The organism is Bradyrhizobium tropiciagri (assembly GCF_001189845.1).
Lineage (GTDB): Bacteria > Pseudomonadota > Alphaproteobacteria > Rhizobiales > Xanthobacteraceae > Bradyrhizobium > Bradyrhizobium tropiciagri.
In genome coordinates, this window is sequence record NZ_LFLZ01000057.1 from 1 (window position 1) to 57,671 (window position 57,671).

General features: G+C 65.3%; 48 protein-coding genes, 1 tRNA gene and 3 pseudogenes (1 of these 52 running past the window's edge). 29 read left to right on the plus strand and 23 right to left on the minus strand.

The genetic code is table 11. The features are described 5' to 3' along the window. The 5 genes and pseudogenes from AKN84_RS32640 to AKN84_RS32660 all read left to right on the plus strand — a co-directional run. Positions 1-4,374, plus strand: a 4,374-nt coding sequence (locus AKN84_RS32640; RefSeq protein WP_244485637.1) for a beta strand repeat-containing protein, incomplete at its 5' end; no start/stop codon positions are given. A gap of 162 nt (positions 4,375-4,536) precedes the next feature. Beyond that, positions 4,537-5,741, plus strand: a pseudogene (locus tag AKN84_RS32645) (ABC transporter substrate-binding protein). A gap of 137 nt (positions 5,742-5,878) precedes the next feature. Continuing rightward, on the plus strand, positions 5,879-6,673 hold the full coding sequence (locus AKN84_RS32650; protein WP_050424618.1) for an enoyl-CoA hydratase: 795 nt from the start codon (positions 5,879-5,881) through the stop codon (positions 6,671-6,673). Positions 6,674-6,688: 15 nt separating this feature from the next. Beyond that, positions 6,689-7,444: a VOC family protein gene (locus AKN84_RS32655; RefSeq protein WP_050424581.1), complete on the plus strand. Its 756-nt coding sequence runs from the start codon at positions 6,689-6,691 to the stop codon at positions 7,442-7,444. 267 nt (positions 7,445-7,711) lie between these two features. Beyond that, positions 7,712-9,823, plus strand: coding sequence for an acetate--CoA ligase family protein (locus AKN84_RS32660; protein ID WP_050424619.1), 2,112 nt, complete (start codon positions 7,712-7,714; stop codon positions 9,821-9,823). 160 nt (positions 9,824-9,983) lie between these two features. Here the strand turns inward: AKN84_RS32660 and AKN84_RS32665 are convergent, their stop codons facing one another. The 3 genes from AKN84_RS32665 to AKN84_RS32675 all read right to left on the minus strand — a co-directional run bounded on the left by AKN84_RS32665 (position 9,984) and on the right by AKN84_RS32675 (position 13,235). After that, on the minus strand, positions 9,984-10,784 hold the full coding sequence (locus tag AKN84_RS32665) for an enoyl-CoA hydratase/isomerase family protein (RefSeq protein WP_024582673.1): 801 nt from the start codon (positions 10,782-10,784) through the stop codon (positions 9,984-9,986). A gap of 204 nt (positions 10,785-10,988) precedes the next feature. Further along, positions 10,989-12,149, minus strand: coding sequence for an acyl-CoA dehydrogenase family protein (locus AKN84_RS32670; RefSeq protein ID WP_018269158.1), 1,161 nt, complete (start codon positions 12,147-12,149; stop codon positions 10,989-10,991). 18 nt (positions 12,150-12,167) lie between these two features. Next, positions 12,168-13,235: an acyl-CoA dehydrogenase family protein gene (locus tag AKN84_RS32675; RefSeq protein WP_050424582.1), complete on the minus strand. Its 1,068-nt coding sequence runs from the start codon at positions 13,233-13,235 to the stop codon at positions 12,168-12,170. Positions 13,236-13,609: 374 nt separating this feature from the next. Between AKN84_RS32675 and AKN84_RS32680 the strand changes: the two genes are divergently transcribed. Both AKN84_RS32680 and AKN84_RS32685 read left to right on the plus strand, forming a co-directional pair. Beyond that, on the plus strand, positions 13,610-14,371 hold the full coding sequence (locus tag AKN84_RS32680) for an N-acyl homoserine lactonase family protein (protein ID WP_050424583.1): 762 nt from the start codon (positions 13,610-13,612) through the stop codon (positions 14,369-14,371). 90 nt (positions 14,372-14,461) lie between these two features. Then, a complete protein-coding gene (locus AKN84_RS32685; RefSeq protein WP_050424620.1) occupies positions 14,462-15,244 on the plus strand; it encodes an SDR family NAD(P)-dependent oxidoreductase in 783 nt (260 codons plus the stop codon). Between the two features lie 107 nt (positions 15,245-15,351). Here the strand turns inward: AKN84_RS32685 and AKN84_RS32690 are convergent, their stop codons facing one another. Then, entirely contained in the window at positions 15,352-15,630 is a 279-nt protein-coding gene (locus AKN84_RS32690; RefSeq protein ID WP_050424584.1) for a GlsB/YeaQ/YmgE family stress response membrane protein, read from the minus strand. A gap of 36 nt (positions 15,631-15,666) precedes the next feature. After that, positions 15,667-16,269 carry a YidB family protein gene (locus AKN84_RS32695; RefSeq protein ID WP_050424621.1) on the minus strand — a complete coding sequence of 201 codons (603 nt, stop codon included), beginning with the start codon at positions 16,267-16,269 and terminating at the stop codon, positions 15,667-15,669. 149 nt (positions 16,270-16,418) lie between these two features. Between AKN84_RS32695 and AKN84_RS32700 the strand changes: the two genes are divergently transcribed. From AKN84_RS32700 to AKN84_RS32710, 3 genes are read left to right on the plus strand one after another with little or no spacing between them, the layout of a single operon-like run. Beyond that, entirely contained in the window at positions 16,419-17,429 is a 1,011-nt protein-coding gene (locus AKN84_RS32700) for a 2-dehydropantoate 2-reductase (RefSeq protein WP_050424585.1), read from the plus strand. A gap of 50 nt (positions 17,430-17,479) precedes the next feature. Next, positions 17,480-17,686: a hypothetical protein gene (locus AKN84_RS32705; RefSeq protein ID WP_050424586.1), complete on the plus strand. Its 207-nt coding sequence runs from the start codon at positions 17,480-17,482 to the stop codon at positions 17,684-17,686. 22 nt (positions 17,687-17,708) lie between these two features. Continuing rightward, positions 17,709-18,131 carry a CAP domain-containing protein gene (locus tag AKN84_RS32710; protein ID WP_050424587.1) on the plus strand — a complete coding sequence of 141 codons (423 nt, stop codon included), beginning with the start codon at positions 17,709-17,711 and terminating at the stop codon, positions 18,129-18,131. 107 nt (positions 18,132-18,238) lie between these two features. Here the strand turns inward: AKN84_RS32710 and AKN84_RS32715 are convergent, their stop codons facing one another. From AKN84_RS32715 to AKN84_RS32725, 3 genes are all read right to left on the minus strand, one after another. Then, positions 18,239-18,895, minus strand: a complete 657-nt coding sequence (locus AKN84_RS32715; RefSeq protein WP_128971350.1) for a hypothetical protein — start codon at positions 18,893-18,895, stop codon at positions 18,239-18,241. A 214-nt stretch (positions 18,896-19,109) separates the two neighbouring features. Continuing rightward, positions 19,110-20,207 carry a helix-turn-helix transcriptional regulator gene (locus AKN84_RS32720; RefSeq protein WP_050424589.1) on the minus strand — a complete coding sequence of 366 codons (1,098 nt, stop codon included), beginning with the start codon at positions 20,205-20,207 and terminating at the stop codon, positions 19,110-19,112. 195 nt (positions 20,208-20,402) lie between these two features. Further along, positions 20,403-21,035 carry a TetR/AcrR family transcriptional regulator gene (locus tag AKN84_RS32725; protein WP_157863367.1) on the minus strand — a complete coding sequence of 211 codons (633 nt, stop codon included), beginning with the start codon at positions 21,033-21,035 and terminating at the stop codon, positions 20,403-20,405. A gap of 85 nt (positions 21,036-21,120) precedes the next feature. On the opposite strand from AKN84_RS32725, the gene AKN84_RS32730 reads away from it, so the two are divergent. The 5 genes and pseudogenes from AKN84_RS32730 to AKN84_RS32750 all read left to right on the plus strand — a co-directional run bounded on the left by AKN84_RS32730 (position 21,121) and on the right by AKN84_RS32750 (position 26,546). Further along, positions 21,121-22,626, plus strand: coding sequence for a flavin-containing monooxygenase (locus AKN84_RS32730; RefSeq protein WP_050424591.1), 1,506 nt, complete (start codon positions 21,121-21,123; stop codon positions 22,624-22,626). Positions 22,627-22,740: 114 nt separating this feature from the next. After that, positions 22,741-22,817: transfer RNA gene (locus tag AKN84_RS32735), tRNA-Arg, on the plus strand. A gap of 178 nt (positions 22,818-22,995) precedes the next feature. Further along, the gene (locus AKN84_RS32740) at positions 22,996-24,414 is read left to right on the plus strand and encodes a UbiA family prenyltransferase (protein ID WP_050424592.1); all 1,419 of its coding nucleotides are present in this window, start codon (positions 22,996-22,998) and stop codon (positions 24,412-24,414) included. 2 nt (positions 24,415-24,416) lie between these two features. After that, a pseudogene (locus tag AKN84_RS32745) lies at positions 24,417-25,801 on the plus strand (FAD-binding oxidoreductase). Next, positions 25,801-26,546, plus strand: a pseudogene (locus AKN84_RS32750) (SDR family oxidoreductase). The pseudogenes AKN84_RS32745 and AKN84_RS32750 overlap by 1 nt, the downstream one beginning before the upstream one ends. On the opposite strand, the gene AKN84_RS32755 reads toward AKN84_RS32750, so the two are convergent. Then, positions 26,527-27,780: a glycosyltransferase family 87 protein gene (locus AKN84_RS32755; protein WP_050424593.1), complete on the minus strand. Its 1,254-nt coding sequence runs from the start codon at positions 27,778-27,780 to the stop codon at positions 26,527-26,529. The pseudogene AKN84_RS32750 and the gene AKN84_RS32755 overlap by 20 nt on opposite strands. 270 nt (positions 27,781-28,050) lie before the next feature. On the opposite strand from AKN84_RS32755, the gene AKN84_RS32760 reads away from it, so the two are divergent. Further along, on the plus strand, positions 28,051-28,824 hold the full coding sequence (locus tag AKN84_RS32760) for a tetratricopeptide repeat protein (protein ID WP_283805556.1): 774 nt from the start codon (positions 28,051-28,053) through the stop codon (positions 28,822-28,824). Positions 28,825-29,349: 525 nt separating this feature from the next. On the opposite strand, the gene AKN84_RS32765 is transcribed toward AKN84_RS32760, so the two are convergent. Further along, a complete protein-coding gene (locus AKN84_RS32765) occupies positions 29,350-30,063 on the minus strand; it encodes a hypothetical protein (protein ID WP_128971353.1) in 714 nt (237 codons plus the stop codon). 322 nt (positions 30,064-30,385) lie between these two features. On the opposite strand from AKN84_RS32765, the gene AKN84_RS32770 reads away from it, so the two are divergent. Beyond that, on the plus strand, positions 30,386-31,930 hold the full coding sequence (locus tag AKN84_RS32770; protein ID WP_128971354.1) for an aspartate ammonia-lyase: 1,545 nt from the start codon (positions 30,386-30,388) through the stop codon (positions 31,928-31,930). Between the two features lie 145 nt (positions 31,931-32,075). Here AKN84_RS32770 and AKN84_RS32775 read toward each other — a convergent pair whose 3' ends face one another. After that, entirely contained in the window at positions 32,076-33,911 is a 1,836-nt protein-coding gene (locus tag AKN84_RS32775; protein WP_050424596.1) for a c-type cytochrome, read from the minus strand. A 274-nt stretch (positions 33,912-34,185) separates the two neighbouring features. On the opposite strand from AKN84_RS32775, the gene AKN84_RS32780 reads away from it, so the two are divergent. Beyond that, positions 34,186-34,866, plus strand: coding sequence for an alpha/beta hydrolase family protein (locus AKN84_RS32780; protein ID WP_050424597.1), 681 nt, complete (start codon positions 34,186-34,188; stop codon positions 34,864-34,866). Positions 34,867-34,999: 133 nt separating this feature from the next. On the opposite strand, the gene AKN84_RS32785 is transcribed toward AKN84_RS32780, so the two are convergent. The 3 genes from AKN84_RS32785 to AKN84_RS32790 are packed head-to-tail and all read right to left on the minus strand — an operon-like array spanning position 35,000 to position 36,796. Continuing rightward, a complete protein-coding gene (locus tag AKN84_RS32785) occupies positions 35,000-35,467 on the minus strand; it encodes an SDR family oxidoreductase (protein ID WP_430649949.1) in 468 nt (155 codons plus the stop codon). Beyond that, positions 35,464-35,781: an SDR family NAD(P)-dependent oxidoreductase gene (locus AKN84_RS50105; RefSeq protein ID WP_283805557.1), complete on the minus strand. Its 318-nt coding sequence runs from the start codon at positions 35,779-35,781 to the stop codon at positions 35,464-35,466. The genes AKN84_RS32785 and AKN84_RS50105 overlap by 4 nt, the downstream gene beginning before the upstream one ends. A 40-nt stretch (positions 35,782-35,821) precedes the next feature. Next, the gene (locus AKN84_RS32790; protein ID WP_050424598.1) at positions 35,822-36,796 is read right to left on the minus strand and encodes a 2-dehydropantoate 2-reductase; all 975 of its coding nucleotides are present in this window, start codon (positions 36,794-36,796) and stop codon (positions 35,822-35,824) included. 168 nt (positions 36,797-36,964) lie between these two features. On the opposite strand from AKN84_RS32790, the gene AKN84_RS32795 reads away from it, so the two are divergent. Then, positions 36,965-37,762, plus strand: coding sequence for an enoyl-CoA hydratase-related protein (locus AKN84_RS32795; protein ID WP_050424599.1), 798 nt, complete (start codon positions 36,965-36,967; stop codon positions 37,760-37,762). 2 nt (positions 37,763-37,764) lie between these two features. Here the strand turns inward: AKN84_RS32795 and AKN84_RS32800 are convergent, their stop codons facing one another. Beyond that, entirely contained in the window at positions 37,765-38,016 is a 252-nt protein-coding gene (locus AKN84_RS32800; protein WP_244485640.1) for a hypothetical protein, read from the minus strand. 74 nt (positions 38,017-38,090) lie between these two features. Next, a complete protein-coding gene (locus AKN84_RS32805) occupies positions 38,091-38,975 on the minus strand; it encodes a LysR family transcriptional regulator (protein WP_050424601.1) in 885 nt (294 codons plus the stop codon). Positions 38,976-39,102: 127 nt separating this feature from the next. Between AKN84_RS32805 and AKN84_RS32810 the strand changes: the two genes are divergently transcribed. From AKN84_RS32810 to AKN84_RS32825, 4 genes are all read left to right on the plus strand, one after another. Beyond that, positions 39,103-40,464: an FAD-dependent oxidoreductase gene (locus tag AKN84_RS32810; RefSeq protein ID WP_050424623.1), complete on the plus strand. Its 1,362-nt coding sequence runs from the start codon at positions 39,103-39,105 to the stop codon at positions 40,462-40,464. Between the two features lie 12 nt (positions 40,465-40,476). After that, on the plus strand, positions 40,477-41,481 hold the full coding sequence (locus tag AKN84_RS32815; RefSeq protein WP_050424602.1) for an ABC transporter substrate-binding protein: 1,005 nt from the start codon (positions 40,477-40,479) through the stop codon (positions 41,479-41,481). Positions 41,482-41,641: 160 nt separating this feature from the next. Further along, positions 41,642-42,415, plus strand: a complete 774-nt coding sequence (locus tag AKN84_RS32820; RefSeq protein WP_050424603.1) for an ABC transporter ATP-binding protein — start codon at positions 41,642-41,644, stop codon at positions 42,413-42,415. Next, complete coding sequence (locus AKN84_RS32825; RefSeq protein ID WP_050424604.1) at positions 42,408-43,235, plus strand: ABC transporter permease; 828 nt, start codon at positions 42,408-42,410, stop codon at positions 43,233-43,235. Before AKN84_RS32820 ends, AKN84_RS32825 begins: the two co-directional genes overlap by 8 nt. A gap of 127 nt (positions 43,236-43,362) precedes the next feature. On the opposite strand, the gene gtdA is transcribed toward AKN84_RS32825, so the two are convergent. Then, positions 43,363-44,403, minus strand: a complete 1,041-nt coding sequence (gtdA, locus tag AKN84_RS32830) for a gentisate 1,2-dioxygenase (protein WP_050424605.1) — start codon at positions 44,401-44,403, stop codon at positions 43,363-43,365. Between the two features lie 96 nt (positions 44,404-44,499). On the opposite strand from gtdA, the gene maiA reads away from it, so the two are divergent. From maiA to AKN84_RS32845, 3 genes are read left to right on the plus strand one after another with little or no spacing between them, the layout of a single operon-like run. After that, positions 44,500-45,132, plus strand: a complete 633-nt coding sequence (gene maiA, locus AKN84_RS32835) for a maleylacetoacetate isomerase (protein ID WP_050424606.1) — start codon at positions 44,500-44,502, stop codon at positions 45,130-45,132. Next, complete coding sequence (locus tag AKN84_RS32840; protein ID WP_050424607.1) at positions 45,122-45,634, plus strand: MarR family winged helix-turn-helix transcriptional regulator; 513 nt, start codon at positions 45,122-45,124, stop codon at positions 45,632-45,634. The genes maiA and AKN84_RS32840 overlap by 11 nt, the downstream gene beginning before the upstream one ends. Next, positions 45,634-46,818, plus strand: coding sequence for a 3-hydroxybenzoate 6-monooxygenase (locus AKN84_RS32845; RefSeq protein ID WP_050424608.1), 1,185 nt, complete (start codon positions 45,634-45,636; stop codon positions 46,816-46,818). Before AKN84_RS32840 ends, AKN84_RS32845 begins: the two co-directional genes overlap by 1 nt. A gap of 230 nt (positions 46,819-47,048) precedes the next feature. Here the strand turns inward: AKN84_RS32845 and AKN84_RS32850 are convergent, their stop codons facing one another. The 5 genes from AKN84_RS32850 to AKN84_RS32870 all read right to left on the minus strand — a co-directional run bounded on the left by AKN84_RS32850 (position 47,049) and on the right by AKN84_RS32870 (position 51,356). Next, a complete protein-coding gene (locus AKN84_RS32850) occupies positions 47,049-48,659 on the minus strand; it encodes a benzoate-CoA ligase family protein (RefSeq protein ID WP_050424609.1) in 1,611 nt (536 codons plus the stop codon). Next, positions 48,656-49,786, minus strand: a complete 1,131-nt coding sequence (locus AKN84_RS32855) for an FAD-dependent monooxygenase (RefSeq protein ID WP_050424610.1) — start codon at positions 49,784-49,786, stop codon at positions 48,656-48,658. The genes AKN84_RS32850 and AKN84_RS32855 overlap by 4 nt, the downstream gene beginning before the upstream one ends. Before the next feature lie 207 nt (positions 49,787-49,993). Next, positions 49,994-50,206, minus strand: a complete 213-nt coding sequence (locus AKN84_RS32860; protein WP_050424611.1) for a hypothetical protein — start codon at positions 50,204-50,206, stop codon at positions 49,994-49,996. Positions 50,207-50,314: 108 nt separating this feature from the next. After that, positions 50,315-50,536: a cysteine rich repeat-containing protein gene (locus AKN84_RS32865; RefSeq protein WP_050424612.1), complete on the minus strand. Its 222-nt coding sequence runs from the start codon at positions 50,534-50,536 to the stop codon at positions 50,315-50,317. 37 nt (positions 50,537-50,573) lie between these two features. Then, a complete protein-coding gene (locus AKN84_RS32870; RefSeq protein ID WP_050424613.1) occupies positions 50,574-51,356 on the minus strand; it encodes a cysteine rich repeat-containing protein in 783 nt (260 codons plus the stop codon). Between the two features lie 247 nt (positions 51,357-51,603). On the opposite strand from AKN84_RS32870, the gene AKN84_RS32875 reads away from it, so the two are divergent. Together AKN84_RS32875 and AKN84_RS32880 are read left to right on the plus strand one after the other, a co-directional pair. Further along, a complete protein-coding gene (locus AKN84_RS32875; protein ID WP_050424624.1) occupies positions 51,604-52,761 on the plus strand; it encodes an efflux RND transporter periplasmic adaptor subunit in 1,158 nt (385 codons plus the stop codon). Between the two features lie 10 nt (positions 52,762-52,771). Then, a complete protein-coding gene (locus AKN84_RS32880; RefSeq protein WP_050424614.1) occupies positions 52,772-55,942 on the plus strand; it encodes an efflux RND transporter permease subunit in 3,171 nt (1,056 codons plus the stop codon). 308 nt (positions 55,943-56,250) lie between these two features. Here the strand turns inward: AKN84_RS32880 and AKN84_RS32885 are convergent, their stop codons facing one another. Next, entirely contained in the window at positions 56,251-57,252 is a 1,002-nt protein-coding gene (locus AKN84_RS32885) for an NADP-dependent oxidoreductase (RefSeq protein WP_050424615.1), read from the minus strand. Positions 57,253-57,469: 217 nt separating this feature from the next. Here AKN84_RS32885 and AKN84_RS32890 point away from each other — a divergent pair, with 217 nt between their 5' ends. Continuing rightward, positions 57,470-57,671 carry the beginning of a dicarboxylate/amino acid:cation symporter gene (locus tag AKN84_RS32890; protein WP_050424616.1) on the plus strand. The gene runs 1,088 nt beyond the window's last position, so 202 of the gene's 1,290 nt are visible here — the first part of the coding sequence; the start codon lies at positions 57,470-57,472; its stop codon lies beyond the right edge, outside the window.

The following is a 57,671-nucleotide window of genomic DNA, read 5'->3' on the forward strand; positions in this document are numbered from 1 at the left end:
ACGGCGGCAACGGCGGCTTCGGCGGTGGTGGCGGCGTCAGCGCTCTCGGCGGCTTCGGGCGGTGACGGCACAGCGGGTGGCGGTGGCGGCCTTGGCGCCGGCGGCACGGTCTTCGTCCAGCAAGGCGGCTCGCTGACCATCAAGGGCGGCTCGCTGTCGAATGATTCCGGCTTCAACGCCGTCAAGGGCGGCACCAATGGCGGCGGCCAGGCCAGCGGCTCCGCGTACGGCTCCGGCATTTTCATCCAGGGCAACAACAATCTCAGCTTCGCACCCGGCAGCGGCCGGACGCTGACCATCGCCAACGACATCGCCGACCAGAGCGGCAATGGCGGCACGGCCGCCAACGCGGGTGTCGGCGGCCTTGTCATCAGCGGCGGCGGCACCGTCACCCTCGGCGGCACCAACACCTACACCGGCAACACCACGGTCAGTGGCGCCGGCACACGGGTGTCGATCTCCGCCAACGTCAATCTCGGTGCGGTCACCAATGTGCTGAAGCTCGGCGACGGCACCTGCATCAGCTTCACTGACGGCTTCACGCAGACCCGCAGCATCACTGTTGCGGGCGATCCGGTCTTCAATGTCGCCGCCGGCGAGACAGTGACCCAGAGCGGCGTCATCTCCGATGGCGCGACGCCGGGCGATGTCGAGGTGACCGGCGGCGGCCGGCTGGTGCTGTCGGCGCACAACACCTATTCAGGCGGCACCGTCATCAAGGGCTCCATCCTCGAGCTGGCGGCGAACGGCGCGGCGGGCACCGGCGCGATCGCCTTCACGGACGGCTCTACCGAGAAGCTCGTGCTCGATGCCGCGGCATTCTCCGGCACCTCGTTCGGCACGGCGATCACCGGCTTTGCCGGCGGCGATACCATCGACTTCGGCAATCTCGCCTATGACGCAACGGCGACGCTGTCCTATTCGAATGGCGTGTTGCTGGTGAAGGGCAGCGGCGGCACGACGCTCGCATCGCTGAACCTGAGCTTTGGCACCGGCGCCTCGCTCGGCTCGCTGATGCTGGCGTCCGACGGCTCGGCATCGCCGCATCTCGAGCTCAGGTCGCAGGCGAGCATCGCCTCGGTCACGGCCGACACCACCGGTCACCTCACGACGCTGAACGCCGGCAAGGTCGTCACGATATCAGTCGATTTCAGCAACATTGTAAGCGTGACCGGCGCACCGCAGTTGCTGCTCAACGACGGCAAGGCCGCGACCTATCTCAGCGGCAGCGGCTCGCACACGCTGGTGTTCAGTTACACGGTGCAGGATGGCGACAGCACGTCCGACCTGCAAGTGCAGAGCCTTGCGCTCAATGGCGGCACGATCAAGGATCCCGGCGGCCAGGACGCCGACGTGACCCATGCGGCGGCCGATCTGCATCTGGTGATCGACGCGATCGCGCCGACCGTATCGGTCGCTGCAAGCTCGACCTCGCTGCTGGCCGGACAAACCTCGACCGTCACCTTCACCTTCTCCGAGGCAGTCACGGGTTTCGCACTTGCGGATACGACCGTGAGCGGCGGCACGCTGAGCAACCTTGTCCATGTCGGCGTTAACGCCGCGCACCAGGATATTTACACCGCGACGTTCACACCCGATGTGACCAACGCCGAAGCGGGCTCGGTGCAGGTCAACGCATCCAGCTATACCGACAGCGCCGGAAACGCCGGCGCGGCAAGCAATACCATCAGCTTCAGCGGCGATACCAAGGCACCGACGGTGTCGGTTTCGGCCGATCACAGCGCGCTGACTGCCGGCGATACGGCTGTCGTCACCTTTACCTTCTCCGAGGCCGTCACCGGATTCGGGCTCGGTGATGTCACCGTCCAGGGCGGGACGCTTGGAAGCCTGATCCATGTCGGCGTCGATGGCTCCGGCCATGACGTCTACACCGCGACCTTCACGCCTGGGGTATCCAACACTGAAACGGGTTCGGTGCAGGTCAACGCATCGAGCTATACTGACGTCGCCGGCAATTCCGGTTCGTCGAGCAACACGATCAGCTTCACGGGCGACACCAAGGCACCGACGGTTTCGGTTTCGGCTGATCATACCGCGCTGCTCGCCGGTCAGACCGCGGTCGTGACTTTCACCTTCTCCGAGGCCGTCTCGGGCTTCGCGCTCAATGATGTCAGCGTCAGCGGCGGCACGCTGGGCAGCCTCGTCCATGTCGGCATCAACGGCTCCGGCCAGGATATCTACACCGCAACCTTCACGCCTGATGTCACCAACGCCGAGGCCGGCTCGGTCCAGGTCAACGCATCCAGCTACAGCGATACGGCCGGCAATGCCGGCGCGGTCAGCAACACCATCAGTTTCACCGGCGACACCCGGGCACCGACGGTGTCGGTCACGCTCAACCCGGACACGGTGTTGGCCGGCGACGTCTCGGTCGCGACCTTCACCTTCTCGGAGGCCGTTTCGGGCTTCAGCCTTGCCGGCACCACCGTCCATGGCGGCGTGTTGAGCAATCTCGTGCATGTCGGACTCAACAACTCCGGGCATGATGTCTACACCGCGACCTTCACGCCAGATGTCAGCGACACCGAGACCGGCTCGGTGAAGGTCAATGCATCGAGCTATACCGACGTGTCCGGCAATGCCGGCGCGGCGAGCAACATCGCAACGATCGGCGGCGATACGCTGGCGCCGACGGTGTCGATCGCGGCGGATCGCACCGCGCTGCTGGCGGGGCAGACCGCGCTGCTCACGTTCACCTTCTCCGAACAGATTGCGAGCTTCGCGCTCGGTGACGTCACCGTGCATGGCGGCGCGCTGGGCAGTCTGGTCCATGTCGGCGTCAACGGATCGGGTCAGGATGTCTACACTGCAATTTTCACGCCGGATGCAAGCAACGCCGAGGCCGGCTCGGTGCAGGTCACCGCGTCCGGTTACACCGACGTGGCCGGCAACGCCGGTGTCGCAAGCAACACCATCAATTTCACCGGCGATACCAGGGCGCCGACGGTGTCGATCGCCGCGAGCCCGAGCACGCTGCTTTCAGGCCAGAACTCGGTCGTCAGCTTCACCTTCTCCGAACATGTCGCGGGCTTCACGCTCGGCGATACCGTCGTCGCCGGCGGTGTGCTGAGCAATCTGGTCCATGTCGGGCTCAACGGCTTGGGCGAGGACATCTACACCGCGACCTTCGCGCCCGACATCAACGATGCGCTGGCGGGCTCGATCCGGGTCACGGCCTCGAGCTATACCGACGATGCCGGCAATGCCGGCGCGGCTGGCAACGCCGCCACGATCGGTGGCGACACCCGTTCGCCGACGGTGTCGGTTGTGGCCGATCATACCGTGCTGCACGCGGGCGACACCGCGCTGATGACGTTCACCTTCTCCGAGGCGGTTGCGGGCTTCGGGCTCGACGATATCGCCGTGCATGGCGGCCTGCTCGGCAGTCTCGTCCATGTCGGCGTCAACGGCGCCGGCCATGATATCTACACCGCGGTCTTCACGGCCGACGTCACCGACCATCTGTCGGCCAACCTGTCCGTCACCGCGTCTGGTTACACCGACATTGCCGGCAATGTCGGTGCTGCAAGCAACGCGGTCGATTTCAGCGGCGACACCAAGCCACCATCGGCGCCGACGCTGGCACTGCACCAGGACACCGGCTTCTCGGGTGCCGACCACATCACCAGCAATCCGCTGATCGACTACACGAGGTCGGATCCGGCCGATACGTTGCGCTTCAAGGCCGATGGTGCATCGAGCTTCTCGACGGTGGCGCCGGTCTTCACCACCGACGGCGTGCACACCGTGACGGTGCAGGAGGTCGATGCCGCCGGCAATGTCAGCGCGTCGTCGAGCCTGACCTTTACCCTCGACACCACTGCGCCCCATCTCACCGGAATCACCGCAACGCCTTCCGGCGGCGTTGCGGCGACGGGCTCGCTGGTGCAACTCACCGTCGGCTTCAACGAGGCGGTTCGCGTCATCAGCGGCACACCGGTCCTGACGCTGAACGATGGCGGCAAGGCAATTTACGACGCCGCGGCAACGGCGTTGCTCGGCGATCCCTCGAAGCTGGTGTTCGATCACATCGTGTCATCGACGGACCGCGCCGCCTCGCTGGCGGTGACCGGCTTCGTCGCGAATGGCGGAGGTGTCGTCGACCTCGCCGGCAATGCGGCGTCGCTGTCGGCCGTGTCCGCCGCCTTCGATGCGCTGCACATCAACGAGACCGTCGTGCCGGCCTACACGCTCGGGCCGATCACACGCCCCGAACTGCATCTGGATCTGGGCGGTCACGTCATCATGGACTCCGTGGCGTCGGCGTTCGCCGGGCAATACGGCATGCAGTATTTGTTCCTCGGCCTGCCGGCGGGAACGCCCTATCAGACCGTTCCCGACTTTCATCTCTGATCGCATCGCGGTTGCGAGCGATTGCCGGCGCGGCGCGTCATTCCGCTCAACGGAAAACAGAATGCGGCCGCTGCAGCTTGCTGCAGTGCAGGCCATGCGGCATGATCCGGCCCTCGAAACGGACCCAATGAAATGGGGGCCGTACTTCAAGGGAGGATTTGAATGAGACGGGTTTTGGCCGGCGTGTTGGCCTGTGTGTTTGCGATCTCGGCGAATGCGTCGCTGGCGCAGGACAAGCCTCCGCTGAAGCTCGGCGGCATCCTCGATATGTCGAGCCTTTATGCCGACATCACCGGCACCGGCAGCGAAACCGCGGCCAAGATGGCGGCGGAGGATTTCGGCGGCACGGTGCTCGGTCGCAAGATCGAGATCGTGGTCGGCGACCATCTCAACAAGGCCGACCTTTCCGCCAACATCGCCCGCGACATGATCGACAATCAGGGCGTCGAGATGATCTTCGACGTCGCGGCGTCGGCAACGGCGCTCGCCGCGGCCGAGATCGCCAAGGCGCGCGGCAAGATCATCATGTTCAACGGCCCGGGCTCTATCCGCCTCTCCAACGAGCCTGCGGCCCCTATACCGTGCACTACGTGTTCGACACCTTCGCGCAGGCCAATGTGACCGGCCTTGCTGCGGTGAAGTCCGGCCTCGACACCTGGTTTTTCCTGACCGCGGATTATGCGTTCGGCCAGGACCTGGAGAAGGACACCAGCAATGTCGTGGTGAAGTCGGGCGGCAAGGTGCTCGGCAGCGTGCGGCATCCGATCAATACCTCGGATTTCTCGTCCTTCCTGCTGCAGGCGCAGGCCTCGAAGGCCAAGGTGATCGGGCTTGCCAATGCCGGCGGCGACACCATCAACGCGATCAAGCAGGGCGCCGAGTTCGGCATCACCAAGGGCGGCCAGAAGATTTCGCCGCTGCTCGCTTTCGTCACCGACATCGACAGCGTCGGGCTCGAGACCGCGCAGGGCTTGCTGCTCGCGGAAGCGTTCTATTGGGACCTCAATGACGATACCCGCGCGTTCTCAAAACGCTTCATGGAGCGCACCAAGCGGGTGCCGACCTCGGCGCAGGCCGGCGTCTACTCCTCGGTGACGCATTATCTGCAGGCGGTGAAGGCCGCCGGCACCACGGACGCCGCCGCCGTCATGAAGGTGATGAAGGAGACCCCGATCAACGACATGTTCGCCAAGAACGGCCGGATTCGCGAGGACGGCCGCATGGTGCACGACATGTATCTGTTCGAGGTCAAGAAGCCCTCGGAGTCGAAAGGCCGCTGGGACGACTACAAGCTGCTCGCGACCGTGCCGGGCGACCAGGCCTTCCAGCCGCTGTCGGAGTCGCGCTGCCCGCTGGTGAAGAAGTGACAATATTCAGCCGTCATTGCGAGGAGCGATAGCGACGAAGCAATCCATCTCCGCCCGGATTGCGACATGGATTGCTTCGCTTCGCTCGCAATGACGGCGTCAAGTTCAGGCTAACCAACAACGAAAGGCAAAACGCCATGAGCGACAATCAGATGGTTCTCCAATCCCTCGACAAGGGCCTGCTCACCATCACCATGAACCGCCCGGATCGGCGCAATGCGCTCAATCCCGACATGACGCGCGGCCTCGTCGAGGCGGCGCGGCGGGCGCAGGACGATACCGAGGTGCGGGCGGTGCTGATCCGGGGAGCCGGCGGCACCTTCTGCGTCGGCGGTGACGTCAAGTCGATGGCCGAAGGCCGCGCGCCGCTGCCGTTCGAGGCCAAGATGGCCAATCTGCGCCGTGGCATGGAGGTCTCGCGCATCCTGCACACGATGCCGAAGCCCGTGGTGGCGCAGCTCGACGGCGCGGCGGCCGGCGCAGGTCTCTCGATCGCGCTGTCCTGCGATCTCCGCGTCGCCGGCGCCTCCTGCAAGATTACGACCGCCTTCGCCAAGGTCGGCTTCTCCGGCGATTACGGCGGAACGTATTTTCTGACCAAGATGCTCGGGAGTGCGAAAGCGCGCGAGCTCTATATGATGTCGCCGGTGCTGTCGGCGCAGGAGGCCTACAACCTCGGCATGGTCTCCAAGGTGGTGCCCGATGCCGATGTCGAGGCTGAGACGCTGGAGCTGGCGCGCTCGCTGGCGCAGGGGCCGTCGGTGGCGCTCGGCTACATCAAGCGCAACATCAACAATGCCGAGACGATGACGCTCGAAGCCTGCTTCGACGGCGAGGCGATCCACCACACCCGTGCCGGCGAGACCACCGACCACAAGGAAGCGGCCAAGGCGTTCGTCGAGAAGCGCAAGCCCACCTTCCAGGGGCAGTAAGCCGTGACCAATCACATGGCCGAGTACATGCGGCTGCGCCAGATCTGCCTGGTGGCGCCGCAGCTCAAGCCTGTGATCGCTGATATCTCCGCGATCATGGGCCTCGATGTCTGCTACCGCGACGGCAACGTCGCCAAATACGGCCTGGTGAACGCGCTGCTGCCGGTCGATACCATCCTGCTGGAAGTGGTTGCACCGTTCCAGCCGGGACCGGGCACCGCCGCCGGCCGTTTCATCGAGAAGACCGGCGGCCGCGGCGGCTACATGGCGATCTTCTGCTGCGAGGATCCCGACGCGCGCGGCGCCAAGGCCAATGCGATGGGCGTGCGGACCGCGAACGTGATCACGCACGCGCCCTATCACGGCGTGCAACTGCACCCGCGCGACTGCCGCGCCGCCTTCATCGAGTTCAACCACACCGACGGCAGCGACGACATCCTGGGACCATATCCGCCGGCCGGCCCGGACTGGCAGAAGTCGATCCGCAAGGACACGACCCTGGCGCTGACCGAGGTCGAGATGCAGAGCCCCGAGCCCGAGGCGCTGGCGGCGCATTGGGGAAAGATCGTCGGCGTGCCCGCCGACGGCACCGTGATGAAGCTGCCTAACAGCACCTTCCGCTTCGTCAAGGGCAGTAGCGAGATCATGAGCGGTTTGACGTTCAAGGTTGCCGACAAGGCCAAGGTGCTGGAGGCTGCAACGGCCAGAGGCTGCGCGGTTGAAGGTGATGTGTTCCAGCTTTGCGGCGTGACGTTCAGGCTGGTGGCGTAATCTTGTAGCCGGATGGAGCGCAGCGAAATCCGGGACCCCACTCCACGCGGATGGACTGTTCCCGGATTGCGCTTCGCTCCATCCGGGCGACGCGCCCCGTCATCCTGAGGTGCGAGCCCTCGCGAGCTCGAAGGATGAATCGGCCACAGTCGGGCCGTTCATCCTTCGAGGCGCGCTCCGCTCGCACCTCAGGATGACGGGGAGAGTGGTTGAGCCCACGGAGGCGATTCAATATCGTAGCTCCTAACAACAATAATGGAACGCCTCATGCCGCATCCGCTCGATTCCTTCTTCGCCCCAAACAGCATCGCGCTGATCGGCGCCTCGCGCGATCATGAGAAGATTCCCGGGCGGCTGCTCGCGATGCTGCGCAAGAACGGTTTTCCGGGCGCGCTGTATCCGATCAATCCGAACTATGATGAGATCGACGGCTTGAAATGCTTCAAGTCGATCGCCGAGATCGGCGCGCCGGTCGATCTTGCCGTCATCGTCATTCCCGCGCGCGCGGTGCTGCCGGCGCTGGAGCAGTGCGCGGCCGCCGGCGTCAGGAACGCGGTCATCATCTCCTCGGGCTTTGCCGAGGAGGGTGGCGATAGCGCAGCGATGCAGGATGCGATCGTGGCGCTGGCGAAGCGGACCGGCATGCGGATCAGTGGCCCGAACGCCGAAGGCTTTTACAGCCAGGTGCAGAAGGTTGCCGCGACCTTCAGCCCGACCGTCGACGTCAAGCCGGACGTGCCCGATCTGATCGCGAGCAAGCGGCGGATCGGCATCGTTGCGCAGAGCGGCGGCATCGGCTTTGCGATCTATCATCGCGCCAAGGCGCTCGGCGTCGCGCTCAGTTATGTCGTCAGCGCTGGCAATGAGAGCGATCTCGGCGCTGGCGAATTCCTCGACTACATGGTGCAGGATCCCTCGACCGACGTGATCCTGCTGTTCATTGAAGGCATTCGCGACGTCGACAAATTCCTGGCGGCGGCGAAGCGCGCGGCGGAGCTCAGGAAGCCCGTCATCGTCACCAAGGTCGGCCGCTCCGGCGCCGGCGAACGCGCGGCAGCCTCGCACACCGCGAGCATGGCGGGCTGGTCGGCAGCCTATGACGCGGTGTTCGCGAAATACGGCTTCATCGTCTCCAACGATCTCGACGAGGCGGTGACGATCGCCGCCGTGCTGACCACCAATCCGTTGCCGAAGGGAGATCGGGTCGCGGTGCTGACGGTGTCCGGCGGCGCCGGCATCTGGGGTGCCGACACGGTGTCGATGCAGGGCCTGCGCGTGCCAGAGCTTTCGGCCACAATCCAGAGCCAGATCAAGCAATGGATGCCGTCCTATGGCGCGGCGGGCAATCCCGTCGACGTCACCGCGCAGGGCGTCTCCTCCGGCGGCCTGCAAAAGAGCATCGAGCTGTTCGACGCGTCAGATGAAGTGGACGCGACGCTGGTCGTGCTGTCGCTGTCGAGCGAGACGCGGATGCCGTTCAAGGAGGCCGAGCTGAAGCCGGTGATCTCGGCGCAGCACAAGCCGGTGGTGTTCTACTCTTACACGCTGCCGTCGCAATTCGCGCGGCAGGAACTGGCGAAGTCGGGCGTCGTGGTGCTCTCGGGGCTCACCCATGTCGGCGTCGCGATGCGGCGGCTGGCGGATTATGCCGCCTTCAAGCCCGCGCCGGAGATGGAGGCGGCGCCGCCGGCACACGATCTCTCCGCGCATCTGAAGGCGAAGACGCTCTCCGAACATGACAGCAAGTCGCTGCTGCGCGCCGCCGGCATCGCACTGCCCGACGAGGTGCTGGTGAGCGATCGCGACGGGCTCGATGCCGCGATCGAACGCGCGGGATTTCCGCTTGCCATGAAGATCCAGTCGCCGGCGATCGCACACAAGAGCGAGGTCGGCGGCGTCCGCGTCAACATCGCGGCCAAGGGCGCCGCGTTCACGGCCTATCGCGACATGCTGGAGACCGTGCAGAAGGCGCGGCCGGACGCTGCGATCCAGGGCGTGCTGGTCGGGCCGATGGCAAAGCGGGGCGTCGAGATCATCGTCGGCACGATGACGGACAAGACCTTCGGACCGCTGGTGATGGTGGGGCTCGGCGGCATCACGACCGAGCTGTTCAAGGACGTGGTCTATCGTCCGGCGCCGGTGAGCGCGGGGGAGGCGACCGCGATGCTGGAGACGCTGAAGGCCGCGCCCCTGCTGCACGGGTTCCGCGGCGCGCCGAACGCGGACGTTGCAGCGTTGGCGCGGCTGATCTCGCAGATTTCAGTGCTGGCGGCGCAGCACGCGAACGAAATCGCCGAGATCGAGGTCAATCCGGTGCTGGTGCACCCGGAGGGGCAGGGCGTCACGATCGTCGACGCGCTGGTGGTGCCGAGGAGTTAGCGAACTTTCTCCCCACGTCGTCCCCGCGAAGGCCGGGACCCATACGCCGCGGCCCGCGGAAGGGGCACAAGGGGAGACGGCTTCTCTTACAACTCAGTTCAGTGGTTATGGGTCCCTGCTTTCGCAGGGACGACCATGTTGAGAGAGCGGCGCGTGAAACTCACCGCCCCTTGAAGTTCGCGACGCGGCGCTCGGCGGTGGCCTTGACGCCTTCCTTGAAGTCTTCGGTCGCGCGCAGCTTGGTCTGCTCCTCCAACTCGTGATTGGTCGCAGCCAGCACGCGGTCGGCGAGGCCGGCGCGCATGGTGGCGCGGGTCGAGACCAGGCCGAGCGGCGAGCATTCGGCGATCTCCTGCGCGAGCTTCATCGCCTCGGCACGAACCTGGTCCTGCGGCACCAGCACGTTGGCAAGGCCCCAGCGATAGGCCTCTTCGCCGGTGACGCGGCGGCTGGTGTAGAACATCAGCTCGGCATTGTTCTTGCCGATCAGCTCCGGCAGCGTCGTGGTCAGGCCAAAGCCCGGATGGAAGCCGAGCTTGGTGAAGTTCGCCGCGAAGCGTGCTTCGGGGCAGGCGACGCGGAAGTCCGCGGAGACGGCAAGCCCGAGGCCGCCGCCGATCGCGGCGCCATGGATCGCCGCGACGATCGGCTTCTTGTTGCGGAAGATGCGCACCGCCTGAACGTAGAGATGGTTGATCGGCAGGTTCGAGGCCGGATCGCTCTTGGCGCGCTCCTCCTGCTCCTGGCGGGCCGGGTCGCCGAAATTGGCGCCGGCGCAGAACGCCTTGCCCTGGGCTGCGAGCACCGAGGCGCGGATCTCGATGTTGTTGTCGAATTCCTCCAGCGCGTCGGCGATCTGGTTGATCAGCGCGACGTCGAAGAAGTTCAGCGGCGGCTTGCGGATTTCGATCAGGCCGACATGGCCGTGGGTCTCGACGCCGATATCAGTGTACTTGGTCATGTGTCTTGTCTCCGGTAAGGCTGCAATCTCTCGGCGCAAAAGATGTCACCTCTCCCGAGGGGAGAGGTCGATTTGCGCCAGCAAATCGGGTGAGGGGTTGTACTCTCTCGATGGACCGTGATCCCTCACCCGGCGCTGCGCGCCGACCTCTCCCGATGGGAGAGGTGCAGGAGCTTGCGGTGAGAGCATCGATCCCATTGGTCGTTAGCGCAAACCGAGCCCGCGGGCGATGATGCCACGCAGCACCTCGGTGGTGCCGCCCTGGATCGTCAGCTTGGGTGCGGTCTTGATGGCGAAATCGAGTTGCTTTTCCAGTGTCTCGCGGTTGGTCGCGGTCTCCTCGACGAACGCCGCGAGATCGCGCACGCGGTGCGGCAGCTGCTGCTCCCACACCGTGCCGATGTCCTTGACGATGGAAGCTTCCACCACCGGCTCCTTGCCGGCCTGCAGCATGCCCGCAACCGACACCGACATGCGGCGCATGGTGTGGACCTGCGCCACCAGACGGCCGATGCCCTCGGCGCTGCGGGTATCCGGGTTCTTGCCGACCGCACGCACCAGCTCGGTGAGCACGTAATAGGTTTCGAGGAAGCGCTCGGGACCGGACCGTTCATAGGCAAGCTCGGACGTCGCCTGCTTCCAGGCGCCGTCGACTTCGCCCAGCACGTGATCGTCGGGCACGAAGTAATCGGTGAACACCACTTCGTTGAACTCGAACTGGCCGGTGATCTGGCCGATCGGATTCACCTGGATGCCCGGCTGCTTCATCTTGACCAGGAACTGGGTCAGGCCGTGGCGGCGGTTCTCCTTGGTCGGCGGCGAGGTGCGGAAGATCGCGATCATGTAGTCGGCGATGTGCGCCGACGAGGTCCAGATCTTGGTGCCGTTGATCAGATAGCCGCCGTCGGTCTTGGTGGCGCGGGTCTTCGCCGCGAACAGATCGGAGCCGGAATTCGGCTCGCTCATGCCGATCGCGAAGCACACCTCGCCGCGACAGATCCGCGGCAGGATGTCCATCTTGATGTGCTCGGGCGCGTATTTCAGCAGTACCGGCCCGCTCTGGCGGTCGGCGACGAAGAAGCGCCGGGTCGGCGCGTTCGCCACCCGCATCTCCTCGGTCACGACATAGCGTTCGAGGAACGAGCGCTCCTGGCCGCCATATTTCTTCGGCCAGGTCATGCCGAGCCAACCCTTGGCGCCGACGCGGCGGGAGAATTCCGGCGCGTCATTGTCCTCGCGGTTCGGCGCGTGCGGATCGAAGGTGCCGGCGGCGATTTCCTCGGCGAGGAAGGCGCGCACCTCCTTGCGGAGCTGTTCGCATTTTTCCGGCAGGCGGATCGGATCGAAACGAAGGGCTGCAGTCATGATGTTTCTGTCCTGATCTCAGCGCGAAGCCACCAGCGGCCACAATTCATCGGCGCCACGATCGGCGACGAGCTTGCCGAGCTCGACTGCCCAATAGCTCTCCGAGCCGAAATCGTCGCGCCAGGCCAGCGCCCGCAGCGAATAGCGGTGCAGGATGTGCTCGATGGTGAAACCGATCGCGCCGTGCACCTGGTGGGCGATGCTGCTGCCTTTCTCGGCGGCTTCCGAACAGCGGATCTTTGCGGAGGCGGCTTCGAGGAATACCGCGTCATTGTTGAGCGACTTGGCGTTGACGATGGTGTCGGCCGCCGAGGTCGCGGCGGCCAGCGCCGCGGCGTTTTCGCCGGCGAGGCGGGCGAGGTTGTGCTGCACCGCCTGGAATTTGGAGATCTTCTTCTCGAAGGCGACGCGCTCATTGGAATAGCGCACGGAGATGTCGAGCATCGCCTCCAGCGCGCCGGCGATCTGCAGGCTGCGCACCACGCCGCCCATCAGCATCAGCGTGGTCTGGTCAAAACCCTTGGGCGCCGGCTTGGTCGCGACCGGCTGCACCTTGTCGAGCGTGACGGTGTCGTTGTGATCGCCGCCAAGGCCGGTGCTGGATTCGATCCGGCACTTCGCGGCATCGATCGGCGCGATCGAGATGCCGTCCTTGCCATCAGCAAGCACCGCGAAATGTTTCGCGTCCTTGGCAAACGGCACGCCGCGGGCGCGGCCGGAGAGCGAGCCGTCGGCATTCAACGTGATGCGGTCCTTCGGGCTTGCCGGCAGCACCGTCATCTCACCTTCGGGAGATGCGATCCTGGCTTGCGTCAGCAGCCAGCCGGCCAGCATTGTTTCGGCCAGCGGAACAGCGATCGCATGGCGGCCTGCGACGTTGAGGACGCTAAAACCTTCCGCGAGGCTGGCGCCGGAACCGCCGAGATCGTCGGGCACCCAGGACAGCGGCAGGCCGGCTTCGGTCAGCGCCTGCCACAGCGGCGCCTTCCAGGCGCCCTGCTTGTCGTGATTGATGGTCTGGGCATCCGCGAGATCGGCGAAAATCTTTTCCGCGGTCTCGGCGACGATGTTTTCACTCTCCGCCACAGCGTTCCTCGTGTTGATTGGCTTGGGTCCGGCCGTCAGGCAGGCCTGCTTGCGGTGTTGTCTTGCGCTCAATGATGCGGAAAAGCCATAGCCGTGACAAGCGTTGCCCGCAGGGCCACTTGCGCGGACGGCATGAAGCCGGCGCGGCGCATGAATTCCGCCGAGTGAACTTTCGAGCACCTCGCTTTGTATGCCACCCGCCGCAACAGATTGGCTGGCGGCAACGGCTGAGTCCGCCAGATGAAACTGGGTCATGGTCCGCATGGGGCGGCAGGTTCATGGCGCTCGGCGGCCCGGCGAGGCCAGTCGGCACAGAGGCATATGAGTTTCCATCAACCCATGTTTAGCTTCAGGCTGAAATAAGAGGTGCCGTGATGAAGATGCATATGTTGTCGGGTGGACGGCTGCGGATGTCCAAGCGGACCTATCTGCCTGATGCGCCGCGCGGCGAGACGATCGAGCTTCCGGTGTCCTGCGTGCTGCTGCGGCACCCGCAGGGCAATGTGCTGTTCGACACCGGATGCCATCCCGATGTCGCGACCGATCCTGAAGGGCGGCTCGGCACGCTTGCCAAGTTCATGCAGCCAATCATGCCGGCGGACGACCATGTGTTGACGAGCCTGAAGGCGGTCGGTCTTGGCCCCGACGATATCGACGTGGTGATCTGCTCCCATCTGCATACCGATCATTGCGGCTGCAACGCCTTCTTCAAAAAGGCGACGGTCTTCGTCCACGCGCTCGAGCTCGAGGCCGCCAATGCGTCCAACGCGCGCGATCGCGGATACATCAAGGCGGATTGGGATCATCCGCTGAAGATGGAGATCTTCGATCGACAGATGGATGTGTTCGGCGATGGCAAGCTGACGCTGATTCCCTTGCCGGGACATTCGAAGGGAACGACCGGCGCGCTGGTCAAGCTGGACCAGAGCGGCGAATTCCTGCTTGCCGCCGACGCGCTGAGCGTGCGCGCCAATCTCGATCAGCGAGTTTCACCGCGGAACAGCCTCGATGTCGATCAATTCCTGAAATCGCTCGACGAGATTGCCAGGCTCGAGGCGTCAGGTGTCAAGATCATTTGCGGCCATGACGATGCGCAATGGGCTGGCCTGCAGAAGGGCCCGCACGCCTATTTGTAATGGACCGGCGCGGTTTGCAGGTGTACTTCCGCGCGATATGGTACGCCACCGCCGGAGATCATCTGGCTCGCAACAACAAGGAAAATGCAGATGTCCAAGGATGGTTTGTGCGCGATCGTGACCGGATCGGCATCGGGCCTCGGCGCCGCTACCGCGCAAATCCTCGCCACGCAGGGCGCGCGCCTCATCATCAACTATTCCAACAGCAAGGCGGAAGCCGAAGCGACCGCGGAAGCCTGCCGCAAGCAGGGCGCCGAGGTGCTGGTGGTGCAGGGCGACGTCTCGCGCGATGAGGATTGCAAGAAGATCGCGGCCGCCGCGCAGGGCTGGGGCCGCCTCGACGTGCTCGTCAACAATGCCGGCACCACCAAGCACGTGCCGCATCACGATCTCGACGGCCTGACCGCGGAGGACTTCCAGCGCATCTATGCGGTCAACACCATCGGCCCGTTCCAGATGGTCCGCGCCGCGCGCGCTTTGCTCGAAGCCGGCGCGAAGGCCTCGGGCCGTCCCTCGGCGGTGGTCAACGTTTCATCCGTCGCCGGCATCTCCGGTGGCGGATCGTCGGTGGCCTACGCCGCGAGCAAGGGCGCGCTCAACACCATGACGCAGTCGCTGGCGCGCGCGCTGGCGCCCTTGATCCGCGTCAACACCGTGTGTCCGGGGTATATCGATACGCCCTGGTTCACCAAGGGCCGCGGCGAGGAGCAGGCGAAGCAGGTGCGCGATACTGTGATCGCGCGCGTGCCGCTGAAGGTTGCGTCAACGGCCGAGGATATCGCCAATCTGGTCTGCTTCCTGGCGAGCCCGGCGTCGAGCAACATGACCGGCGAATTCGTCCGCATGGACGCCGGCATGCATCTCATTCAGTGAAACCCGTTCTTCATTCGCGCCGCGACGCGGATGAAAACCGGTTCGGAAAAGACAATGCCCGGGTCATGCCCGGGCATTGCGCTATCGAAACGCTCTGGCGCTCGTTTCTACTTGTTTCCCAGATCCGGGATCACGCGCGCCGCGACCAGCCGGTTCCAGATGAACAGCACCACCAGCGCGCCGATCGTCGCGGTGATGAAGCCCGCACCCTGTTCGGGGCCGTAATGGCCGATCGCCTGACCGATGAAGGTCGCGAGAAATGCGCCGGCGATGCCGAGCACGGTGGTGAGAATGAAGCCGCTCGGATTATTCGGTCCCGGTGACAGGAACCGCGCGATGATCCCCGCGACAAAGCCGACGATGATGACCCAGATGATGCCGCTCATGACTGTCGTCCTCCTCAGATGGAATCAACGCTGCCGCTAAAGCCTGCCGTGCAGCTCGTCGCCGCTCGGCAGCCGTCCGTCCGGCGTCAGATGGTTGATCGCGTCGGGCAGATATTGGCTCAAGCCCTGCAGCAATTGGTCGCGCGACATGCCGCTCTGCGACGCCAGCGAGTCGATCTGGTCGGCGCCGAGCGCGTTGGCGAGGTCGCCGGGCGAGATCTGCTTGTTGGGACCATTGCTGACCCAGGAATTCGCCGTGTCGCCATGGCCCTTCTGCTGCAACTGGTTGAGCAGATCGCCGAGGCCGCCGCTGAGCACGGTGCCGGCTGCGCCGCCGGCGAGAAGGCCGCCAAGGCCGCCCCTGAGCAGATCACCCAGCCCGCCGCCACCAGCGCCGCCGGGCAGACCAGCGGTGACATTGCCGGGGAGTTGTGGCGCCTGCGCCGGAGTCGGCTGAGGAGCGCTTGCGCCCGGCTGGCCGCCGGAGAAATGCTTGACCGCCTTCCAGGCGAGCAGCGCCAGGATGGCCATGGTCATCGGCGACATTCCGCCGCTGCTCGAACTGTCGGATGGTGTGCTTGGTGCGCTTGGACCGCGGGGGCCGTTCTGCATGCCGTTGAGTACGTCGAGTAAACCCATGATCGTCTCCTGCCGCAACCGTGCCCCGAGCGCGAAACATAGCTGTGGCCCATGACGGTTACAAGGCGGGCCACCCGGCGGCGGCGCATCGAAATAGGCAGGCAACCCCAGGTCTGCTATCGAGACCTGATGAACGGACGTTTAGCCAGATGAATGCGGACCGGCCGATCGGGATTGCGGGCGCCGGAAGCATCGGTTGCTTCGTCGGCGGCATGCTGGCTGCGTCCGGCCGCCGCGTCGCATTGCTGGCGCGGCCGCGGCTGATCCAGGAGATCGCGGGCCACGGCTTGCGGGTGAGCAGTTTCGACGGCTCGGAGCGGATGGTGCCGGCCGACCGGCTCATTCTGTCCGACGATCCGTCGATCCTGCGCGACGCCCAGACCGTGCTGGTGACGGTGAAGAGCGCCGACACCGGCGAGATCGCCGAATTGATCGCACGCCACGCACTCACTGACGCCGCGGTGATCAGCCTGCAGAATGGCGTCGGCAATGTGCCGCTGCTGCGCGATCGCTTGCCGGGCCGCAACGTGCTCGGCGGCATGGTGCCGTTCAACGTGGTCGCGCTCGGCGACGGCCGCTTCCATCGCTCGACCTCGGGCGACATCGTGATCGCGCAGGATGATGCCGGCACCGCGGCACGGCTTTCGGTGCCCGGTCTTGCGATCAAGGCTACCGCCGATATCGACGGCGTGCAGTGGGGCAAGCTGATCGTCAATCTCAACAACGCGCTCAATGCGCTGTCCAACATTCCGCTGCGACAGCAGCTCGCGCAGCGCGGCTGGCGGCAACTGTTCGCCGACCAGATGGCGGAGGGTTTGGCCGCGGTTCGCGCCGAGGGCATCGCGCCAGTGTCGCCGACGCCGCTGCCGTCGAGCTGGATGCCGCATCTGCTGCGGCTGCCTGATGCGCTGTTCGGCATGCTGCTTGGCCGCACCATGAAGATCGATCCGGAAGCGCGCTCCTCGATGTGGGAGGATCTGCAGCGTCGCCGCCGCACCGAGATCGACTATCTGCAGGGCGTGATCACCGCGATCGCGGATCGCCGCGGGCTCGAGGCTCCGCTGTCGCGCCGCATCATCGCGCTGATCCGGAAGGCCGAGGCCGACGGCAAGGGCTCGCCGGGGCTGACGCCGGAACAGATCCGCGCGGCGGCGTCGTGAGCGCCGATGATTGTCTGCCATAACGTTCGCACAACCGGGCAGGTGACATCATGAAACGATCCTGCGTCATGCTGCTCGCGCTTGTTGCGCTCGCTGCCGGCCCGGCGCGGGCCGCGCCGCCGACCGTGGTGCCCTCGCCTGGCTATGATGCGCGTCTGCAGGAGCAGCGCGCGGCGGCTGCGGCCGCGAGCCGGCCGGCCATGCCCGCGCACAAACCGGTCAGGCACCGACACCACAAGCGCGGTCACACGCGCTGATCCATGAGAGAGAATGATTGAGATGAAGCCGCTTGTTCTCGCGCTTACCTTTCTGCTTGGCTCGGTTGCGACGGCAAGCGCCGCCGACTATGCCGGCTCGATCAGTGCCTACCGGCGCGCCAACCGCATGCCCGCGGTGAAGCTCGACGCGAAGCTGAATGCGACGGCGCTGAAGCAGGCGCAGGCGATGTCGACGACGGGATCGGTCAGCCATTCCGCCGGCGGCAGCTTCTTCACGCGCATCGCACCTCTGAAGAAGCAGCGGGCCGCGGAAAATATCGGCGCCGGCTTCATCGCCTTCGCCGAGATGCTCAAGCAATGGGAGAACTCGGCGGGGCACCGAGAGAACCTGCTGATGCCGGGCGCCAAGCGCGTCGGCGTGGCCTACGTCGACAATCCGAAGTCGCCGTACCGCAGGTTCTGGGCGATGGTGATTACGGACTGACTAGAGCATGATCCGGAAAAGTGCGAAGCGGTTTTCCGAAAAGATCATGCGCAAACAAAAGGCTAAAGCGCGATGACGATTCAACCCAATCTCATCGCGCTTTAGCGTCAGTTGCGCTTCGCAACCTTGGTCGGCGGCGGCGATGCCGGCGTGAACAATTTCTTCAGACCGTCCAATCCTTCGGAGAGCCGCGGCCATTCGCAGGAGAACGAGCCCTTCACGCAGCTTCCGGCCTGTGGCCGCACCTTAGGAAGAGGCACGGCGGCGGCGACCCGTGGCTTCGCCGGCCGTGCGACCGGGGCGGGTACTTTTGCCGACTCGCTGTGCACGGGCTCATTGTGCAGCGAGGCCTGCTGGATCTGCGGCGGCCGCTCCTGCTTTTCCTGCCGCTCGAGCTGCTTGGCGTTGAACGCCGCGACGATGCTGGAGCGGCGCTCCTTCTCGAGATAGCCGGTATATTCCTGGTCGATCTTCTTCTGCTCGTCCGGCGTCGGATTGGGACCGGCGATGTCGAAGCTGCGGTCCTGCATGAAGTCGTAATAGGTGTAGCCGCCGCCGGGCTTGCGGCGTCCGGCAAACTTGGCGTTGCAGTCGGCGAGTTGCGCGGTCTTGTCTTCCTTGGTCTTCGCCTTCTCGGCGAGGTCGGCGCAATCCTCGAAATCCTTCGGGGCGCTGCGCCACCATTGCGCATGCGCGCGCATCGGCGCCAGCGCGAACGCAGCGACAAAAACGGCAACAGCCAACGTCGATGATCGTGACGGCATCACGGACATTGCAAGCAAACCCGAACGACACAGAATGAGCAGATTGTCGCCATTTTAGTGACGCTTGTCACCCGGGAACCCGACGATTTTCCTCACCCTGTGGACTGCCGCCGATACCGCTGTGTCCGGTGGAACCCAGCCCTGCGGTATTGGAATATCTCCAGAATTTTCAGCGAAGGCGACCGGAACCTCAGAACAATTCGTCTCGAATTGCTCACTTCACCCGGTGCAGCAATGCCACCAGTTCCGCCTGCCGATGCGTGCCGGTTTTCTGGAAGATCGTCTTGAGTTGGTTGCGCGCGGTGGCAAGGGCAATGCCGGCCTCCTGTGCCGCCGCTTCGACTGAATCGCCGCGCGCAAGCCGCGTGGCGAGGCGTGCCTGCGCCGGCGTCAATTCGAAGGTCGCCGCCAGCAGCGCAGAATCGAATGCGGCGCTGCCTTCGAGATCGCGGATCAACAGGATCGCGCGCGCGCCCAGGAACGGTGAGCGCGCGGCGGGAGGCACCGGCTGCAGCTGGATCAAGATCGGCCGCTTGTCGATCCGGCGCACCACGATCGGCGACGACGGGAGCGGCTGCAGGTCCGAATTGTGAGCCAGCTGATCGATCAGCCTGGTCAGGTCGGCATTGGCCTGCCGGTCGAGCAGGGTGAGCCGATTGTTGCGGATCGCGAGGTCGCGGCCGAGGCAGGCTTCCGCTTGGCCATTCATGCCGATGACGGCGCCGAAGCGGCCGACGGCGATCGCCGCGACCTGGATTAGGTCGAGCGCACTGGTGATGCCCGAGATCGCCGAGCGGCCGACGACGGTGGACAGCGTCGCGGCTTCGGTCAGCCGCGCCGACACGCGCGAGAGTGCCTTGACCTCGTCGGCGTCGAACATGCCTTCCTTTGGCGAGCGCTGAATGGTCAACGCCCACAGGGCGGAGCCGGCGTGAAATCCGATCCCGGCAAACCATTTCAGTCCGAACTCGCCGAGCGTGGCGTAGAGCGGATCGCGCAGCATGTCCGCCTCGGAGGCGAACAGGTCCGCGTCGGTGATGACCTCGGTACCGGCGAGCAGCAGCGGCACACCGCGCGACGCGCGAATGTCGGTGAGGTGAAGATTGTGCGGGAAGTAGATCTTGCTGAAATAGTCGGTGATCGATTGTGTGCGTGGAATGTCTTCAGTGCGGACATCGCTCTGGAGCAAGGCAGCCCCGGTCGCGCCGACGGCCGCGCAGACCTCGTCCATGAAGGACGGCCAGGTCGCGGGATCGAGTACCACGTCGCCAAGGCGCGCGGTCACGTCGTCCAGCCGGTGCACGTCGACCAAAGGCTTAAGCTCCGCCTGATGCAGTTTTTCGTTGTTTCACAAGGCGAAACAGGAAAAGCCTGGTTGCGCCCGGTACCGGGCATAAGACAACCCCGGCCGCCGGTCATGCAAGTAAAATCAGCGGCGCGGCCTCGGGCCAGGCCGGAAACCCCAGCGAAACATAGTCGAAAATCGGCGAGCGGTGCGGACCCACCGCTACCGCAAGCGCAGGTCGGTCAATGCGACGCGGCAGAAGCTGGCGGCGATCGCGACGACGTCCTCGACGGTTTGCGGATATTGCTTCGAGACCCAGCGCAGCGCGATCGAGATGACCGCGCCGACCATGCCGGTCGAGAGCAGCGTCGCCGCCGCGCCCCTGTCGCCATGTTTCGCATCGAGCACCGGCGGCACCAGGATGTCGCTGAAGACGCGCCCGGCGTCGAGCTTGACGGCATCGACCGCCGGGCTGATGCCGGAGATTTCCAGCAGGAAGACCCGCGCAGGCTTCGGATGCTCCTTTAGCCGGGTAAAATACAGCGTCAGCGCGGCGTGCAGTCTTGCTTCGGCATCGTCGCCGGCGGCCGCGGCGGCAGCCGTCATTTCCTCGTGCAGATGGCCGACGACATGGTTGTAGGCGGCGATCAGCAGCGCTTCGCTGTTGGCGAACGACTCGTAGAAGTAGCGCTCGGTGAGCTCGGCGGCCTCGCAGATCGCCTTCACCGTCGCGCTGCGATAGCCGACCTCGCCATAGACCTCGATCGCGGCGTCGATCAGCTTCAGCCGCCGCTCGGTGCGGCGCTCCTCGGCGTCCATACCGCCATAGAGGCGGGCTTTCCGGCTGCTTGCCATGAAAAGTCTATTGACACGAGCCATTGTCAGATGTCAAGTTATCTGACAATAAGGATTGTCAATTCTGCCGCGGGAGGGTCAGGGCGTGTCCACTCATTTCGACGTGTTGATCGTGGGTGCCGGCTTGTCAGGCATCGGCGCCGGCTATCATTTGCAGACCAACTGTCCGGACCGCAGCTACGCCATTCTCGAAGGCCGCGATTGCATTGGCGGGACCTGGGACCTGTTCCGCTATCCCGGTATCCGCTCCGACTCCGACATGTACACGCTCGGCTATTCGTTCCGGCCGTGGACCGCGCCGAAGGCGATCGCCGACGGGCCGTCGATCCTGAACTATGTGCGTGAGACCGCGCGCGCCTATGGCATCGACAAGAAGATCCGCTTCAACCACCGCGTCGTGCGCGCCGACTGGTCGTCGGCCGACTCGCAATGGACGGTCGAAGTCGAGCGCGGGCCGGAGCAGACGATCGAGCGCCTGACCTGCAACTTCCTGTTCATGTGCAGCGGCTACTACAAATATGAGCACGGCTACACGCCGGACTTCCCGGGCATCGCTGATTTCGCCGGCCGCGTCGTCCATCCGCAGAAATGGACCGACGACATCGATTATGCCGGTAAGAAGGTGGTGGTGATCGGCAGCGGCGCGACCGCGGTGACCCTGGTGCCGGAAATGGCCAAGACTGCGGCTCATGTCACGATGCTGCAGCGTTCACCGACCTATGTCGTGGCGCGGCCAGACGAGGACAAGGTCGCCAACTGGTTGCGGGCGCGGCTGCCGGCGAAACTCGCCTACGGCCTCACGCGCTGGAAGAACGTGCTGCTCGGCATGTACTTCTACCGGCTCTGCAAGCGCGATCCGGAGCGCGTGAAGAAGCTGATCCTCGGCGGCGTGCGCCAGGCGCTCGGCCCCGATTACGACGTCGCCACGCATTTTACCCCGAGCTACAATCCGTGGGACCAAAGGCTTTGCCTGGTGCCGAACGGAGATCTGTTTCAATCGCTGCGCAGCGGCGGATCGTCCGTCGTCACCGACCAGATCGAGACTTTCACGCCCGGCGGTATCAAGCTCAAGAGCGGCAATGTGCTCGACGCAGATGTCGTGGTGACCGCGACCGGCCTCGATCTGCAGGTGCTCGGCGGGCTCGAGATCAAGGTCGACGGTGCGCCGGTCGACCTGTCGAAGACCATGAACTACAAGGGGCTGATGTATTCGGGCGTACCGAACCTCGCCGCCGCCTTCGGCTACACCAACGCGTCCTGGACGCTGAAATGCGACCTGACCTGCGAATATGTTTGCCGCATGCTCAACCACATGAAGGCGAACGGCTACGCGCAGGTGACGCCGCGGCGGAACGATCCTGATGTGACCGAACTGCCCTGGGTGGATTTCTCCTCGGGCTATATCCAGCGCGCCGCCGCCCGGTTCCCCAAGCAGGGCTCGCGCCGGCCGTGGCGGCTCTACCAGAACTATGCGCTCGACATCATGACGCTGCGCTTCGGCTCGCTGAAGGATGAGGCGATCGAGTTTCTGCCGGCGCGCCGGACCAGCGCGGCGGATGCTGCCGCGAATCCGGCGCGGCAGGTCGCATAACGCGCGACGCCGCGAACGCAACTTCGCGCGCGCCCGGACTGGCGCGGGCTGGCGATCATTCGGCTCCTCTGCTATGGGAGGGCTGCGCCCGCATGCTTGAGCCGCGGGCGGTGCGGTCCCGTAGCTCAGCCGGATAGAGCGACGGTTTCCTAAACCGTAGGTCGGAAGTTCGAGTCTTCCCGGGATCGCCATTTTCCGCCTGGTTGCGCGCAGCGACGCCATCGGCGACCGCCTCCACCCCTCATCGAAGCCGCAAACGGCCTTCTGCGCTGCCTTTCGGCGCGGTGCGGCGGGCGTTTGCCGCTAAATTCACCCCAAATTAGGGAACGCTCCGGACAATGGGGAGGGGGCCACCGGAAGTCCGCGCGCATGCGAGCTAGCGTTCCAGAACGGGTTGAAGAGGGCGGCAGCGACGCCCTCCGCGATCCGCTGCGTTCAAGCGGCCGGCCGCTCGTTGTCGATGTCGACGAGGTGATGGTAACGGGAAGCACCGTCCCGGCGGGGATCGCTTCCGAATTGAGCCGTCGCGTTCTCGCGGTCACCACGGCGATGGCCACCGCGTTCGGACCGGAAGCGCGCTCGACACACGTTGTCGATCGGTCGGGTTTCGATCCATCCCGCGCTCAGTTCGACCGTGACGCGGTGACCTTCCTCTTGCAGGTGCTCGGCGAAGGCCGCCCGGTCTACCTCTGTTCGGAAAGCTATTCCGAGCCGTTCGTCAGCGCTGTTGCCCAGCATCTCGGCGTCTTCACCGCCTGGGCTGCCGCACCGGCCGGCCGGTCGTCGACGGCGCGGAGCGAAGACTTGCCGCCCGTGCTGCGCCAGGGCTTTGACTATATCGGCGGCGCAACGATCGCCTTGCCGGACTTCGCATCGCGCGTGGCGCGCCCCGGTCGATCCGAACCGGCTGCGCCCGCGCCGGCCGGTGTGCACAGCTGGCTGAAGCTGCTCCGGGTGCATCAATACGCGAAGAACGCCCTCGTGCTGGTGCCGCTGCTGACCGCGCATAAATTTACGCTGGGATCGGCGGCGACGTCGCTGCTTGCGGCGATCGCATTCTCGCTCTGTGCGTCGGGCGCCTACATCCTGAACGACATTCTCGACATCAGGGCCGACCGCGCGCATCCGGCCAAGCGCAACCGTCCGATCGCAAGCGGTGCGATCCCGGCGTCGCAGGCTGCCGGCGCGATGGCCCTGGCGCTTGCAGCCGCATTCGCGATCGCCTTGTGCATATCGGCCACATTCGGCGGTGTCCTGCTCGGCTATCTCGCGCTGACCACGTCCTATTCGCTGCGGCTCAAACGCATCGCGATCGTCGACGTCGTCGTGCTGGCGACGCTTTACACCGTCCGCGTGATCGGCGGCGCGGTCGCGATCAATGTGCCGATGTCGGAATGGCTGCTCGCGTTCTCGCTGTTCATCTTCATGTCGCTGGCGCTGGTGAAGCGCCACATCGAGCTCGCCAGCCAGCCGGACGGCGCCGTGCTGGCGGCGCGCGGCTACCAGGTCGACGACAAATCGATGATTGCGATCCTCGCCGCGGCATCTGGCTTCAATGCCGTCGTGATCTTCACGCTCTACATCTCGTCCGATTCGGTTCGCGCGCTCTACAGCCATCCGCAACTGCTTTGGGCCTGCTGTCCGATCCTGATGTACTGGATCGGCCGCGTGATGCTGTTCGCACAGCGCGGATTGATCGACGACGATCCGGTGATGTTCGCGCTCCGGGATCGCGCCAGCTGGGTCGGGCTTGGCGCGATCGGCGTCATCATGCTCGCCGCCATCTAGCGATGCCGGCGGCTGCATTGCCAGGACGTGCGACGGCGAGCTCCAATCCGGGCGCGATTGGCCTGTCCGGCTGGGGCAACTATCCGAGGGTGTCGACCGAACTGCTGGCGCCGCGGACGCCCGCGGGCGCACGGGAGCATCTGATCGGGCGCTCCGGCGTCGTCGCGCGCGGCGCGGGCCGCGCCTATGGCGATGCGGCGATCGGCACGCACTCGACGATTTCGACGCGCTGCCTGAACCGGATGCGGAGCTTCGATGCCGCAACCGGCCAGTTGACGGTCGAAGCCGGCGTGACCATTGCCGATATCCTTGCCGCGTTCGAGCCACGCGGCTTCTTCCTGAAGGTCGTGCCCGGCACCAAATTCGTGACCGTCGGCGGCGCGATCGCGGCCGACGTGCATGGCAAGAACCACCATCGCGACGGCGGCTTCGGCACGATCGTCGAGTCTTTCCGCCTCGCGCTGCCGGGCGGCGAGATCGTGTCGTGCTCGCGCTCGGAGAACGCTGCACTGTTCATGGCGACGCTCGGAGGCATGGGCCTGACCGGCATGATCCTCGAGGCGACGTTGCGGCTGCTTCCGATCGAGACGGCCTGGCTGCGGCAGGACACCCGCGTCGCCGGCAATCTCGAGGCGGCGATCGATCAACTGGAAGGCGGCGCATCGGCCACCTATTCGGTGGCCTGGATCGACTGCCTTGCGCGCGGCGCGGCGCTCGGACGCTCGCTGGTCTATCTCGCCGAGCACGCCACGCGCCGTGACCAGGAGTTGCTGGGGCCCGAGCTCGCGCCGTTCCCCAGCCCTCGCATGTCGCGGCTATCGGTGCCGGAGCTGTTTCCCGGTTGGCTGCTCAACCGCGTATCGATGCGGGCGTCAACGAGCTGTACTTCCGCCGCGGCGCTGCGCAGCAAGGCAGGCAGCGGCTCGTGCATTGGGATCCCTATTTCTTCCCGCTCGACGCGATCGCCGACTGGAACAGGATCTACGGCCGCCGCGGCTTCGTGCAGTATCAATGCGTGATCCCGCAAGCGCGCGCACGTCGCGTGCTTGCCGAAATCCTGGATCGGGTCTCGCGGCGCGGCGATGCGTCGTTCCTCGCCGTGCTCAAGCAGCTCGGCGATGGCGGTGGACCGATGTCGTTTCCGCTGCGCGGCTACACATTGACGATGGACTTTCCGGTCAGCGACACGCTGTTCGCGTTTCTTGATGAGCTTGATGCGTTGGTGGTCGATGCCGGCGGCCGGCTCTACCTCGCCAAGGACGCGCGGCAATCCCGCGCGACATTCGAATCCGGATATCCTGGCCTTGCGGCCTTGCGGGACATCCGCCAGCAGACCGGGGCGAACACCCGCCTTGTCTCCCATCTTTCAGCACGGCTTGGAATTTGATGACCGGCACAAAATCAATTCTGGTGATCGGCGGCAGCTCGGATATCGGGCATGCGACGGCGCTGCGCTATGCAAAGGAGGGCTGGCGCGTGACGCTCGCTGCCCGCGACCGCGAGGCCGCGCAGCGCAATGCGGATGATGTCAGGACGCGCAGCAGCGTCGAAACGACGGTTCAATCGCTCGACGTGTTGGAGACCGCGCAGCTGGCCGGCTTCGTCGCCGGCCTGTCCGTGCTCCCCGACACCGTGGTGTGCGTCGTCGGAGAACTCGGCGACCAGTTGCGGGCGCAGACCGATCCCGAGCTTGCGACGACGATCATGCGCACCAATTTCGAGGCGCCCAGCCTGTTGCTCGAACTGTTCGCGCAAGCCTTCGAGGCGCGCGGCTCGGGAACCATCATCGGGGTCAGCTCGGTCGCCGGCGATCGCGGGCGGGCGTCGAACTACTATTACGGCGCGGCCAAAGCGGCTTCTCGCAATTCCTGTCCGGGCTGCGCAACCGCCTGGCACTCGCGGGTAAGGTCCGCGTCGTCACCGTAAAGCCCGGCTTCGTGCGCACCAGGATGACCGCGCATATGAAGCTGCCGGCGCCCCTGACGGTCGATCCGGACCGCGTCGCCGAGGATATCTACCTCGCCGATGTGGCGAGACCGCGCGACGTGATCTATGTGGCCCGGCGGTTCCGGCTGGTGATGGCGATCATCTGCGCGCTGCCGGAGACGATCTTCAAGCGGATGCGCATCTGACGGTCGATCCGCTGACTGCTTCCGTCCCTGAACTGCGCAGCAGCACAATGCCGACGATGAGCGCGATCAGCGGAATGATCGCAAAGCCGCCGATCGAGAACGTGCTGAGCGCCTGTTCGCCGTTGTGGGAAGACGCCATCTGCGTCGCTTGCAGGTAACCGAACGCGCCGATCGGAATCGGCAAGGCGTAGATGATCCCTCGTTCCCACTGGCGCGCGCTCGCCAGCAGCGCCGGCAGCAGCAGCGCGAGGCCGACGCTGAAGATCAGGAAGTCGTAGTCGTAGGCGTAGGGGCTGATGCAGACCGACACGATCGCGACGAGGCCGAGGCGCTCGCGTGCCGGCATCGGCCGGTAGGCTGCAATGAGGACCATGGCGAGCGCCAGCACCGCGACGACGCCCTGGGCGACAAACGCAGCCGACGCGGACAACCCCGCGGTCCGCAACGCGGCATAGATCGAGATCATGCGATGCATCGGGTAATTGCCGTGCTCCAGGAACGCCGACGAATCGCGCACGCTCTGCAGGAACGCGCTCCAGATATCGACGCCGAAGACCGCGGTGCAGATCGCCGAGCTGATCAGCACGACGGCAGCAGCCGTCATCACCACGATCCAGGACCGCCGCAGCACGGCATAGACCGCGAACGCGACGGCGAGGTGCGGCTTGATGATCATCAGCCCGAGCGCGGCCCCGGCGAGCGCTGGCCGCTTCTCGAAGAACAGGCAGACCGTTCCGATCAGCCCGGCCGTCAGCAGACCGTTCTGTCCGCAGGCCAGCGTGGTCCCGATCGTCGGAAAGAAGATCATGAGCACGAGTACGAAGTTATCGCCTGCGAGACGGCGCAGCGTAGCGAGGTAAAGCGTCAGCGTTGAGCCAGCGAACAGCAGATAGGCAATCCCGACCGGGATCAGCGCGAACGGCGCCAGCAGCAGGCTGAACTGCGGCGGATAGGTCCATGGCATGAAGCCATCGCGTCCGCCCGACACCTCTCTTTGGATGACGATGAGCCTGGCGAATTGATAGGCCTGATCCACCGTGCCCAGCCACACCAGTTTTGCGGTGATGTAGAAGGCGGTAAAGTCGATGAGCTCGCGGCCCTGCCCAAGTCCCACTTGAGCGAACCACACGGCCTTGACGACGATGGCGACGGCCAGCAGCGCGAGGATTCCGCTGATGTAAGCGGTTCGCTTCGAGGTGGTCGACCGAATTGCTTCAAGGGTAGTCACGAACATTAAGCTGGGCCCTGTTTTCGGTAATTCAGGCTAGGTCGAATAGGTTAAGCAGTCGAAAAATCCGGGCCGGAGAAGGTGGTCTGAAGCGTGTCGCCTGACGGCCGCGGGAACCGACGGTATATTGGTGCCCGACCGCGACTTTCGCTGGACGCTCCGTCGGCGCCGGTGATAACGGCTGGGAAGAACCATCTTTCGACGGATCGCATGCCGAAACCTCCACCTCCTTCCGCCAATCGCGGGCCTGGCCCATCCCCGCTCCTGCAACGCGCCGTGGTCGCATTGCAGATGGGACAGATCGTCGAAGCCGAACGGCTGGCGGCCGAGGTCTTGAAGGCAAACCGGACCGATGTCGGCGCGGCCTCGATCCTGGCGCGGGCGCTGATGATCCAGAACCGCAACGAGGAGGCGATCGCACCGCTCGAGCGCGCCGTGCGCCGTGTGGAGGATCCCGGCCTCGAGACCTTGCTCGGCGCGGCGCTCGGCGGCGCCGGTCGTCGCAGCGAAGCGATCGATGTGCTGCGCCGGACCACCGCGCGGCGGCCACCATACCTGCCGGCATTTCAGGCGCTCGCAGGGCAATTGCACGCGGACGGCCGCATCGACGAGGCGGTTGCCGTCCTCGAGAGCGCGCTTGCGCTCACCCCCGGGAGCGTCGAGTTTCAACTCCTGCTCGCGCAGCTGCTGCCCCAGCGCAACGAGCGCGGCCGGGCGCGCGAGATGCTGGAGAGACTGCGCGTTGCGGCGCCGGGACATCCCGATGTTCTGGCCGCGCTCGCGCGCGTGCTGCTGCTCGAGGGTGAATACGCGGCCGCGGCGGAGCTCTACCGCCAGGTGCTGGCGCAGCGCCCCGACGATCCCCTGACGCGGACCAGCTTCTCCGCCGCCCTTCTGGAGATGGGCGATCGCGCCGGCGGCGAAGCCAATCTGCGTCTGGCGCTGCGCGGCCGGCCGCAAATGATCGGCCGCACCACTTCAGCGCTTACCATGGCATCGCATGGCCGCTTCTTCTTCCGTCCCAGCGGGTTTGCGAAGTTTCTGAGCTAGGCGATTCTGCCGCTAGCGCACAGAATCGTAGGATGGGTGGAGCGAAGCGATACCCATCAGCCGTGCCGCGTGGTGAGACGATGGGTTTCGCTGCGCTCTACCCATCCTACGCGACTGGCGCGGTTTCGAGTGACGTGGACTGCCGCGCCACATATTCGGTGTCGTCCCAGCGAAAGCCCTAGTGCATGCACACATCTTCTGGAGTCTTCTCAAGGACTTGGCTGAAGAACGCAGAGAAATGACGACGTTTAGCTAAGCTGCGCTCGCGAACTTTGGTCATCGCCCCACATCCAAGTCCTTGATTAAGAGTCGGTTTTTCGATCGGAAAAGATGTGTGCATGCCCTAGAGCGAAAGCCGGGACCCATAACCACCGATGCGAATAGTCGCATGATGGCGGAGCGACGAGTCCCATCAACAACATCTGCTGCGGCGTATGGGTCCCGGCTTTCGCCGGGACGACGCGTGGAGAGGGTCTTGTCCCGCTCTAACGCCTGTCATCGCCGCGCAGCAATCGCGCGCCCGGCCTACGACCGAAACTGGCGGCGATAGAGTCCGGGCTCGCGGGACATCCTGTTGGACAGTTCCTGCGCGCGCGATGTTTCATCCGGCGTCATCGCCGCGGTCTGCGCGACCCAGTTTTCGCGCTTCACCGGGAAGCATTGCGCAACCGGAGTGCCCTTGGGCAAGACGCCGTTGAAATTGGTGTCGTGCCAGCGTGCCGGGAAATGAACCCAGCCGTCGCGGAACAGGTCGCAATCGACGAGGCCGGTCAGCGTGGTGAACGGCAGGTCGAACCGATTGACCGGATGCGTGAAGAACAGCGAGTAGCCCGCCGGCGCCTCGATGGTCCACAGATTGACGAACTTGATGACGAAGCGATCCGGCTCGAACAGCGGCGAGCCGGCCACCTGGCTTTCGTCGTGGAATCCGACCGGCGAGCGCGGGAATTCGAGCGCGCCCCCCGCCGGAAGGTCGTTGTCCCACGTCATCTCGCCATTCTCGACCTTGAGATCGCAGACCAGCGGCAGCAGGAAACCTGACGTCATCGCATCGACGAACGGCGGGCAGCGCTTGACGGTATCCTCCTCGCGATTGCTCATCGCATTGAAGGCCTGTGTCGGCATCGCCTTGAGCCATCCGGGAAGACCCATCGACGCCGGCACCGGCTCCGGAATCTTGCCCTCGAGCTCCGCCGGGCAGCGGAATCTGATGGTGATCGCTTCGTTGTTGTTGGACACGGTTTTGGTCCTTGGTTCGTTCAATGTCGGCAGCGCCATCGCGCCAGTCGGTGCTGATCTAGCACGCGATAACGGGGCGGAGAAAGCAACCGCGCCCGTCGCGCAGCGCCCCGCGGTCTGGAGCTATAAGTTGTTGTTATCATGACGGATAAGGCAAGTCCTCGATTCCCGGTGCGGCGCGCATTCCGATCCGGCTTTTCCGCGTCTTTCCGTTCGTCAGTGTGCAAGACTTTGCCGATAGGCATTGGCTTTCGATCTCTGTCCGGCGCATCATGGCTGGCGTCGCTGACGACGGGATTTTCAGCAGGTAACGGAGGGACCAATGGCCGAAACGAAGGTTGAGACCGCCAGCACTGCAGGCGCCGCGCCACCCTCCAGCGACAGCGGCGGCGTGAGCGAGCTCGCGATCGCAACCGTCCGCACCGTGCCGATCGAAAAGGCACAATCCCGTAGCGAGCACGATCTGCTCGGCGAGGACGATGTGCCGGCCAATGCGCTGTGGGGCATCCACACCAAACGCGCGGTAATGAACTTTCCGATCACCGGCGTGCCGGTCGGCCATTTTCCGGAATTCGTCCGCGCGCTGGCGCTGGTGAAGCAAGCCGCCGCGCGTGCCAACAAGCGCCTGGGCTATCTCTCGCCGGAAAAGGCCGATGCGATCGACAAGGCCTGCACCCAGGTCGCAACCGACAAGGTCTATGCCGAGTCCTTTGTCGTCGACGCGATCCAGGGCGGCGCCGGCACCTCGACCAACATGAATGCCAACGAGGTGATCGCCAACGTCGCGCTCAAGCTGATGGGCAAGAAGCCCGGCGACTATCACACGCTGCATCCGAACGACGACGTCAACATGGCGCAGTCGACCAACGACGCCTATCCGACCGCGCTGCGGCTCGCGGTGATCTTCGCCACCCAGCCGCTGGTGCGGGCGCTGGATGACCTCGCCTATGCCTTCAAGGGCAAGGCGGTGGAATTCGCCGACGTCCTCAAGATGGGCCGCACCCAGCTCCAGGATGCGGTGCCGATGACGCTCGGCCAGGAATTCGACGCCTTCCACGCCACCGTGAAGGAAGACGTCGCGCGGCTGAACGAGATCTCCAGCCTGTTCCGCGAGGTCAATCTCGGCGCCACCGCGATCGGCACCGGCATCAATGCCGATCCGCGCTATGCCGCGCTTGCGGTCGAGGAGCTGTCGCGGCTCTCCGGCCAGCCGATGGTGCTGGCCTCGAACCTGATCGAGGCGACCTCGGACCTCGGCGCCTTCGTGCTGTTCTCCGGCGTGCTGAAGCGCGTCGCGGTGAAGGTATCGAAGATCTGCAACGACCTGCGGCTGCTGTCGTCGGGGCCGCGTACCGGCATCGGCGAGATCAGGCTGCCAGCGGTGCAGGCCGGCTCGTCGATCATGCCCGGCAAGGTCAATCCGGTGATTCCGGAAGTCGTCAACCAGGTCGCTTTCCTCGTCATCGGGCACGATCTCACGGTGACGATGTGTGCCGAAGGCGGTCAGCTCCAGCTCAATGCGTTCGAGCCGACCATCGGCTATTGCGTGCTGAGCTCGCTGCGCATGCTGACGGCGGCGATCGACACCCTGACCAAGCGCTGCGTCGACGGCATCGAGGCCGATCGCGAGCGCTGCCGCAGCCTGGTGCAGGGCTCGATCGGCCTGATCACGGCGCTGGCGCCGGCGCTCGGCTACGAGGCAAGCTCGCGTGTGGCGCGCCGCGCGCTGAAGGAGAACCGCTCGGTCGCCGACATCGTGCTGGAGGAAAAGCTGCTGACCGATGAGCAGCTCAACCAGCTGCTCGAGCTCGAAGCCATGACCCGTCCGGCGCGGCGGCAGCCGGTGCCGAAGTTGAAGAATAGTTGAGAGCAGGCGTTACGGAGCGCGAGCCGGACACACCCACCCGCCGCTCGTCGTGTTCGGGCGTCTACGCCCTTAATGTCGCCTGCGGAAAAGACGTGGATGGCCGGGCAAGCCCGGCCATGACGGCAGGTGTGTCGACCGGCGACGGCTACAGCGTCTTGATGAACTCGATCAGCGCGCGGCGCTCGTCTTCCTTCAGCTCCGCCCCGATCACGCCGAGGCGCTTCTCGTTCGAGAATTCGTGGCCGGAATTGCTGTTGCCGCGCTTGGTGGTGTCGAGCAGGAAGGCGTTCTTGACCTTGTCCTTCCAGGCATAGCCGAGATCCTTGGGATCATACTCACGGCTGCCGAGATAGAAGGTCGAGGGACGGTCCTTCACCGGCGACAGCAGCGCGTAGATGGTCGGCACCGAGCCGTTGTGCAGGTAGGGCGGGGTCGCCCAGATGCCGTTGAGCGGCCGGACCTTGTAGGCGAGCGGCGCCTGGATCTCGTTCGGCCGGTAGCCGTTGATGCGCTTGCGATCCTCTGGCGGGGTCTTGTTCTGGTCGTACCAGTAGTCGACGGTCTTCTCGACCAGTTCGCCGAGCGCCGGTCCGAAGCCGCCGTCCTTGATGTTCAGATTGGCCGGCGTCTCGACGGTGCGGCTCGCAAGGCCTTCGGCCTGCGCGCTGTCGGTACCGATATGGCTGATCGGGATCATCTCGACGTCGAGCAGCGGCTGGCCGGCGTCGTTCTTGATCCAGCGCTTCTTGTCCTTGAACAGCGCAAAGGCTTCGCTTGCGGGCAGCGCCTTGCTGTCGATCGCGGGGCCATGGCAGCCCTGGCAGTGCGTCTTGTAGAGTTCGCCGCCCTTCTTCGCGAGATCCATGTTGATCTGCGGCAGGATGTTCTCCGGCCATTTCGGCGATGCCAGGCCGCCAAAGCCCTTGTCCTCGCTGGGCGGCTCGCCGGCGATCATCCGCTCCATCTCATGCAGTATGTCGATCCGCGCGCTCGATTTGAACAGTCCCCTGGATTCATCGAGCAGATTGAGCTCGGCGCTGACGCCGAGCGCCTCGCCGGCATTGCGCACCATCGGCTGCATGATCGAGCCGTCATACTGCACCCAGCTGAACCACGGCGCGTTCCAGATCCGCGGGAAATGCACCGGCGCCGAATGCGAGGCGTAGTTGTTGGGATTGTTCAGGTCGATCGAGAACACCTGGTTGCCGATCCGGTTGAGCGCATCGAGCCGCGCATAGCCTTCCTCGACACTGTTGGCGGCGACCTTGCCCTCCAGTGCATTGATGTTGGCGTATTGCTTCAGCACGAGATCGAGCTGGCCGCGCAGCGCCATGCGCTCATCGAGGCTGGCCTCCTTGCCGAGGATCGCCTCGGCAAAGCGCGAGAAGCGGCCGGGCCAGAACCGGGTCAGCAGCAGCGAGACGCCGACGCTCTTCTGGAATTCGAACAGATTGGTGTTGGCCGGTCCGCCGTCGATCACGATCTCGGTGCCGCGATAGCTGAAGCTGCCGGTGTGGCAGGCGGAGCAGGTCAGGCCGACCCCGTGCATGTCCTCCTTCGTGTGCGGGTTGCGCCACGGCGCGCCGTTGGCATCGGCCATCGGGCTGCTCGGCGCGAAGCCGATCGGCAGCGGATCGGGGCTGCCTGGGATCACGGTGTCGGGAATAAAGCCGAAGCGGCCGAGATAATTGGTCTCGCTGAGCTTCGGCGCCGCCGTGAACAGCGGCCACACCGTCGGTTGCTCCAGCGCCATGAACCATTCAACGGGAATGCCGAAGGTCCGCGTGCCTTGGTCGGCGTGATAGAACCAGCGCAGCCGTTCGGCGCTGACATTCTGATCCAGCCATACGGTCTTTGCCGGCGGCTGGTAATCGACGACCTTGACGCGGAAGCCGCTCGTCACCGTCTCAATATCGTCCTTGAAGTAGAGGACGCCGGCGACAATCAACAGTCCGATGAAAAAGATCGTCTTGCGAGGCATGCCCCGTCCCCCGATTCGCGGTACCCGCGCGTCATATTGTCGAGATGTTAAAAATCGCCGAAATAGGTTCGCGTTAAGCGTGTGTCGTGTCGTGCACTATCCTATAGCGGCGCCGCTTGGTCTACCAACCGAAATGTTGCAAAGGAAATGTTGCAAAGGAAATTTTGATTGGCTGTGAGCCAGTTCACTTGCGGCGTGCTCTCCTCGGCGGCATTTGCGCGCATCGGCCGCGGCGGCTAGAACTGGCGGACCAACAATTCTTCGAGATGTCATCTTGAACGCGTCAGGCGCACAACCGCTCACGATCACGGTCTCGGACGACAGCGCGGTGTCCGCGCTCCTGCTGCGCCCGGAAACGGCGCGTGCGGCCTATGTGTTCGCCCATAGCGCCGGTGCCGGCATGACGCATCCCTCGATGGCCGTGATCTCAGAGGGGTTGGCGGCGCGCGGCATCGCGACGCTGCGCTATCAGTTTCCCTACATGGAGAAGGGCAGCAAGCGGCCCGATCCGCCCGCTGTCGCGCAGGCGACGGTGCGTGCCGCGGTTCGGGAAGCCGCGCGCCGTTGCGGCGACCTGCCGCTGTTCGCCGGCGGCAAGTCGTTCGGCGGACGCATGACGTCGCAGGCGCAGGCCAAGGCGCCGCTCGAAGGCGTGCGCGGGCTGGTGTTCCTCGGCTTTCCGCTGCACCCCGCCGGCAAGCCGTCGCGCGAGCGGGCCAAGCACCTCGCCGAGGTCAAGGTGCCGATGCTGTTCCTGCAGGGCACGCGCGACGCGCTGGCCGAGCTCGAGCTGCTCGAGCCTGTCGTGAAGGAGTTGGGTAGCCGGGCGACACTGCATCTCGTGCAGGAGGCCGACCATTCCTTCCATGTCCTCAAGCGCTCCGGCCGCGACGACCGCGAGGTGATGGCCGAGGTGCTCGATGCGTTCGCGGCGTGGGTGGTGGAGCATTCGTAGAATTCTGTAGCCCGGATGGAGCCAACGGGTCGCGCGAACGCGCGCCCGACGACGGGCCCCGCGTAATCCGGGTTGTCTTTCCATTTGCGAAACCGTCCCGGATTGCGCTTCGCTCCATCCGGGCTACGTTCGATCAAGTAGGCGCGCCGCCATAGATGCGGTCGCGCAGGCGGCGCATGCCGGACAGCCATCGCTCGCGATTGGTGGCCTTGCGCTGCATGTATTCCTGCACCTGGGGATGCGAGAGGATCAAAAAGCGCTCCTCCGCCATCGCCTCGATCACCATCCGCGCCACCTCGCCCGGCTGCAGCACGCCGTCGACGCGTGCCGCGCTCGGGCCCGGCGTCGTCATGCCGGTCTGCACCGATTGCGGGCAGAGTACGGAGACGCGGATGCCGCGATCGCCATACTGGATGGCGAGATGCTCGGCGAGCGCGACCGCCGCATTCTTGGTCACGCCGTAGGGCATCGAGTTCAGCGAGGCCAGCAGCCCCGCGGCCGATGCCGTGTTGATGAGATAGCCGGAACCCCGCGCGAGCATGCCGGGCACCAGCGCGCGCGCCGCGAACACGTGGCTCATCACATGCACCCGCCAGCTCACATCCCAGTCGGCATCGGACGCGGTTTCCTGTCCCTTGCGCGACAGGCCCGCATTGGAGAAAAAAAAACGTCGACCGGGCCGTATTTGTCCTCGGCCGCGGCGATCAGCGCCTTGATGTCCTCCTCGAGCCCGACATCGGCGGTGACCGCGAGGGCGTCGATATCGCCGGCGACGCTGGCGAGCCGGTCGCGCGAGGTCTTGAGATCGGCGACCACGACGCCGCGCGCGCCGGCCTCCGCATAGGCCCGCGCCACCGCTTCGCCGATCCCGCTGGCGCCGCCGGTGACGACGCAGACCTTGTCCTTGATGTGCATGGTTCGATATCCCGGCTTGTTATCGTGGTGGACCGGATTGTCAGCCCTGATACAGGCCGTTGTCACGCGCCTTCTGGATCGCGAGCGCAGCCATCAAATCGAGCATCGGGGTCGGAATGTCGGCCGCGCGGGCGAATGCCGCGGGTGCGCGCACCAGCACGTCGATCTCCATGGCACGGCCGAGCTCGTAGTCCTGCAGGATCGACGGCTTGTGGTCCGGCGCGGGCCCCGAGCGGGTGACGCGCTTGACGTCTGGAATGTAGCGTGTCGCAACCGCATTGGCCTCGTCGAGCAGACGCGGGATCACGTCCTGCATGTCGGAATCGTCGCGGACGCCGCGTGCGGTCAGCCCGGTCAGCAGGCAGAGCACCGACATCGACATGTTGGTGAGCAGCTTCGACCAGATCGTTTCGCGGATCTCCCTGACCTCGGGCGACTCGATCGCGGCGTCGTTGAGCGCGGCGCGCAGGCCTGCGATGCGTTCGCTCCGGCGATCGTCACATTCGCCGATCAGCAGGCGGTTGCGCTCCGGCGACAGGTTGTCTACCACGCCAGGCGCGATCACCTCGTTGGAGGAGAAGATCACGCCGCCGATGATCCGCTCCTTCGGGATGGCGCTGCGCAAGCGCCCGCCGGGATCGAGGAAGCCGAGATCGGGGATCGCCGGATGCTGCGGCGGCAGGCCGAGACCGTACCACCAGGGAATGCCGTTCTGCGCGAACACGATCGCCGTATCAGGCTGAAGCAACGGCGCGAGCCCGGCTGCGAGCGCACTGACGCCGGTCGCCTTCAGCGTGCTGATCACGACGTCCTGCGGCCCCAGCTCGGCAGGATCGGCCGACGCTTTCACCTTTGCGGTGGCGCTGGTCTCGCCGACCTTCAGCGTCAGCCCGGCGGTCCTGACCGCGTCGAGATGCGGGCCGCGCATCACGCAGGACACATCGTGGCCGGCGCGTGCCAGCCGGACCGCGAAGTGGCTGCCGACGGCGCCCGCGCCGAAAATGCAAATACGCATCAGTGGAACCAGTCCTTGCAACGTGCCGCGTCAGTTTCCACAAGCGCGGGGCATCGCGCAACCCGTCATGCGCGGGGCGCGGTCGCGCCCGCTCGAAAGTGATGGATCACGGCAGCGCGCCTCGCCATAGTGGCTGGTAACAGCAATGCCGAGCGAGGGAGAACATTCATGTCGGCGAGCCCAGTCCTGTGGAGCCTCGATGCGCGCGGGGTCGCGACCGTCACGCTGAACAGGCCCGAGGTCAACAATGCCTATGACGGCGCGCTGATTGCGGGCGTGCTGGCCGCGATCGACGACCTCTCGACCAAGCCGGTCCGTGTCGTCGTGCTGAATGGCAACGGCAAGCATTTCCAGGCCGGCGCCGATTTGAAATGGATCAACGGCGTGCGGCCGAAATCGCCGGAGGAGAACGAAGCGGCGTCGCGCGCCACCTTCGAGGCGGTGCAGCGCCTCAACACGCTGCCGGTGCCGACCGTGGCGCTGGTGCAGGGCGGCTGCTTCGGCGGCGGCACCGGCGTGATTGCGGCCTGCGATATCGTGATCGCGGCCGATAATGCGCTGTTCTCGATCACCGAAGTGCGCTGGGGCCTGACCGCGGCGATCATCATCCCACAGCTCTGCGACGCCATCGGCGTCCGCCAGGTGCGGCGCTACGCCCTGACCGGCGAACGCTTCGGCGCCGAGGACGCGCGCCGCATCGGCCTCGTCCATGAGGTGGTGCCGCTGGTCGACCTGGAAAGCGCCGGCGCCAAGGTCGTGGAGCAGCTGCTCGGCAACGCGCCGGATGCAATGGCCGAGACCAAGAAGCTCGCGATGGAAAGCTCGTTCGGCGGCATGGCCGTCGACGATGCGGCCTACAAGCGCCTCGTCCATCTGCATTCCGTCAAGCGGCAGACCGCGGAAGCTGCCGAAGGGCTGGCGTCCTTTGCCGAGAAGCGCGCCGGACGCTGGGGCGGCGGCGCGTAAGCTCAACAGCCGTTGCAGATGCCGCGCATGCTCCGATAGACCTCCTCGTCGTCGCGGCGCATCTGTTGCAGCGAATCGAACGTCTTCGATTCGCTCGACTGCGTCACCGGCAGCTCCGGCTTGCGCTTGGCCGCAAGCTCCTGCTCCTGCCGATGGTAGCAGGCCTCGCGCTCGGCCTTGGCCTCGATGAAGCGGCAGGTCTCGATCGCCACCGCTGGTGTCGCGGCGATGATGAGACCAAGCGACATTGACATCATGAGTTTCAAACGGGCGATCCTTTCGCGTCCTTGTCTCAGGTCCGCATGCCAGCGGCAAGGCCGGTGTCGCATCACAACGGCTGCGCCAGCGACTTTTTCAACGTCTTCAGCAGCGCCTGCACCGCGGCGGCGTCGATGCGGCGCTCGGGAACGGCGGCCTTCACCCACAGTTCCGGGATCGGATAGTCCGCGAGCACGGGTTGCAACGCGCCGTCGCGCAGCGCGTCGGCGACCAGATAATGCGAGAGCAGCGCGATGCCGTTGCCGGCGATCGCGCTTTGCGTCAGCACGCGGCCCTCGTTGGAAGAGAGAATCGGGCGCACCTGGATATTGATGCGGCCGCGCGGTCCCTCGAACGGCCATTCCGGTCCGGTCGGCAGGAAGCTGAGGCAGCGATGATCGACCAGGTCGCGCGGATGCTTCGGCGTGCCGTGCTTCTTCAGATACGCCGGCGAGGCACAGACGAGGCGCGGTAGCCGGCACAGCGGCTCGTCGACGACGCCGCCGAAAGAGTGCGGGAAGGCGCCGATCGCGATATCGAAGCCTTCGGTCACCGGATCGACCGGACGGTCGATCATCACGATCTCGAGCTTCACGCTCCGGTTCTGCCGCTGGAAGATCGTGAAGGCATCGGCGAGCCGCGCCACCGTCAGCGAGGTCGGCGCCTTGACGCGCAGATGATCGGATAGGTCGCGCTGCTTCTCGCCCATCCGCGACAGGAGATCGCCGACATCGGCGACCACGCCGCGCGCGCGGTGCACATATTGCTGCCCGGCCTCGGTCAGCCGCAACTGGCGAGTGGAACGGTGAAACAGCGCGGTGCCGATCCGCTCCTCGAGCTGGGTGACGCGCTTGGCGACGACCGACGTCGCGACGTTGAGCTTGCGCGCAGCAGCCGAGAAACCGCCGGCATCGGCGGTGGCGAGGAAGGCTTCGAGGTTGACCAGCGTATCCATCTGCCTTCCCTTGCTCAGCTTTCGCCTTTCTCGATTCGCGAAAGCTGATCACATAATTTGGTGGATTGTACTGCGATCCGCATCAATTCATAGTTGGCCCAATCAAACTTTGTTCAGGGCGGAAATGATGCGAGCGAGCACGATCGAAGAACCTGCGCGGCAGGTCCCGGTCTATGGCGAATATGACGTGGTGGTGCTCGGCGGCGGTCCGGCCGGCATTGCGGCAGCGGTCGGTGCGGCACGTGCCGGGCGGCGGACGCTGCTGATCGAGCGTTACGGATTTCTCGGCGGCATGGGCACCGCGGCGGGCGTCACGAATTTCTGCGGACTGCACGCCAACATCTTCGGCGAGATGCACCGCGTGGTGCAAGGCATCGCCTCCGACCTCTTGGTGCGGATCGACCGGCTCGGCGGCTTGAACGCGCCGCATCTGATCCTCGGCAAGATCCTGGCGCAGGCCTACGACACCGCGGCCTACAAGATCGCGGCGGACGATCTCCTGGCGCATCACAAGGTCGACATCCTGTTCCACGCGCTCGGTGCCGGCGTCGTGATGGACGGCGCGCAGATCCGCGCGCTGATGGTGGAAACCAAGGCCGGCCGGCAGGCGGTGCGCGGTGGCATCTTCATCGACTGCTCCGGTGACGGCGACCTCGCGGTGTGGGCCGGCGCGCCCCATGAGGTCGGCGATAATGCCGGCGGCATGCTCTACCCCTCGATGATGTTCCGCCTCAACGGCATCGATCCCGCGAAGGCCGGCGATGCGTGGCGGACGATCCCGGAGCGGATGGTGCAGGCCGAGGCGGCCGGTACGTGCAAATTCCCGCGCAAGTCGGCGATCGTGCGGCCGCAGAAGTCGCAGATCGAATGGCGGGTGAATTTCACCCAGGTGACGCGTAGCGACGGCGGCGCCATTTCCGGGATTGATCCCGATGACATGACGCGCGGCGAGATCGAGGGCCGTCGCCAGGCGGTCGAAGCGTTCAAGTTCCTGCGCACGGTGCCGGGCTTCGAGAATTCCTACATCGTCGATTTGCCGCCGCAGCTCGGCATCCGCGAGACGCGGCGCGTGATCGGGGGCTACATGCTGTCCGGCGAGGACGTGCTGGGCTGCGCCTCGTTCGAGGATTCGATCGGCGTCAACGGCTGGCCGATGGAAAAGCACGTGCCGGGCGATGTGACCTTCGAGTTTCCGCCGATCCCGGAGAGCCGCGGCTACAATGAATTGCCGTATCGCATGCTGGTGCCCGAGGGCGTCGACAATCTCTTGGTCGCCGGCCGCTGCGCCTCGATGACCCATGAAGGGCAATCGGCAGCGCGTGTCTCCGGTGCCTGTTTCGTGATGGGCGAGGCGGCGGGAACCGCGGCTGCGCTGGCACTTTCGGGCAACACGATTCCGCGCGACATTTCCGTCGAAAAGTTGCAACAACGGCTCGCGGCGCAGGGCGCGTTCATCGGGCGCGACCAGGCCGTGCCTGAAGGATTATAGGTGGAGACGGCAATGAAGGGTTGGGCGCGGCTCGCACTCGCGGGTCTCTTGGTGTGGGCCGCGAGCGGCATCGCGCGGGCCGATGATCTCCTGAAGGCGAAGATCGGTGTCTTGCGGCTGTCGTCCTCGGCGCCGGTATTCATCGCGCAGGACAAGGGCTATTTCCGCGACGCCGGGCTCGACGTCGAGCTGAAGTTCTTCGACGCGGCGCAGCCGATCGCAGTCGCGACCACCTCGGGCGACGTCGATTTCGGCATCACCGCCTTCACCGCAGGCCTCTACAATCTCGCCGGCAAGGGCACGCTGAAGGTGATCGGCGGCATGAGTCGCGAGAAGGCCGGCTACCCCTTGATCGGCTATTTCGCCAGCAACAATGCCTATGCCGCCGGGCTGAAGACGCCGAAGGATCTCGCCGGCAAGCGCGTCGCGGTGACCCAGGTCGGCTCCAGCTTCCATTATTCGCTCGGCCTGCTTGCCGACAAATACGGCTTCAAGCTGTCGGACGTGAAGATCGTGCCTCTGCAGTCGCTGTCGAATGCGGCCGCGGCGCTAAAGGGCGAAACCGTCGACGCGGCGCTGCTGCCGGTCTCGACCGCGCGCACGCTGATGGATTCCAACGGCGCGAAATTTTTGGGCTGGGTCGGCGACGAGACGCCGTGGCAGCTCGGCGCCGTCTTCGCCTCGCCGAAGACGCTGACCAACGCACCGCTGGTGACCAGGCTGCTCACCGCGCTCACCCGCGCCGACCGCGAATATCACGACGTGGTCCTCAGCGCGATCAAGGACGGCGTGGTGCCGATCAACGAGAGAACAAAGCCGCTGCTCGAGATCATCGCCAAATATACCAACCTGCCGGTCGAGCACGTGGTCGGCAATTGCGCCTATGTCGATCCGGATGGAAAACTCGACGTCAAGAACGTCGACAACCAGATCAAGTGGCTGCAGGAGCAGGGCTTCGTCGACAAGGGTTTTGACGCGAATGCGATCATCGCCAAGGACTATGTGAAGGCGGATTGATGATGAGCCGCGCGCGACACCCTATCTCCGTCACCCTGAGGAGCGCGCACTTGCGCGCGTCTCGAAGGGTCGACGGCCGCGATGCATCTGGGCCGTGCATCCTTCGAGACGCGCTTCGCGCTCCTCAGGATGACGGTCTGACAGCGGAGAGTGGGGCGCCATGGACCTGATCGCCGACCATATCAGCCATCGCTTCGGCGCGCTCGACGTGCTCGACGATGTCTCCTTCACGGTCCGCGCCGGTGAGGTCGTTGCGATCGTCGGTCCGTCCGGCTGCGGCAAGAGCACGCTGCTGTCGATCCTCGGCGGCCTGCTGCGGCCGAGCCGAGGCGCAGCCGAACTGCGCGGCGCACCGCCGGCCGGCAGCCTCAATCCGCTGACCTTCGTGTTCCAGGATTTTGCCCTGCTGCCGTGGAATACGGTCGAGGAGAACGTCGCCTTTCCGCTGCTGCACACGTCCTTAAGCGCCGGCGAACGCCGTGCCGTGATCGACGATGCGCTGCGCCGCACGGGCTTAACGGATTTCCGCGCCGCTTACCCGAAGCAGCTCTCCGGCGGCATGCGTCAGCGCGTCGGCATTGCGCGCGCGCTTGCGGTTCGTCCGGCGATCCTGCTGATGGACGAGCCGCTATCGGCGCTGGATTCGCAGACCCGCGAGCTGCTGATGGAGGATTTCGTCGGCCTGCTGGCCGACGGCACGATGGGTGCGGTCTATGTCACGCATAACCTTGAAGAAGCCGTGCGGCTCGCCGACCGCGTCGTGGTGCTGTCGCGCCGCCCCGGCCGCATCAGGGAAATCGTGACCATTCCGATGACGCGCGCCGAGCGTGGCACGGCGGATGCCCGCGGGCCGATGGCCGCACTGCAAGGTGAGCTGTGGTCGCTGATCCGGAAGGAAGCGATCGATGCCGAGCGCGAGGTCCAGCATGCTTGATCGGGCCCCGCCAGAGACGAGAGATCAATCGGCGGAAGCGACGCGGCCGGTCGCGTTTCGCGGCGCCGGCTTCACATCAGGCGGCAGCCGCTACGCCGGCTGGATCGCACTCGCGCTGGTCATCGCGATCTGGCAGCTCGCCGGCAGCGCAGGCTGGGTCAATCCGCTGTTCCTGCCGGCACCGTCGGCGATCGCGGTCGCGATCACCAAGCTCGCGACGTCGGGTGCCCTGTGGCAACACCTCTCGTGGTCGATCATGCGGATCGGCACCGGCTGGATCATCGGCACGGCCGCCGGTGTCATCGTCGGCTTCGCGATCGGGCTGTCGACCATGGCACGCGGCGTCGGCATCACCTTTATCTCGGCGCTGTTCCCGATCCCGAAGATCGCGCTGCTGCCACTTTTGATCCTCTGGCTCGGGATCGGCGAGGAACCGAAGATCGCGACCATTGCGCTCGGGGTGTTCTTCTCGACCGCGATCTCGGTCTATAGCGGCGTCGATGCGGTGCCGCGTAACCTGATCCGGATGGCGCAAAGCTTCAACGTGCCGTTCCACGCCATCGTGCGACGGGTGATCTGGCCGGGCGCGCTGCCCTCGATCCTCGCCGGCTTCCGCATCACCGCATCCGTCGCGCTGCTGCTCGTCGTCAGCGCCGAGATGATCGGCGCGCAATACGGCATCGGCGCCTTCGTGCTGCAGGCCGGCAATCTGATGCAGACCGATCAACTGCTCGCGGGCGTCGTGATCCTGTCGCTGTTCGGGCTTGCGGTCGGCAAGCTGATCAATCTGCTGGAGACGCGGTTGTTGCACTGGCGGTGAGAGGCGCTCTGCCGTCATTGCGAGGAGCGAAGCGACGAAGCAATCCATCCATCCGTTATGCCGAACGATGGATTGCTTCGCTCCGCTCGCAATGACGACGGCAGGCGCGCCTGCGCTTTGCTGCACCTTACGCGTTCCCGCGATCCTCGCGGAACAGATCCAGCTTCTGCTGCACCGGACGGTCCGAGAACGAGAACAGCACGGAGTCGGCGTCGGCCTCGTGGGTGACCCAGTGCCAGCTCGGCACCACGAACAAATCGCGCGGTCCCCATTCGAAGGTCTGGTCGCCGACACTTGTGCGGCCCTTGCCCTCGATCGCGGCGAACACGGTGGCATCGGTCGAGCGATAGCGTGCGGTCTTAAAACCCTTCGGCAGCAGCTGGATGAAGGTGCCGATGGTCGGCATCGCGAAATCGCCGGTCTCGGGGTTGGAGAATTTCAGCTTGAGGCCGTGGCAGGCGTCCCACTCGTCGCTGGCTCTGGCCTTCTCCAGCGCCTCGCGGGTGTATTCATAGGGATAGTTGAAGATCGGCGAGGTCTTCGAGGTTCGCTTCTGGTCGATCGGCAGCAGATTATGGCCGTAGCGCGCGAAGCTGGCGCCGGTCGGCTTGGAGATCGACTGCTGGTCTTCCTTGGCGCCTTCGGCAAACGAGCAGTCGAAGAACTGCACCATCGGGATGTCGAGCCCGTCGAGCCAGAACATCGGCTCATTGGTTTCGTTGGAATGGTCATGCCAGGTCATCGACGGCGTGATGACGAAATCGCCCGGCGACATCGCGGTGCGCTCGCCGTCAACCGCGGTGAAAGCGCCCTTGCCCTCGAGCACGAAGCGCAGCGCCGACTGGGCGTGGCGATGGGCGGGGGCGATGTCGCCCGGCACCACCATCTGCACGCCGGCAAAGAGGGAGGTCGTGATCTTGGACTGGCCGCGCAGCCCGGGATTTTCCAGCACCAGCACGCGGCGCTCGGCTTCCTTGGCCGTGATCAGCTTTCCGGCCTCGTTCATGTAGTCGCGGATCTGGTCGAACTTCCACAGGTGAGGGCGGCAGGCGCTCTTCGGCTCCGGCGTGATCAGATCGTTCATCACGTTCCATAGCGCCGAGAGGTTTTGGCCGTCGATCTTCTTGTAGAACGCCTCGCGCTCCGGGGTCTTCTGCACGGCTTCCATGGCAAGCCTCCCATCGTTCTTGTTTGGTGCAATTTAATTGACAGTATACTTACAATACGGCTAGCGTCAATCTAACGAAATGCAAGGGAGGTTCCGATGAAGCTGCATGGCTATTTCCGGAGCAGCGCGTCCTACCGGGTTCGGATCGCCCTCAATCTGAAGGGGCTGACTCCAGAGCACCTGCCGCATCATCTGCGCAAGGGCGAGCAATGCGCGCCCGCTTATCTCGCGATCAATCCTCAGGGGCTGGTGCCGACATTGGAGAACGACGCCGGCGCGATCCTCACCCAGTCGCTCGCGATCATCGAATGGCTCGACGAGACCAATCCCAATCCGCCGCTGCTGCCGAAGGATCCGCTGCGGCGCGCCAAGGTGCGGGCGTTCGCGCAAGCAATCGCCTGCGACACCCACCCGGTACAGAATCTGAAAGTGCTGGCGCGGCTGCGCAAGCTCGGCCTGCCGGAAGAGCAGGTGACGGAGTGGGCGGCCTGGGCCAATCGCGAGGGCCTTTCGGCCTGCGAAACCCTGATCACGGAGGAGGCCGGGCCGTTCTGCTTCGGCGATACGCCGACGCTCGCCGATCTCTGCCTGGTGCCGCAGCTCGCCAATGCGCGGCGCTTCGGCGTCGACGTGTCGGCCTATCCGCGCCTGCTCAAGGCAGAGGCCGCGGCAAAGCAGGTCAAGGCGTTCGCCGACGCCGCCCCGGACAAGCAGCCCGATGCCGAATAGCAAGCCCACGCCCGTCACCATGGACGCGGTCTACACCGCGCCCGGCTATCTGTTCCGGCGGATGCAGCAGATCGCGGTCGCGCTGTTCATCGAGGAGTGCAAGGCGTTCGATCTGACACCGGTGCAGTACGCCGCGCTGGTTACGATCTCGACCCATCCCGGGATCGACGCCACAAGGCTTTCGGCGGTGATCGCGTTCGACCGCTCCACGCTCGGCAATGTGATCGAGCGGCTGCAGGCCAAGGACTACATCGTGCGCAAGCCGGCGCCCGAGGACAAGCGCGTCAAGCTGCTCTTTCTCACCAAGGCCGGCGCTGGCGTGCTCAACGAGATCATGCCCTCGGTCGACAAGGCGCAGGCGCGGATGCTGCAGCCGCTGAAGCCGGCCGACCGCAAGACGCTTCTCTCGCTCTTGACCCAACTTGTCGACCTCAACAACGAGGCCTCGCGGGTGCCGCTGCGCGCCGAGGACGCGCTCGAACATCTGGGGAGGTCGGGCTGATGGCGGACAGCAAGCCGGTCCTGATCGCGGGTGGCGGCATCGGCGGCCTCGCCGTGGCGCTGGGGCTCGCCCAGAAGGGCATCCGCTCAATCCTGCTGGAGAAGGCCGCGGCGCTCGGCGAGATCGGCGCCGGCATCCAGCTCGGGCCGAACGCATTCCACGCCTTCGACTATCTCGGCGTCGGCGAGGCCGCGCGCAACATGGCCGTCTATATCGATCAGCTGCGGCTGATGGATGCGCTGACCGCCGATGAGATCACCCACATCGATCTCGGCGAGACGTTTCGCGCGCGATTCGGCAACCCCTATGCCGTGGTGCATCGCGGCGACCTGCATGGCGTGTTCCTGCGCGCCTGCCAGGATCATGACCTGATCGAGCTGCGCGTGTCCAGCGAAGTGACGGGCTACGAGCAGGATGGCTCGTCAGTGACCGCAAAGCTTGCCGGTGGTGAGCGCATCGCCGGGCGGCTGCTGATCGGCGCCGACGGGTTGTGGTCGAACATCCGCAAGCAGGTGACGGCGGACGGCCCGCCGCGCGTCTCCGGCCACACCACCTATCGCTCGGTGATCCCGACCGAGCAGATGCCGGAGGATCTGCGCTGGAACGCGGCGACGCTGTGGGCCGGCCCGAAATGCCACATCGTGCATTACCCGCTGTCGGGCTGGAAGGTGTTCAACCTCGTCGTCACCTATCACAATGATGCGCCTGAGCCGGTCGCCGGCAAGCCGGTCTCCGAGCAAGAGGTGATGAAGGGCTTCACCCACGTCCATGAGCGAGCGCAGAACATCATCCGCCACGGCACCAACTGGAAGCTCTGGGTGCTGTGCGACCGCGATCCTACCGAGCGCTGGATCGACGGCCGCGTGGTGCTGCTCGGCGACGCCGCGCATCCGATGCTGCAATATTTTGCGCAAGGTGCCTGCCAGGCGATGGAGGATGCGGTCTGCCTGTCGCACATGCTGGCCAGTCACGAGGATCATGCGGTTGCGCTGGACGCCTATCGCGCGCAACGCTTTCCGCGCACTGCCCGCGTGCAGCTGATGTCACGCGCGATCGGCGAGCACGTCTATCATCCCGCCGGCGACCACGCCCGCATCCGCAACGCAATCATGAGCGCGAAATCGCAAGGCCAGTGGCGCGACGATATCGCGTGGCTGTATGGCGGGACGGGGCTGAAGGCCTGATCCCGTCGTGTGAATGGATGCAGAGATAGCACCCGTGCGGCACCCCTCTCCCTAACCCTCCCCCGCAAGGGGGGAGGGAACCCGTCCGCCGGTGCCTTCCTTACGCGACTGGGTGAGGTGAGCACGCTAGTCGGGCTCCCTCCCCCCTTGTGGGGGAGGGTGGGGAGAGGGATGGCCCCGGGCGAGACGGTTGAGACTTCGGCCCGAAAGCAGTTCGTGCCGCGCCGCCGCTACATCCGCATCACCGCCTGCCGGTCGATCTTTCCCGTTCCCGTCTTCGGCAGCTCGTCGATGAACTTCACCTCGCGCGGATATTTGTACGGCAAGAGCTTCGTCTTGACGTAGTCCTGCAACCGCCGCGTTGCTTCGGCCGTGTCGAAGCCACTTTTGTTCATCACCACCACGGCGCGCAGCGTCATGCGGCGGTCGGGCAATTCGGCGGCGTAGACCGCGCATTCGCGGACGTCGGGGTGATCGGCGAGGCAGAGCTCGACCTCGAGCGGATAGACCCATTGGCCGGAGATCTTGATCAGGTCGTCGGCGCGGCCGCGGAAGAAGTGGAAGCCGTCGCTGTCGCGCATGAAGCGGTCGCCGGTGTAGATCCAGCCGTCCTCGCGCACGGTCTCGGCGGTCTTGTCCGGCCGGTTCCAGTACAGCGGGGTCGCGGAATCGCCGCGCACCCACAAAATGCCTTCCTCATTGTCGCCGACCTCGCGGCCGTCGCTGTCGCGCAGCATGATCTCGTAGCCGGGCACGCGCAGGCCCGCGGCGCCGAGCTTCTTCTGCTCCGCGCGGTTGCTGAGATAGACGTGCAGCACCTCGGTCGAGCCAAGCCCTTCGATGATCTCGAGCCCGGTGAGCCGCTTCCAGCCGTTGAACACATCGGCCGACAGCACTTCGGCGGCGGAGACCGCCATCCGCAGCGAGGAGAAGTCGGCAGCGTCCGCGCCTTCGGCCTTGGTCAGGGTGATGTAGAGTGTCGGCAGCCCGAAGAACACGGTCGGCCGGTACTGCCCGATCGCCGCGAAGATCGCGGCGGGCTTCGGCTGGCCCGGCAGCAGCAGCGTCGCGGCGCCGACCGAGAAGGGAAACATGATCGAATTGCCGAAGCCGTAGGCGAAGAAGATCTTCGGCACCGAGAAGCAGATGTCGCCGGGCTTGAGCTTCAGCACGCTGCGGGCAAAGGCGCGCTCGCTATAGGCCATGTCGTGCTGCAGATGCACGATGCCCTTGGGGCGGCCGGTCGAGCCCGACGAGTACATCCAGAACGCCATCTCGTTGCGATGGGTATCGGCCGCGTCGAGCTCGCTCGGAAATCCCTGCAGCCAATCGCCGGCGTTGCGTGTCTCGGCGACCGCATGGTCGCCTGCGGGGCCGTTGACCACGACCAGCGTGCGCAGCGGCGTGTCCTTGCAGGCTTCGGCGTTGAAGCGCGAACAGAACTCCGCATCGGTGACGGCAACCTGCGCGCCCGCATCGGACAGATAGAACTGCAACAGCTCCGGCGTCGTCAGCGTGTTGATGAGCAGTGGCACGAAGCCGGCGCGGACCGCACCGAAGAATGCCGCCGGATAGGCCGGCGTGTCGTCGAGGAACAGCAGCACGCGGTCGCCGCGCTTAAGTCCCAGCGACTGGAAGGCGTGGCCCCAGCGTGCAGCGTCAGCGCACAGCTCGCGATAGGTCCGCGTGCCGGCCGGGCCGGTCAGCGCCAGGCGTTCGGCATTGCCGTTGCCGAGATTGTCGAACAGGATCCGGCTCGCATTGTAGCGCTCGGGGATCGTAAAGCCGATCTCGCGCGCGCCGGGATTATCAGGCGGAACCTGGTCGGCGATCCCAGTCATGAGCGTCCCTTTGCGGCTTCGTAACGGGCCATGAAGGCGGGCGACATCGCGCGCAGCCGCGCGTCGTCGATCCGGCCGGAGCGGGTGATGTAGCTGTAGGCGAAATCCATCAGGTCGCGCTTCATGTGCGCGGGGAAATGCTCGTACCAGTCGGCACTGGTCCGCGCCGCGGTGACGAGCTTCTTCACGATCGGCTTGCGCTCGGCCTCATAGCGGGCCAGTGCGGCGGCAATGCCGTTCTCGGTCTCCAGCGCCTTGGTCAGCGCGATCGCATCCTCGATCGCCAGCCGCGTGCCCGAGCCGATCGAGAAATGCGCCGAATGCAGCGCGTCGCCGATCAGCACCATGTTGCCGTGTGACCAGCGCTCGTTCCAGATCCATGGGAAATTGCGCCACACCGATTTGTTCGAGATCAGCCGGTGGCCGTCCAGCGTCGCGGCGAACACGTCCTCGCAGATCGCCTGCGACTCTTCGATGCTCTTGTCGGCGAAGCCGTAAGCCGTCCAGGTCGCCGCGTCGCACTCGACCAGGAAGGTGCTCATGTCCTTCGCATAGCGGTAGTGATGGGCGTTGAAGCTGCCGCGGTCGGTCGCCACGAAGGTCTGCGACAGCGTCGCAAAGGGCTTGGTGGTGCCGTACCAGGCGAATTTGTTGGTCGACTGCGAGACCGACGCGCCGAACGCGGCCTCATGACCGCGGCGGACCATCGAGTTCAGTCCGTCGGCGGCGACGATCAGGTCGTAGCCGCGGAGCTCATCGACCGATTGCACCACGGTGTCGAAGCGCGGCGTGATGCCTGTGCTGCGCACGCGCTCCTGCAGGATGGTCAGCAGCGCCAGCCGGCCGATCGAGGAGAAGCCGACGCCGTCGATCTCGACGCTCTCGCCGCGCAGATTGAGGGTGATGTTCTTCCAGCTCTCCATCCGCGGCGTGATGGCGTCGACCGTCTCGGGGTCGTCGGCGCGCAGGAAGTCCAGCGCCTGCTCGGAGAACACCACGCCGAAGCCCCAGGTGGCGCCGGCGGCGTTCTGCTCGAACAGATCGATCTCGGCGTCGGGATGACGCTTCTTCCACAGATAGGCGAAATAGAGCCCGCCGGGCCCTCCGCCAATCACGGCGATCCGCAACGTCTGCCTCCCAGATTGACAGTGTACTTACAATTTGGGTTCAGACTAATCGCCCTCTGGCGGGAACGCCAGAGGGAAAATGCGCGCGGTGGCCAAAGCGCGATGGGCTAAACCCTCATCGCGCGCTAGATTCCTGTTCAGCATGATCTTTTCGGAAAACCGCTTCGCACTTTTCCGGATCATGCTGATCCGCGTGGAGCGAAAAGTTCAGTAGCAGCGGCGGACCTTGACGCCGCCGACCCATACCCAGCGGCAGCCGGCAACGACGGGCTTGCGGACGACGACCGCGCCGCGATGGCCGGCGCATCCGGCGCGATACGGGCCGCGCCCGCACACCACCGCGTTGGCATCGGAGGAGTCGAAGGTCATGGTCGCGGCAAAGGACAGCAGGGCCGCAGCGATCAGCAATAATGAGCGCATGATATTCCCTCTCCCGGAGTGAGGTATGGTTGGCCTTTGGGTGACAACAAGGTGCTGCGGCTTCGTGCCCGGCGCTCGCCGGGCACATGTCGCCTCCGCCTGGTGCGGTTATTTCCTTTCGGCTTCGGCCAGCACCTTCTTGCAGGCGGGTGTCAGCTTGTCGCTTTCCTTGGCGAGACAGGCGATGATGCGCCCGCCGCCGGGCGTCACGCTCTTGCAGAACTTCTGATAGTCACCCATGCAGGCGTCGCGTTGCGCCGTGGCGAGTTCCTGGGCGTAGACGGCGGATGTGACGCACAGCAAGGCGGCGGTCAGGACAATACGCAGCATTGATCGCTCCCTTTCGGTCAGTCGCATGACAACAGGATTACCGGGCCGCGAACGGCGCCAGCACCTCGCGGCACGCCGGCGAGAGCGAGCCGGCATTGGTCGCGAGACATTGCACGATCCGTCCGCCGCCGGGCTGGACACCGCCGCAAACCGAGCGGACGTCGGCGCCGCAGGCCGAGCGCAGCACGAACAGCTCTTCGCGCGGCCGCAGCGGTCGCAGCATGATCACTGCCGGCGCGGCCGTCGGTGCTGCGGCCGTCGCCGCGCCTTCGGCCGGCGCGGCGCCGCCGCCGGCAGCGGCTACGGCTTTGCCGCAGGCCGGCGACAGTTTCGCCTTGTTCTTTTCGAGGCACTGCAGCGCCGGCGCGCCGCCGGTCGGCACGCCCGCGCAGACCTTGGGATAATCGGAGCGGCATGCGCTGCGGATCGCCGAGATCTGCGCGCTGGACGGCGCCCCGGCCGCCTTCGGCGCCGCGGCCTCCGCAGCCGGCTTGGCGGTCGCCGCCGCAGGGGACGCTTCAGTCTTCGCAGCATCGGTCTTGGCTGCCGCGGGCGCTGCGGCCGGCGCTTCCACGGCCTTCACGGCGCTGGCGCAGCCGGGGCCGAGGCTTGCCATGTTCTTCTGCAAGCATTGCAGCGACGCTTCGCCGCCGGGCGGAACGCTCGAGCAATGCGCGATGTAGTCGTTGCGGCATTGCGATTTGATGGCGTCGCGCTGCGCCTCGGTCGGCGCCTGCGACAAGGCTGGCGCGGTACTCACGAATGCCGCAAGCGCGAGCCATGCGGAAAGCTTCGTCGCACGTGTCAACGCATTGATCATTTGAATAAATCCTCTCGTTGCGCCGGAAGCCGCCGGCTCAACTGAACTGCGCTCTAAAATGTCTTGCTGTAACAACCTTCGCGAGCGGCATCATTTTCGCTTTCGAGTTCCGCTGCAAGCGGATTGTTGCTATGGAAGAAGCAGGTCGATTTTTTTGCCGCCTACCACGTTTGAGTTAAGTCATTTGAACTGAGGCTCGGAAATGAGGCACGCGCGCGCGTCGGCACATTTCGATCGGAGCAATTTTTTGCGGCTGCGAAATGCGCCGCTGACGCGCACCATCTGCGTCGTATCGGCCTTCGTCAGTTTAAGTGCCTGCGAGCAAAACAGTTTTGTTGCGCCGCCACCACCGAAGGTCGAGGTCGCGCCGCCGGTGCAGCGCGCCATCACGCGCTATCTGGACGCCACCGGAAACACCGCACCGATCAAGACCGTCGATCTGGTCGCGCGCGTGCAGGGGTTCCTGCAGTCGATCGACTATCAGGATGGCTCCTTCGTGAAGCAGGGGACCACTCTGTTCACGATCGAGCCGGAGACCTACAAGCTGAAGCTGGAGCAGGCGCAGGCCGCAGAGGTCGGCGCGCAGGCGACGGTGAAGCAGGCCGAGTCCGATTTCAAGCGGCAGCAGGATCTGGTGCAGCGCCAGGCGGTCTCGCAGGCAACGCTGGAAACCTCGACATCGACGCGGGACAACGCCCAGGCCAATCTGCAGCAGGCCCAGGTCAACACCAAGATCGCGGCGGTCAATTACGGCTACACCAACGTGGCCGCACCGTTCGATGGCATCGTCAGCACCCATCTTGTCTCGATCGGTGAACTGGTCGGCGTGGCTTCGCCCACCCAGCTTGCCACCATCGTGCAACTCGACCCGATCTACGTGAACTTCAACGTCAACGAACAGGACGTGCAGCGGGTGCGGGACGAGGCGCGTCGCCGTGGCATGACCGCGAACGACCTCAAGTCGTTGCCGGTCGAGGTCGGCCTGCAGACCGAGACCGGCTATCCGCACAAAGGCAATCTCGATTATGCGTCTCCGACGCTCAACCAGTCGACCGGAACACTGGCGGTTCGTGGCTTGATACCCAATCCCGATCGCGTCCTGTTGCCCGGCTTCTACGTTCGCGTTCGCGTGCCCTTCACCAAGCAGGACAACGCGCTGCTGGTGCCAGACGTTGCGATCGGCAGCGACCAGAGCGGCCGCTACGTGCTGGTCGTCAATGCCGACAATGTGGTCGAGCAACGCAAGGTGACGACCGGCGCACTCGATGAGGGCCTGCGCGTCATCGAGAGTGGGCTGAAGGCCGACGATCGCATCGTGACCGCCGGGCTGCTGCGCGCGATCCCAGGCCAGAAGGTCGATCCGCAGATGCAGAAGGGCGACGCGACGCCGGCACCGGCCAAGTGAGGAGCGCGCCATGATCTCGAAATTCTTCATCGAGCGGCCGGTCCTTTCCAACGTCATCGCGATCCTGATGATCCTGATCGGCGGCGTCGCGCTGTTCAATCTCGCGGTCGCGCAGTATCCCGACGTGGTGCCGCCGACTGTGCAGGTGACGACGCGCTATCCCGGCGCATCGGCAAAAACCGTGATCGACACTGTGGCGCTGCCGATCGAGCAGCAGGTCAATGGCGTCGAGGACATGCTTTACATGCAGTCCTATAGCGGCGCCGACGGCACCTACACGCTGACGGTGACCTTCAAGATCGGCACCGACCTCAACTTCGCGCAGGTGCTGGTGCAGAACCGCGTCTCCTCGGCGCTGTCGCAGCTGCCGACCGCGGTGCAGAACCAGGGCGTCACGGTGCAGAAGCGGTCGACCTCGATCCTGCTGTTCGTGACGCTGACGTCGCCGAACAAGACCTACGACAGCCTGTTCCTGTCGAACTATGCCACCATCAACATCCGCGACGAGCTGTCCCGCCTGCCGGGCGTCGGCAACGTCACCGTGTTCGGCGCCGGGCAATATTCGATGCGGGTGTGGCTCGATCCGAACAAGCTGCAGGCGCGCGGGCTGATGCCGCAGGACGTCATCCAGGCGATCCAGCAGCAGAGCCAGCAGGTCACCGCCGGCCAGGTCGGCGCGCCGCCGGCGCCGCAGGGGCAGGCGTTCCAGTACACGCTTAACGTCAACGGTCGGCTCGATGACGCGAGCCAGTTCGAGAACATCATCGTCAAGACCGGCAATGTCGGCGACGTCATCCGGGTCCGCGATCTCGGCTGGGTCGAGCTCGGCGCGCAGACCTACAGCCAGGTGTTCTCGCTCAACCAGAAACCGGCCACCGGCATCGGCGTGTTCCTGTCGCCGGGCGCCAACGCGCTGCAGGTCGAGAAGGAAGTGCAGAAAAAAGTGGCGCAGCTCGCCAAGCAGTTCCCGCAGGACATCAAATACGACACGCCGTTCGACACCACCAAATTCGTCCAGGCCTCGATCGACGAGGTTTACCGGACGCTGATCGAGGCCGGCCTCCTGGTGCTGGTTGTGATCCTGGTGTTCCTGCAGGACTGGCGGGCGATGCTGGTGCCGGCGACCACCGTGCCGGTCACCATCATCGGTGCGTTCGCGGCGATGGCCGCGCTCGGCTTCACCATCAACCTGTCGACGCTGTTTGCGATCGTGCTGGCGATCGGCATCGTGGTCGACGACGCCATCGTGGTGGTCGAAGGCGCCGCGCACAATATCGAGCGCGGCATGTCCGGCCATGACGCCGCGATCAAGGCGATGGACGAATTGTTCGCGCCGATCGTCGGCATCACCCTGGTGCTGATCTCGGTGTTCCTGCCGGCGGCCTTCCTGCCGGGGCTGACGGGCCGGATGTACGCGCAATTCGCCCTGGTGATCGCGGCGACCGCGCTGCTCAGCGCCGTCAATGCCGCGACCCTGAAGCCGACGCAGTGCGCGCTATGGCTGCGCCGGCCGGTGCCGCCGGAGCAGCGCAATTTCTTCTACCGCGGCTTCAACGCGGTCTATGACCGCGTCGAGCGCGGCTATACGCGGGTGATCGGCGGCATTGCCGGCCACGCCAAGACCTCGGTCCTCATTGCGCTGATCCTGATCGGAATCGCCGTCTACGGGCTGTCGCGGGTGCCGACCGGATTCATCCCGATCGAGGACCAGGGCTACCTCCTGGCCGCGGTGCAGCTGCCCGACGGCGCTGCGATCGATCGCACCCAGCGGGTGCTCGACCAGGTCACCGAGATCGCCCGCAAGACGCCGGGGGTCGAGCAGGTAGTCAGCATCGCCGGCATCTCCGCGCTTGACAACTCGTCGAGCCTTGCCAATGCCGGCGTCGCCTATGTGATCCTGAAGGACTGGGGCTCGCGCGGCCCCGGCGAGGACCTGCGCTCGCTGGTCTACGGCCTCAACGACAAGCTCGCGGTGATCCCGGAGGCGCGCATCCTGGTGATCCCGCCGCCGCCGATCCAGGGCATCGGCAATGCCGCCGGCTTTGCCATGCAGGTGCAGCTGCGCGACGGCAACGCCGACTACGGCAAGCTGCAGGCGGTCACCGGCGCCGTCGTCAGCAACGCGCAGACGCAAAGCGCGCTGCAGCGGGTGCAGTCGTCGTTCCGCTCGATGGTGCCGCAGTTCGACGTCCAGGTCGACCGCGTCAAGACCGAGACCCTGCACGTCACCACCGACCAGATCTTCTCGACGCTGTCGTCCTATCTCGGCGCGAGCTACGTCAACCAGTTCACCAAGTTCGGCCGCACCTTCCAGGTCTACACCCAGGCCGATGCGCAATACCGGCTGACGCTGCGCGACATCCAGAACATGATGGTGCGCAACAGCAACGGCGACATGGTCCCGCTCGGCACGGTGGCGAACATCACGCCGTCGGTCGGCCCGTCGCTTATCAGCCTCTACAATCTCTATCCGTCGGCCACCATCATCGGCCTGCCGTCGCAGGGCTACAGCTCCGGCCAGTCGATGACGCTGATGGAGGAGATCGCCGCGAAGACGCTGCCGCCGGGGACCGGCTATGAGTGGACGGCGATGTCGTACCAGGAGAAGGAGGTCGGCAGCCAGATCTACTTCGTGTTCGCGCTGGCGCTGCTCCTGGTCTACCTCGTGCTCGCCGGACAATATGAAAGCTGGTACGCGCCGATCTCGGTGATCCTGGCGGTGCCGCTGTCGCTGCTCGGGCCGATGCTGGTGCTGACCTCGCTCCGGATCGAGAACAACCTCTACACCCAGATCGGCACCATCCTCTTGATCGCGCTGTCGGCCAAGAACGCGATCCTGATCGTCGAGGTCGCACTCGAGCATCACATCCGCGACGGCAAGCCGGTGCTGGAGTCGGCGATCGACGCCGCCCGCGCCCGGTTCCGGCCGATCCTGATGACGTCGTTCGCCTTCATCCTCGGCGTGCTGCCGCTGGTGATCGCGACCGGCGCCGGCGCCAATGCCCGCAAGTCGATCGGCATCACGGTGTTCTCCGGCATGATCGCCTCGACCTGCCTCGCGGTGTTGTTCGTGCCGGCGTTCTTCGTCGTGGTGCAGAACTTCGAGAACTGGCGCAAGGCGAAGAAGGGCAAGGCGGCCGGGCCGCAAGCCGCAGCGGAAGCGCCGGGCACGGCGCATTAGCCCCGCGCCCCCAATCCATCCCCGTCACCCCCGCGCAAAGGCTTCGCCTTTGTCGCTGGAGGAGGCCGCAGAGCGGCCGTCTCGAAGGGTCGACGGCCACCAGCCGGGCCGTCCATCCTTCGAGGCTCGCTTCGCTCGCACCTCAGGATGACGGAGATATGTCGCGTTGCTCCATCCACGTCATTGCGAGCGAAGCGAAGCAATCCATCGCGCCGCAAGCGGAAAGATGGATTGCTTCGTCGCCATCGCTCCTCGCAATGACGGCGGTGAAAGGTCCGCGGCCGCCAAAGGGTTTGAGAACTATCCCGTTACACCTTCACCATGCGCTTGCCGCGGTTCTCGCCGGCGAGGAGCCCGATCAGCGCCTGCGGCGTGTTCTCGATGCCGTCGATGACGTCTTCCTGAACCTTGAGCTTGCCTGAGGCGACCCAGGACTGCAGGTCGGCGAGCGCGGCGTCGCGCTGATCCATGTAGTCCATCACGATGAAGCCCTGCATGACGAGCCGCTTCACCACGATCAGGCCGGGCACGCCGCGCGGGCCGTGCGCGGAGGGGACGCCGTCATATTGCGAGATCGCGCCGCAGCAGGCGATCCGGCCGCGGTTGTTCATCTGGGAGAGGCAGGCCTCCAGGATGTCGCCGCCGACATTGTCGAAATAGACGTCGATGCCCTTCGGCGCCGCTGATCGCAGCGCCTTGTAGGTGGCGCCGTCCTTGTAGTCGACGGCGGCGTCGAAGCCGAGCTCCGACGTCAGCCAGTGGCACTTGTCCTTGCCGCCGGCGATACCGACCACCCGGCAGCCCTTGATCCTGGCGATCTGGCCGACGATCGAGCCGACCGATCCGGCGGCCGCCGACACCACCACGGTCTCACCCTCCTTGGGTTTGCCGACATGGAGCAGGCCGAAATAGGCGGTCAGGCCGGCGACGCCATAGACGCTGAGCAGATGCGTCATCGGCTCGAGCTTCGGCATCTTCGCCAGGTGCTTGGCCGGTACGGCGGCGTAATCCTGCCAGCCGGTGTCGCCGAACACGATATCGCCCGGCTTCAGGCCGGGGTCATTCGACGACACCACTTCGGCGATGCTGCCGCCGGCCATCACGGTGTTGGCTTCGACCGCAGCGCGGTAGGTGGCGCCGTGCATCCAGGCGCGGTTGGCAGCGTCGAGCGAGATGTAGCGCGTCCGCACCAGCGCCTCGCCGTCCTTCGGCACGGGGACCGTGCCCTTGGTCAGACGAAAATGCTCCGGGCCAAGCTTGCCGGTCGGCTTTTCAACAAGCAGGATCTGGCGATTGACGGTGTCGTTCATTGTGGTGTCTCCCCCTCGCGTTGGTCGTTTCGCATGCAGTTTGACTGCGACGCGCGCAGCTCAGTGCACAGATTGTGCGCTGCATGAACGCTAGTCCCAGCGCTGGCATTCCACAACGGGAACAGATCGGCAAAGTCCCGCTGGGCGCGAAGCGTGTTGCGTAGCTGCGTAAATCTGCCACACTTGCCCGTCGCCGGGAACTTACGGGGGTGAGAGAATGTCGAACAGGTTTACGCAGTACATCCTGATTGCGATGGTCCTTGGCATCGCAATGGGGACCATTGTCTTCAACTACTTTCCTGACAGCCGCGCCGAGATCGCCGCAGACGTCAACCTGATCGCGATGCTGTTCCTGCGCCTGATCAAGATGATCATCGCGCCCCTCGTGTTTGCGACCCTGGTCGGCGGCATCGCCCATA

Bases quoted from the DNA above. Each gene is read 5' to 3' on its own strand.
- AKN84_RS32790 (WP_050424598.1), bottom strand. From the start codon at position 36,796: ATGCGTATTTGCATTTTCGGCGCGGGCGCCGTCGGCAGCCACTTCGCG.
- AKN84_RS32770 (WP_128971354.1), top strand. From the start codon at position 30,386: ATGGCCGAAACGAAGGTTGAGACCGCCAGCACTGCAGGCGCCGCGCCA.
- AKN84_RS32795 (WP_050424599.1), top strand. From the start codon at position 36,965: ATGTCGGCGAGCCCAGTCCTGTGGAGCCTCGATGCGCGCGGGGTCGCG.
- AKN84_RS32705 (WP_050424586.1), top strand. From the start codon at position 17,480: ATGAAACGATCCTGCGTCATGCTGCTCGCGCTTGTTGCGCTCGCTGCC.
- AKN84_RS32805 (WP_050424601.1), bottom strand. From the start codon at position 38,975: ATGGATACGCTGGTCAACCTCGAAGCCTTCCTCGCCACCGCCGATGCC.
- AKN84_RS32840 (WP_050424607.1), top strand. From the start codon at position 45,122: ATGCCGAATAGCAAGCCCACGCCCGTCACCATGGACGCGGTCTACACC.
- AKN84_RS32845 (WP_050424608.1), top strand. From the start codon at position 45,634: ATGGCGGACAGCAAGCCGGTCCTGATCGCGGGTGGCGGCATCGGCGGC.
- AKN84_RS32655 (WP_050424581.1), top strand. From the start codon at position 6,689: ATGGCCGAGTACATGCGGCTGCGCCAGATCTGCCTGGTGGCGCCGCAG.
- AKN84_RS32870 (WP_050424613.1), bottom strand. From the start codon at position 51,356: ATGATCAATGCGTTGACACGTGCGACGAAGCTTTCCGCATGGCTCGCG.
- AKN84_RS32800 (WP_244485640.1), bottom strand. From the start codon at position 38,016: ATGTCAATGTCGCTTGGTCTCATCATCGCCGCGACACCAGCGGTGGCG.
- gtdA (WP_050424605.1), bottom strand. From the start codon at position 44,403: ATGGAAGCCGTGCAGAAGACCCCGGAGCGCGAGGCGTTCTACAAGAAG.
- AKN84_RS50105 (WP_283805557.1), bottom strand. From the start codon at position 35,781: ATGCACATCAAGGACAAGGTCTGCGTCGTCACCGGCGGCGCCAGCGGG.
- AKN84_RS32685 (WP_050424620.1), top strand. From the start codon at position 14,462: ATGTCCAAGGATGGTTTGTGCGCGATCGTGACCGGATCGGCATCGGGC.
- AKN84_RS32740 (WP_050424592.1), top strand. From the start codon at position 22,996: ATGCGAGCTAGCGTTCCAGAACGGGTTGAAGAGGGCGGCAGCGACGCC.
- AKN84_RS32715 (WP_128971350.1), bottom strand. From the start codon at position 18,895: ATGCCGTCACGATCATCGACGTTGGCTGTTGCCGTTTTTGTCGCTGCG.
- AKN84_RS32700 (WP_050424585.1), top strand. From the start codon at position 16,419: ATGAATGCGGACCGGCCGATCGGGATTGCGGGCGCCGGAAGCATCGGT.
- AKN84_RS32755 (WP_050424593.1), bottom strand. From the start codon at position 27,780: ATGTTCGTGACTACCCTTGAAGCAATTCGGTCGACCACCTCGAAGCGA.
- AKN84_RS32690 (WP_050424584.1), bottom strand. From the start codon at position 15,630: ATGAGCGGCATCATCTGGGTCATCATCGTCGGCTTTGTCGCGGGGATC.
- AKN84_RS32660 (WP_050424619.1), top strand. From the start codon at position 7,712: ATGCCGCATCCGCTCGATTCCTTCTTCGCCCCAAACAGCATCGCGCTG.
- AKN84_RS32695 (WP_050424621.1), bottom strand. From the start codon at position 16,269: ATGGGTTTACTCGACGTACTCAACGGCATGCAGAACGGCCCCCGCGGT.
- AKN84_RS32865 (WP_050424612.1), bottom strand. From the start codon at position 50,536: ATGCTGCGTATTGTCCTGACCGCCGCCTTGCTGTGCGTCACATCCGCC.
- AKN84_RS32860 (WP_050424611.1), bottom strand. From the start codon at position 50,206: ATGCGCTCATTATTGCTGATCGCTGCGGCCCTGCTGTCCTTTGCCGCG.
- AKN84_RS32680 (WP_050424583.1), top strand. From the start codon at position 13,610: ATGAAGATGCATATGTTGTCGGGTGGACGGCTGCGGATGTCCAAGCGG.
- AKN84_RS32710 (WP_050424587.1), top strand. From the start codon at position 17,709: ATGAAGCCGCTTGTTCTCGCGCTTACCTTTCTGCTTGGCTCGGTTGCG.
- AKN84_RS32650 (WP_050424618.1), top strand. From the start codon at position 5,879: ATGAGCGACAATCAGATGGTTCTCCAATCCCTCGACAAGGGCCTGCTC.
- AKN84_RS32815 (WP_050424602.1), top strand. From the start codon at position 40,477: ATGAAGGGTTGGGCGCGGCTCGCACTCGCGGGTCTCTTGGTGTGGGCC.
- AKN84_RS32665 (WP_024582673.1), bottom strand. From the start codon at position 10,784: ATGACCAAGTACACTGATATCGGCGTCGAGACCCACGGCCATGTCGGC.
- AKN84_RS32885 (WP_050424615.1), bottom strand. From the start codon at position 57,252: ATGAACGACACCGTCAATCGCCAGATCCTGCTTGTTGAAAAGCCGACC.
- AKN84_RS32820 (WP_050424603.1), top strand. From the start codon at position 41,642: ATGGACCTGATCGCCGACCATATCAGCCATCGCTTCGGCGCGCTCGAC.
- maiA (WP_050424606.1), top strand. From the start codon at position 44,500: ATGAAGCTGCATGGCTATTTCCGGAGCAGCGCGTCCTACCGGGTTCGG.
- AKN84_RS32825 (WP_050424604.1), top strand. From the start codon at position 42,408: ATGCTTGATCGGGCCCCGCCAGAGACGAGAGATCAATCGGCGGAAGCG.
- AKN84_RS32725 (WP_157863367.1), bottom strand. From the start codon at position 21,035: ATGGCAAGCAGCCGGAAAGCCCGCCTCTATGGCGGTATGGACGCCGAG.
- AKN84_RS32810 (WP_050424623.1), top strand. From the start codon at position 39,103: ATGCGAGCGAGCACGATCGAAGAACCTGCGCGGCAGGTCCCGGTCTAT.
- AKN84_RS32670 (WP_018269158.1), bottom strand. From the start codon at position 12,149: ATGACTGCAGCCCTTCGTTTCGATCCGATCCGCCTGCCGGAAAAATGC.
- AKN84_RS32850 (WP_050424609.1), bottom strand. From the start codon at position 48,659: ATGACTGGGATCGCCGACCAGGTTCCGCCTGATAATCCCGGCGCGCGC.
- AKN84_RS32880 (WP_050424614.1), top strand. From the start codon at position 52,772: ATGATCTCGAAATTCTTCATCGAGCGGCCGGTCCTTTCCAACGTCATC.
- AKN84_RS32775 (WP_050424596.1), bottom strand. From the start codon at position 33,911: ATGCCTCGCAAGACGATCTTTTTCATCGGACTGTTGATTGTCGCCGGC.